Below are 54,791 nucleotides of genomic sequence, written 5' to 3' on the forward strand. Positions count from 1 at the left end.
GCCCGATCGCAAAGGAAACCCGCATCCATGCAGATCGACCGCGCCATCCCTGGCGCAAACGCTTTGCTCTTCGGGCTGACCTTTATGGGGCATTTAAGATGTTCATCGCTGTAGTCAGTGCAAGTATGATCATAGTGCTCAGATTCAGGGGAAGTTAGGTGGAGTTGCTGATGTTTCGGTGCTCAGCCCCATAAAGGCCAGCCCGATCGCAAAGGAACCCCGCATCCATGCAGATCGACCGCGCCATCCCTGGCGCGAACGCTTTGCTCTTCGGGCTGGCCTTTATGGGGCAATTAAGATGTTCATCGCTGTAATCAGTGCAAGTAGGAGAATGCTGCCAGGTTTTTTAATCCGCCAAATCGTAGCGCTGTGATGCAAGAGAACGGCGCCAGTTTTTGACCCTGGAAACCATGCAGCGGGCATGCATAAAGGAGACAAAGGTGGGCAGTGGAGTAAAGCGTACGCCGCAGGGATGCGGCGTCCGAGGCTACAGGGATGTATTTACGCCGACTTTACGCAACGCCCACCTTTGTCGACTGGACCGCACGTTTTTAGCCACAGCTCACCTTTACCGACTGAATCGCACGCTTTTAGCCACAAAAAAGCCGCGACTCAACGCGGCTTTAACCGGTAATCAAACGATCAACGCGCTAATCGGTAATACGCCTCATTCCAGCGCAACGCATCCTTGAACGCCGGCAAACGCGTATCCTCATCGATCACCAGCACTTCAATGCCGTTCAGCTCACCGTACAAATACATATCATCCAAATCCAGTGCCTGACTAAACACCGTATGGTGCGCGCCACCGGCCAGAATCCAGGCTTCGGAAGCGGTAGCCAGTGAGGGTTGTGCACGCCACAACGCACGCGCGACCGGCAACTTCGGCAGCGGTTTCGGCTGCTCAATCGCATCCACCACATTTACCAGCAAACGGAAACGATCACCCATATCAATCACACTGGCATTCACCGCGCGCCCGGCGGGTGTGGAGAAAATCATGCGCGCCGGATCGGCTTTGCCACCAATGCCGAGGAACTGCACATCAATCAACGGCTTCGCCTCTTTGGCAATCGAAGGGCACACTTCCAGCATATGGGAACCCAACACCAAATCGTTGCCCGGTGAAAAGTGATACGTGTAATCCTCCATAAATGAAGTACCGCCTGCACGATTCCCGGCCTGCACCTTCAAAATATGCAGCAGCGCGGCAGTCTTCCAGTCACCCTCACCGGCGAAACCATAACCCTGGCCCATCAAACGTTGAACGGCCAGGCCCGGCAACTGCGTCATGCCGTGCAGAGTCTGGAAATTAGTGGTAAAGGCTTTGCAGCCCTCATCATCGAGGAAACGCTTCAAACCCAGTTCAATGCGCGCCGCATCCACTACATTCTGACGCTTCTCACCATTCACGGCGGCAGCCTCGCTAAACAGATACTGGCTCTCGTATTCATCGATCAGCGCATGCACATCGCCATCACTGACGCTGTTCACCACCTCAACGAGATCACCCACGCCCCAACCGTTAACCGAATAACCAAATTGAATCTGCGCCGCCACCTTATCGCCTTCGGTCACCGCCACTTCACGCATATTGTCGCCAAAGCGCGCCACTTTCAGCTGCTGGCTGGCCTGCTTTGCTAATGCTGCATTGATCCAGCGTCCGATGCGCTGCTGGCTGGTCTTATCCTGCCAGTGGCCAGTCACCACGCTGTGCTGCAGGCCCATACGTGCGCCAATAAAGCCGAACTCACGGCCGCCATGAGCAGTCTGGTTCAGGTTCATAAAGTCCATATCCATACTGTCCCACGGAATTTCTGCGTTGAATTGAGTATGGAATTGCAGCAATGGCTTATTCAGGATACTCAGCCCACCAATCCACATCTTGGCCGGTGAAAAGGTATGCAGCCAGGTAATGATCCCCACACAATTGCTGTCGTGATTGGCTTCGCGGCACAGCGCCAGCGCTTCATCCGGTGATTTCACCAGTGGCTTCAACACCAGCGGCACCGGCAGCGTGCCCGCCTGGTTCAAACCGTCCATCACCTGGCGCGCGTGATGTTCGACCTGGCGCAAGGTTTCCGCTCCGTAGAGATGCTGAGTCCCAATCACAAACCAAACGTTCTGTTCCATTTCTCGCTCCTTTACTTAGCGGATGCGGCGCGGGCGGCATACTGAGGTTCAGCGGCCTGGCACCAGTTCTGATAGCGTTGATAAAGCTGTTGATAGCCCGCTACGCGCAGGCTGTTAGGCTGCAAGGTCACGGCGATCGGACTCGCCATCACCTGCTGTGCGGCAGGGACGTCGGCATACACCTTCGCGGCGACGGCGGCAAAAATGGCGGCGCCCAGCGCGCAGCATTCGTCAGAAGCCACGATATCCAGCGGGCGGTTCATCACGTCGCAGCATGCCTGCATAATGGCGGGAGACTTACGTGCGATGCCGCCAAGCGTCAGAATGCTCTCCACCGGAATCTGTTGTTTCTCGAAGCACTCCATTATGGCGCGGGCACCAAACGCCGTGGCGGCCACCAGACCACCAAACAATGCAGGCGCGTCAGTGCCGAGATTCAAATCGGTGATCACGCCTTTCAGGCGCTGATTGGCATCCGGCGTACGACGCCCGTTGAACCAATCCAGCACCACGGGCAGATGATCGAGCTGTGGATCAGTAGCCCAGGCTTCGGTAAGGGAGCGGATCAAATCCTGCTGCATTTCGGCGAGTTGCGGCTGCAACTCAGGATGGCGTGCCACGGCCTGCTGCAGCGGCCAGCCCAGCAAACGACTGAACCAGGCGTAAATATCGCCAAACGCGGACTGACCGGCTTCGCAGCCGATAGCACCCGGCACGACACTGCCATCCACCTGGCCGCAAATGCCTTTAATTGCGCGATCGCCTACTTTCTCACTATCAGCAATCAAAATGTCGCAGGTTGAGGTGCCAATCACTTTCACCAGCGTATAGGGCTGCGCACCTGCACCCACCGCGCCCATGTGGCAGTCAAAAGCACCACCGGAGAGAATCACCTGTTCAGACAGTCCCAAACGCTGCGCCCATTCGGCAGACAACGTACCCACCGGCACATCAGCAGTGAAGGTGTCGGTAAATAGCGGGGAATCCAACTGCTCGACCAACATCGGATCAAGGGCACGGAAAAAGTCCGCAGGCGGTAGGCCATGCCATTCAGGATGCCACAGCGATTTATGCCCGGCAGCACAGCGTCCACGCCGCAACTGCGCCGGGGCGGTGCGACCGCTTAACAGTGCCGGTACCCAATCGCAGAGTTCCACCCAAGACACTGCAGCATCACGCACCGCAGCATCCTGGCGTGACACATGCAGAATCTTGGCCCAGAACCACTCCGACGAATACACACCGCCGATATAGCGGGTGTAATCGGTGAAATGACCGTTGCGGCACAGCTGATTAATCTCTTCCGCTTCTTCAATCGCGGTGTGATCCTTCCACAGCACAAACATGGCGTTGGGATTGGTCGCAAACTCCGGACGCAAGGCTAACACGTTGCCATCGCGGTCAATCGGGGCAGGGGTTGAGCCGGTTGAATCGACGCCAATACCCACCACCAAAGCCCGCTGTTCCACTGTTAACGCTTGCACCACCGCCACGATCGCCTGCTCCAGCGCATCAATGTAGTCCTGTGGATGATGACGAAAACGGTTGGCATGCGCATCACAGAATTGCCCCTGCGCCCAACGCGGATAGTTCACCACCGCGGTTTCCAGCTCTTGACCACTGCGGCAATCCACGGCGAGGGCACGCACCGAGTCACTGCCAAAATCCAGCCCAATTGTTATGGCGCCAGCACCCATTGGGATTCTCCTGTGTGAGTTATCTGGCTCTATCCTGGAATGCGGGGGCATAAGCCGTTAGTCATCGCTGGCTGAGAATATGCACTTTTCTGCCATCGGCGAGGTTATGTGATCGGCAGCAAAAGTTAATGACTGGTTAATTTCGCTGAATATATGGAGGAATTAGTCATCGTTTGGGGATGTGATACCGCTCTACATTTTTCTTCGCCAATACCGCTACAACTAGCCCAGCGTTTGCACAGCCTTTGTACAACCTTTGAGCTAACGCGCTGATTTTGCGCTGTACCCAAACGTGAAATCCAATTGGTAGCGTTTACACCGATTCGTTATTAACAGCGATAAAACACCATTGTGCCGGAGAGCATCATGCATAAATTCACTAAAGCGCTGGCGGCGGTAGGTCTCGCCGCGGTTATGTCACAATCCGCTATCGCCGAAACCATGAAACTCGGTTTCCTCGTCAAACAACCGGAGGAACCCTGGTTCCAGACGGAATGGAAGTTCGCTGATAAAGCCGGCAAAGATCTCGGCTTCGACGTCATCAAAATCGCGGTGCCTGACGGCGAGAAAACCCTCAATGCCATCGACAGCCTGGCGGCGAGCGGTGCAAAAGGCTTCGTGATCTGTACACCGGACCCGAAACTGGGTTCAGCCATCGTGGCGAAGGCGCGCAGCTATGGCCTGAAAGTGATTGCGGTTGACGATCAGTTCGTCACCGCCAAAGGCAAGCCGATGGACACGGTGCCGTTGGTGATGATGGCGGCGACCAAAATCGGTGAGCGTCAGGGCCAGGAACTCTATAAAGAGATGCAGAAGCGCGGCTGGGATGCGAAAGAGACCGGCGTGATGGCGATTACCGCCAATGAGTTGGACACCGCGCGTCGCCGCACCGGCGGTTCGATGGAAGCGCTAAAAGCAGCCGGATTCCCGGAGAAGCAGATCTATCAGGTACCCACCAAATCCAACGACATTCCCGGTGCGTTTGATGCCGGTAACTCGCTGCTGGTACAGCATCCCGAGGTGAAACACTGGCTGATTGTCGGCATGAATGACAACACCGTGCTGGGTGGCGTACGCGCGACTGAAGGCCAGGGCTTTAAAGCGCCAGACGTGATCGGCATTGGCATTAACGGCGTGGATGCGGTGAGCGAACTCTCCAAAGGGGCGCCAACCGGCTTCTATGGCTCACTGCTGCCAAGCCCGGATGTGCACGGTTATAAGAGCAGTCAAATGCTCTACAACTGGGTGACCAAAGGGGAAGAGCCCGCTAAGTTCACCGAAGTCACCGATGTGGTGCTGATTACCCGCGACAACTTCAAAACTGAGTTGGCGAAGAAAGGGCTGATGTAAGTCGCCTGAATGATAAACGCAGCCTCCATCCCTGGTGTTGCAGCAGGTTGGCCACCGCGTTTGCTCCCGTGTCGCTCGTCGCTGGGACAAATGTGCGAAGCCAACGCGGCAATGGCGCGAAGGATGGGGGCGAAGAGGAGTTTCCATGGAAACTGATCAAGCCTTTCTGTCCTTTCATGGCATCAGTAAAACCTTTCCGGGCGTAAAAGCGCTGCAGGATATTTCATTCCAGTGCCGCGCCGGGGAAGTGCATGCGCTGATGGGCGAAAACGGCGCGGGAAAGTCCACGCTGTTAAAGATTCTCAGCGGCAGTTATCAGCCGACTGAAGGTGAGATTCGCATCAAAGGCGAAGTGAAAAGCTTCAACAACACTGTGGATGCGCTGGATGCGGGCGTGGCGATCATCTATCAGGAGCTGCATCTGGTGCCGGAGATGAGCGTGGCGGAGAACATCTATCTCGGACAGTTGCCACACAAACGCGGATTGGTGAATCGCAAATTGCTGCGGTATGAAGCCGATCTGCAGCTTAAAAATCTCGGCATGGATATCGATCCAGACATGCCGCTGAAATATCTGTCGCTCGGTCAGTGGCAGATGGTGGAGATTGCCAAAGCGCTGGCGCGTAATGCGCGCATCATCGCCTTTGACGAGCCGACCAGCTCACTGTCTGCACGTGAAATCGAGCATCTGTTCCGCGTCATTCGTCAGCTGCGCGATCAGGGCCGCACCGTGCTGTACGTGTCGCATCGTATGGAGGAAATCTTTGCCCTCAGCGATGCCATCACCGTGTTCAAAGATGGTCGCTACGTGCGCACCTTCACCGACATGCCGAACACCCATCATGACGATCTGGTACAGGCGATGGTCGGGCGTAACCTCGGCGATATTTACGGCTATACGCCGCGCGCATTGGGTAAAGTCCGTTTGCAACTTGATCAAGTAGAGGCCAAAGGCGTGCGCATGCCAATTTCGCTGACGGTACGAGCTGGTGAAATTGTTGGCCTGTTTGGATTGGTTGGTGCGGGGCGCAGTGAATTGATGAAGGGGCTGTTTGGTGCGACCAAACTGCGTGGCGGCAGCGTGTCGCTGGATGGCAAAAAGCTCAACATTCGCCAGCCAATCGATGCGATTCGCGCGGGGATCATGCTGTGTCCGGAAGATCGTAAATCCGAAGGGATTATTCCGGTGCACTCGGTGCGCGACAACATCAATATCAGCGCGCGCCGCCATAATCTCACGGCGGGGTGTCTGATCAAACCCGGCTGGGAGGCGAAAAACGCCGATCTTCATATCCGATCGCTCAACATCAAAACGCCTGGCCCGCAACAGCTGATCATGAATCTGTCGGGAGGCAATCAGCAGAAAGCGATTTTGGGTCGTTGGTTGTCCGAAGAGATGAAAGTGATTCTGCTGGATGAACCGACGCGCGGCATTGATGTCGGTGCCAAGCATGAAATCTATAACCTGATTTACCAACTGGCGAATAAAGGGATCGCGGTGCTGTTTGCTTCCAGCGATCTGCCCGAAGTGATGGGCCTGGCTGACCGTATCGTGGTGATGCGTGAAGGTGAGATTGCCGGAGAACTGCCACACGACGCGGCCACGGAGCAGCTGACGCTGAGCCTGGCGATGCCGAAAACCCCTCAAGCGGCCGCCGTGGCCTGATGTAAAGGAGAACAACAATGGCTTCATCTACCACTTCCAACACACCACCGGTGCAGCGTAACGGCCTGCAGCTGGGGCGTATCTGGGATAATTTCGGCATGCTGGTGGTTTTCGCGCTGCTGTTTATCGTTTGCGCCATCTTCGTACCCAATTTTGGCACGTTCATTAATATGAAAGGGCTGGGACTGGCCATGTCGATGTCCGGCATGGTGGCCTGCGGCATGCTGTTCTGCCTCGCTTCTGGCGATTTTGACCTCTCCGTGGCCTCGGTGATTGCCTGCGCCGGTGTGGTGACCGCGGTGGTGATCAACATGACGGAGAGTCTGTGGTTGGGCGTCGCGGCCGGTTTGGTGCTCGGTATGGCCACCGGATTTATTAATGGCTTTGTGATTGCCCGGCTAAAGATCAATGCGCTGATCACCACGCTGGCAACCATGCAGATTGTGCGTGGTCTGGCGTATATCTTCTCTGACGGTAAAGCGGTCGGCATTGAGGATGAACGCTTCTTCACCCTCGGCTATGCCAACTGGCTCGGCTTACCAGCGCCCATCTGGCTGACCATCGCTACCATGATTGTGTTTGGTTTCGTGCTAAATAAAACCACCTTTGGTCGCAATACGCTGGCGATTGGCGGTAATGAAGAAGCCGCACGTCTGGCCGGGGTGCCGGTGGTGCGCACTCGCATCATCATTTTCATTCTCTCGGGACTGGTCTCGGCGGCGGCGGGGATTATTTTGGCTTCGCGCATGACCAGTGGTCAGCCGATGACCTCACTCGGGTATGAACTGATTGTGATTTCAGCCTGTGTGCTGGGCGGCGTTTCGCTGAAAGGCGGCATCGGTAAGATTTCTTATGTGGTGGCGGGCGTACTGATTCTGGGTACGGTTGAGAATGCGATGAATTTATTGAATATCTCGCCGTTCTCACAGTATGTGGTGCGCGGTTTGATACTGTTAGCGGCGGTGATTTTTGACCGCTACAAACAGAAAAACAAAGCGGCCTGATCCCAGCCGTGAAAAATGATGCAGGGCGGCCATCCGGTCGCCCATCTGGCGCGAACCACTGCGCATTTACAGGTTACCATGAGGGCACTATGTACCATCGTGAACCCCCCAGTGAGCAGCAAAATCCACTGCTACCCGGCTATCCGTTTAATGCCTGGCTGGTGGCGGGCTTAACGCCAATCAATGCCAACGATCAGCTGGACTTCTTTATCGACCGGCCGCTCGGCATGAAAGGTTACATCCTCAATCTGACCATCAAAGGCCAGGGGCGGATTTTTGATGGAGAGTCGGCGTTTGACTGCGAGCCCGGCGATTTGCTGCTGTTTCAGCCGAAAACTCCGCACTATTACGGCCGTTCCCCTGACAGCCCATGCTGGTTCCATCGTTGGGTCTATTTCCGTCCGCGTGCCTACTGGACGGATTGGTTGCAGTGGCAGGATGAGAGTCAGGGCGTGGGGCGGTTACGTTTGCCAGAAGCGCAACGTGCCGAGTTTGACCGCCTGTTCGCCAGCATTGAACAGACCCACAATTCGGGTCGTCGCTTTGCCGAGGAACTGGCAATGAATCTGCTGGAGCGCTTGTTGTTGCGCGCGGTGGAGGAAGATCCGCGCAGCCATCAGCAAATTCGCGATCCGCGCGTGATTGAGGCCTGTCAATACGTCACTAACCATTTGGCCAGTGAGGTCAAAATCGAGGAAGTGGCGCGCCACGTGTGCCTTTCCCCGTCACGGCTGGCGCATCTGTTTCGCGAGCAGATGGGGATTAATCTGCTGCGCTGGCGCGAAGATCAGCGGGTCATCCGCGCCAAACTGTTGCTGCAAACCACGCAGGAGCCGATTGCCTCGGTCGGGCGCGAAGTGGGTTATGACGATCAGCTCTATTTCTCTCGCGTCTTCCGTAAACGGGTGGGCGTCAGCCCCAGTGATTTCCGCCGCCGCAGTCAGGATGCGCACGATGCCTTAGTGGCTCAGGAGAGCTGGCAACCGGCACGGAGTGCGATCTCCTGAGTTTTCAGCTGATTCCGCCTTGTTGTTACTGGCTGATTCGTCTTAAATCAGTCTGGTAACGAACAAGAGGAATGAGAATGAGCGATAAATTACGTGTCGGCCTGATTGGCTACGGTTTTGCCAGCAAAACCTTTCATGCTCCTTTGATCGTCGGCACGCCAGGCGTTGAATTGGCAGCCGTCTCCAGCAGCGACGCCAGCAAGGTGCATGCCGACTGGCCCTCGGTGCAAGTGGTTTCCGATCCACAAGCCCTGCTGGATGACCCGACACTGCAACTGATTGTCATACCGACGCCAAATGATACTCACTTCCCGTTAGCCAAAGCGGCACTGAATGCCGGTAAACATGTGGTGGTGGATAAGCCCTTTACCGTGACACTGTCACAAGCGCGTGAGCTGGATGCACTGGCCAAAGCCAAAGGGCTGCTGCTCTCCGTATTCCACAACCGCCGCTGGGACAGTGATTTTCTGACGTTGAAAACCTTGCTAGCTGATGGCGCCTTAGGTGATGTGCGCTATCTCGAATCGCATTTTGACCGTTTCCGCCCCGAAGTTCGTCAGCGCTGGCGCGAAATGAAAGGCCCGGGCAGCGGTATCTGGTTTGATCTTGGCCCCCATGTGCTGGACCAGGCGCTGCAATTGTTTGGCCCGCCGGTGGCGATCGCTGTGGATATGGCTGAACTGCGCCCTGGCGCGCAAACCACCGATTATTTCCATGCGGTGCTGACTTATCCCACTCGTCGGGTAGTGTTACACGCCAGCATGCTGGTGGCGGCAGAATCTGCACGTTTTGTGGTGCACGGCACGCGGGGCAGCTACGTCAAATATGGTCTGGATCCGCAGGAAGATCGCCTGAAAGCAGGTGAACGTCCTCCGCAGGAAGACTGGGGCTATGATATGCGCAATGGCACTCTGACGCTGGCAGAAGGTGACGTGATGGTGGAGAAAGAACTGCTGACTCTGCCGGGTAACTATCCGGCGTACTACGCGGCGATTCGCGATGCGATTGCGGGCACCGGAGATAACCCAGTCCAGGCTGAAGAGGCGATTCAGGTGATGGAGTTGATTGAACTCGGCTTACAGTCCGCTGAGAAGCGCCAGACGATGTCGCTGAAGTGACGGAGTAAATGCATACGCCAGGGTGATGTCACTCAAAAAGGGCCTCACCCTAACGTGCGATGTGATTTAAAGGTGCGCAACGAAGCGCACCTTTTTGCTTTTGAGGTAATTACCCCGCCACGCGCTGACGCAGGGCAGCTTTCTCTGCCTCACTGAGGAAGGCAATCGTCACACCATTTTCCTGTGCCTGACGCATATCTTCAGAGGTTAATCCTGCCTGCGGCGCAGCGTGCTGGTATTCATGCGCCAGCTCAATACCCTGAACCGCCGGATCATCGGTATTAATGGTGGCGAGAATACCGTGTTGCAGGAAGGCTTTCAGCGGATGAGTGGCCAGTGAAGCTACTGTGCTGGTCTGAATGTTGGAGGTCAGGCAGGATTCAATACCAATGCGCTGCTCTGCCAGGAAATCCATCAGTGCGCGATCTTCAATCGCTTTTACGCCATGGCCAATACGCTCAGCGCCGAGTTCGCGAATCGCCTGCCAGATGCTTTCCGGGCCAGCGGCTTCACCGGCGTGCACGGTAATACGGAAGCCGGCATCGCGCGCGCGATTGAAGTGGCTGAGGAATTCACTGCCCGGGAAGCCAAGCTCATCACCGGCCAGATCGACAGCGGTAATGCCATCACGGTGTGCCAGCAAACCTTCCAGTTCGCGCAGGCAGGCTTCGTCACCGAAGGTGCGACTCATAATGCCGATCAGGTTCACATCCACGCCGTACTGTTTTACGCCCGCGCGTACACCATCAATCACGGCTTCTACCACACCAGCGATCGGCAGGTTGTGCGTCATCGCCATATAGCCCGGTGAGAAACGCAGTTCTGCGTAGTGAATGCCAGCACGTGCGGCATCTTCCACGTTTTCCAGCGCGATGCGGCGGCAGGCATCCAAATCGCCCAACACCTTGACGCCCCAGTCCAGTTTCTGCAGGAAGCTCACCAGATCGGGTTCATTGGCTGTGACTTGCACATGCGGACGCAGTTCGTCGAGCGAGTTAGCGGGCAGCGTGAGGTTAAACTGGCGACCTAAATCAAGGATGGTTTGTGCGCGGATGTTACCATCAAGGTGGCGGTGAATGTCGGTCAGGGGGAGTTTCAGGTCAATCATGTCGCACTCGCTAAAGTTTCATAAAGTGCAGAGCATTATAAAAACATCTTGCGCAACAGCGCCAGTGATTTGCGCAAACTGTGAAATGGATGCTGAATTAATCAGCATCCGAACGCCTTTAACACGATTTTAAAGCCGCAATCAGACGATCCAGTCCATCATCGAGTTTACTGCGCGGACAACCGGCATTGAGCCGCAGATATCCCCGACTGGCTTCACCATAGGTTGAACCCGGCATGATCGCGACTTTGTACTGATGAATCAGCCGATGTTGCAATGTCTGTTCATCAATGCCCAACGGTTTGAGATCAATCCATGCCAGATAGGTAGCGGCAGGGGGCTGCCAGTTAAGCGCAGGAAACGCCGCATTCAATCGTTGCGCAATGTGCTGCATATTCCCCTGTAGATAATCGCGCAGTCCATCCAACCAGGCTTCACCTTCACGATACGCGGCAATGGTGGCAGCCACAGCCATCACCGCCGGTGACGATAAGCCATCCTGCTGTTTCAGTGCGTGGAACCAGGCCTGACGATCGGTTTCATGCGGAATGATGCCCCAGGCACCGGTCAGTGCCGGGATGTTGAAACTCTTCGATGCCGACGTGAATAACGCCCAGGGAGATTGCGCCACCTGGCTCCACGGGATGTGGTCTGCATCGCTCAACACCATATCCATATGGATCTCATCGCTGATCACTTTCACATCGTAACGCGCACAGAGCGCGGCCATTTGCTGTAACTCCTCACGCTGCCACACTTTGCCGGTAGGATTGTGCGGGCTGCACAGCAGCATCACTTTGCAATCGGGTCGCGCCAGTAATTGTTCCAGCCGTGTCATATCACACTGCCAGTCATTACCCTGACGCTGTAGCGGCAGTTCTAGCACGCGGCGCTGATTACCGTTGATAGTGTTATAGAACGCATCGTAGGCGGGCGTATGAATCAGCACTTCATCGCCGGGTTTTGTCCAGTGGCGCATCATTTGCGCCACCATGTAGATTACTGACGGTCCATAAACCAGTGATTGCGCCTCAATGTCGGTGGCAAAACGGCTGCGCATCCAGTGCTGGATCGCCGAGGTGAAATCATTGTGCTGCCAGCGGCTGTAGCCCAATACGCCATGGTTCAAGCGCTGTTGCAACGCCTCAATGATGCAGGGCGCCGTCGCGAAATCCATATCGGAGATGGTGAAGGGCAATAAGCCCTCCACATCGAAGCGATCCGCTACAAAATCCCACTGCGTGCACCAGCTACCGTGACGATCCACGACAGGGTCGAAATCAAACCTCTGCATCATGACGCCGTCGCACTCATCAGATGTGCCATTTCATCTTTCACAGACTGCACTTGTGGACCGATGACCACTTGCAGGCTGGTTTGATTAAGGTGCACCACACCAATTGCACCGTTGGCTTTTAACGCGGCATCGTCCACCTTACTCATGTCAGCAATGGTGAGGCGCAGACGCGTCAGGCAGTTATCCAGCGAAGTGATGTTGTCCACGCCGCCCAACGCCGCCAGAATCGCCGGGGTGTTGTAACCTGATTTCCCCACGCCCGCGCGGCTGACCTGCTGCTCCACGCTGCTGGTTTCTGCTTCGCGACCCGGAGTCTTGATGTTGAAGCGGGTAATAGCAAACCGGAAGATCGCGTAGTAACCCACGAACCACACCGCGGCAATGACCGGCACCCAATACCATTTGGTAGAGAGGCCGTGCAGCACGCCGAACACGAAGAAGTCGATAACGTTGCCGTCGGTGTTACCGATAGTCACGCCGAGTATCGCCATCACGGTGAAGCCCAGACCCGTCAACAGGGCGTGGATCAAATACAGCACCGGAGCCACGAACAGGAACAGGAATTCGATCGGTTCAGTGGTGCCGCCGACGACGCAAGCCACCACACCAGAAATCAGCAGCCCTTTAATTTTGTGACGATTTTCGGGACGGGCACAGTGATAAATCGCCAGTGCCGCACCCGGTAAACCACCGAGGAAGGCCGGCATTTTGCCTTGCGACAGGAAACGCGTGGCGCTTTCCGCAAAGCCGTGAGTATCCGGGCAAGCCAGCTGCGCCTGGAAGATGGTCAGGGCACCGCTGACGCTTTTGCCGCAGACGTCGAGCGTACCGCCCGCATCGGTGAAGCGAATAATAGCCACCAGAATATGCTGCAGACCAAACGGCAGCAGCAGGCGTTCGCCGGTGCCGAAGATCATCGGGCCAAATTCACCGGCACTGTTGATCATCCAGCCGAGACCGGTGATGGCGCGCGCAAAGAAGGGCCAAATCAGCGGAACCACTAAGCCGAGCAAACCCATCACCACGGTGGTGACAATCGGCACAAAGCGCGTGCCACCGAAGAAGGCGAGTGCATCCGGCAGGCGAATGTTGTGGAAGCGTTCATGCAGCCAGAACACCACCACACCAACGATCACCGCGCCCAGGATACCGGTATCAATGGACTGGATGCCAAGGATATTTTGAACGTTGTTGGCTTTCAGCACCGCCGCGTCGGTGGTGGGAAGAATGCCATTGATATTGAGCCAGAAGTTGACGCTCAGGTTCAGAACTGCATAGCCGACGAATCCGGCAAAGGCAGCGACGCCTTTGTTCTCCCGCGCCATGCCCAGTGGAATCGCAATGGCGAACATCACTGGCAGATAGCTGAAGGCAAATGAACCCAGCTTCGCCATCCAGATGAATAACGACTGAGGGAGAAAGTGAGTTAAAAAACAGGATGTTACGTTCAGGCGGTTTTACTGTGGGGCATCTGAGGGGCATTTCGTGAAAATTCAGCGTTCAAAACCGCCATTTGATCCAGGTTGTTCTCTGTCATCCATTTTCCATAAACGGTATAAAGCATCTGTGCTGAAGAGTGGCCCATCTGGTTAGCGACAAAGTTCGGGTTGACTCCGGCACTCAATGCCCAGCATGCAAACGTGTGGCGCGTTTCGTAGGCTTTGCGGTGTCGAACTCCAGCCCGGCGCAAAATGGTTCGCCATGCTGCTCCGAGTGATCCATTAGTGTAGTAATCCTCTGATCTGCCATTCATCGCGGTAAGGTGCGGCGAAAAAATAAAGGTGCAAAGGTCAATACGCTTTTCACCGTTCTGCCTCAGATGAACCTTGATTTCGTGCTGCTTACCCATCCGTGTCAGTGACATCTGGCGTTTAAGAGCATCAATCGCTGGAACTGACAGTTGAACCGTACGGATCCCTGACTCTGTCTTTGGTGGCGTGAAGTGATTAGCTAACGCCTCGCCGCGAACAATTTTTGCCGTCCAGTTGACCGTGTCGATGTCTTCCCAGGCTAAAGCGTAAATCTCCCCGTGTCGCATACCCGTGTTCACTGCGAATATGATCATGTTCTGCATCTGTTCGGAAGGGCACATATCTAATACGCGCTCATACTCTTCGCGGGTAAGCGGATCAGGATTTGGCTTTTCCTTCTTGAGCGGGGATACCCCATCAAGTGGGTTTTGTTCCATATAACCATTCCGCACTGCGAACATAAACATCCCCTTCATGCAGGCGATATAACCATTCACAGTTGTTGCTTTTCTTCCTTCCAGTGGCCGGTGGTCTCTTCCCCTGGGGCGCTGATACCCGTTCAAAAGCATCTTTCTCGCCTGAAGCATGTCTTCCTGGGTAATGCTGTTTGCATACCGTTGCTCACCAAGCACCTCAAATACCGATTTGATATATGAGTGATAGTGGATACGCGCCGTCTTTGTCAGCTCAAGCTCCTTCAGCGACATCCACTTTTGAGCTAACTGTGACAACGTCACTGGCTGCCTTTTCCCTCCGAATTTTTCGACGTTAGCAGAATCAGGAAATTGTCTGCTGTAATCGAAATTCCCCGTTTTGATCGCATAGCACACCGATGTGCGCAGCTCTCCAGCTACCTTCCTGTTCTTGGGAGTGTCCGGCACACCAAGACTCTCCCTTACACGCTTGCCCTGATAAATAAACCAGATGCGCAGAGACCCTCCATGGTTCTCTACTCCGGTTGGATAGCTTGCCATTCGCTTTCCTCGGTTGTTGATGGAGTCGCCATTTAAGCAGAAATTTTTCTGCGGATCGCTGGGCGCTGCTTCTCGATCCAGTGATTTATCTCTGGCAGGCAATACATAATGGTGCTGTTTTCTTTCGGCGCGAGGTCTGGCGATACATGCTTATACTCGCGACCTTCCATCCAGGTTGAGCGGCGCGCATGCTGGATCATGTGCTTGGTCATGCCGGTTACTGTGGTGAGAACAGATTCAGACACCCATTTATTGGGTGCCAGTTGAATAACGTTTTCCATTGGCTCTCCGTATGTTGGTATATGACAACAAAAGTGGTTAATCGGGTGATATGTGGCTATATGGCAACATTACTTGGGTTCAGGCCATAGCCAGGCGATGATGATTGCGATTGAGAGCGATCCCCACTGAAGCAGGTCGCCCAGCGTGATGGTTTCGTCGCAGGTGGTGGTCACAATATGCCTTTGCGGTACTCCGCCTCGATGGGGTGCTCTTTAGCCACCGCCTCAATCACGCCACCAAGAATCTGACGATTAACCTTGCCAATTGGCGAGTCGGGATTGATATCGAGTCCGGCCAGCGGCTTTAATCGTGATGCCTCGCGCTCAATTAAATCCGCCCGCTTCGCATCGACAAGTTGAATCACTTCGTCGAAGTGTTCTTCGCATGAAGTGAAGCCCCGATATTCATATGCGCTGTAGCCGTCGAGCATTTTCTTGCAGCGGCAACACTGATATTCAGACATAACAACTCCTCACGCAGAGCGCGATAAAGGTTAATTGGGAGGGGGATTAGTGGCTGGCGTGCCGCTCGCGTTCTTTCTTTGTAGCGTATCGCCACGTGTAACCGCGATGTGACTTGGCGCGGCCACTGATTGCTTCTTTGATGCTGGAACGGTGAAAGCCCGGCGCGTAATATGCTGAACGGAAATACACCTGCTCGCCGGTCTCTTTGTGAGTACCGACAACAGCCATTTGACGTGATGGCATTTCTTTCACTTCGACATCTCCTTTTCAAGCTGGCGCACGTAATAAACCAACCATGATTTAGGCCGGAATGTGTTGGGTGGCAGGCAGTCAATGGTTTTGGCGTGGTGGTCAAGAATGGTGGTGATGATGCGATCGTGTTCTGACTTAGGCCTGCCATCAATGGCGGTGCGGATTTCCGTTCTGCACTTACGCGCTACGGCCCTTAACGCGTTTTCGGTGGCGGGCGTCATGCCACCTTTCTTTGCCGCTGTGCCCACAATTCCCTAGCATGGTCCTCGCAACACTCTTTTGAGCAATAGCTTGTCCCTTCAAGTGATGGCTCGCCGCAGTCGCCATTCCGGCAAATTTCCGATCGCGGCGCGGGTATCGGCCGATTCTTGACGGCTAAATCGTTGTTGAAGCTTTCGAGGTCTGCAGCCTCATCTGCTATGTCAGCCATGCTATTTCTCCAGATTTTTGGCGTAAAAAAACCTGCCTGAGCAGGTTTCTGTTAATCTTCTTCGTCACAAAGGTCTTCATCATCGCAATATTTAAAATCAAAAAATCTTCTACTCGCCGCCCACAATGAGCTTGCCTCTATTTGCTCCATCGTTGGCTCTTTCCGGTCTAATGAAGCCGGCACCATTTCACACATATAGGCTTTAACTTCCTCTGTAAGCTGATCGCGGAAGTACCTTATGTATTTTGAAGTGAGCTTTTCATCATCAGCCGATACCTCTAAGATTCTGCTTTTGGCGGAACCAAGAGAATGAGCTACATTTGACGCTTGAAAAAAACTAAGTTCAGAAGGGTATACCCGCCTCGCATTATCGTTAGCTCGCTCTGCATCGGACCTGAGCAATTCATATAGATGCTTCTCTCGCTCAAAAGCATGTAGATCCTCCTGGTGGACTCTGGATTCCTCCTGTGAAAGCCTTGACTCTCTTGCACTTTTATTGCTTTGAGATGCGGCGTAAGCGGCTATGATGGCTGCAGCAAGAGTGCCAGCTGCCGAGATAAGGTCTATATAATCGCCGTGATGCCAACTCAAACTTTATCCTCCTTCTGATAAACCGGATCGCTGCCGCGCGGGAATTGCAACGCGACATTCCTGTAATGCTGCAGGCGCTCTTTGAAGTATTCGCGCAATGCTTCCGGCTGCTGCATCTCCACTTCCATGGCGATAACCGGTAGATTCATGCGCTCTTTAAACGCAACACCAGACGCGGCTAAATCCACGTTTATCTTGTCGCGCTCTTCTCTGCTGCGTGCTGCTAAGTTGTGAGACATCAGGATTGCCACCCATAACCGTCTCGACCGCCTTCATGCATCCATTCATGACCGCATTCCTCGCACAAATAATATGTGTCATCTGTACCGCGGCCATGAAAGCGCGCGCTTACAGCCTTTTTGTTTGGGTCGATGATCATGCATGGTAGCGGGGCTGCACGGCGGCCTTTTGGTTGTTGCTCGCAAACTTTACAAGTCATGGCAATCCTCCTTTTGGTTGAGGATTATTTATACCACCATTAACCAGTAACATTGGGATTGAAATGAAAAGTCGCGGCTATCGGTAGGTGAGCACTCAAGTGGTGCTGTCGGTGGGCTTGCGAATTATGAGGTATTCGCCGCTGTCGATGTCCTGCAACCAGTCCGCATCGGTCACGTAATCGCACGTTGCCTCAATGGTGCCAACTGGCTCACTAAACGCCTTGCGCAGCGCCAGCAGCTCCTTTGCTATGTCCTGAGCTTCATCAAGCCACGGGTCGCCGCTTTCAGCTATCTCTGCCAAACGCTCATCGCTAATCATCGCTGCCACCTTTAGTTGCAGCGGCGCGCTTCAGGTGCTCATCGATAGCATCGTCAAGCGACATGTCATATGGCAGCCCTGTGGTTAGGCGGTCGAACTTAGGCTCGTTGAAACACAATCCACGAACGCAGTGATAATCATCCGCATCCCACATATCGACATCGAAAAATTGTGACAGAAACTCATAGCGCTTCTGGTCTGCTTCCGCCTCATCCAGCTTTTGCTGCAACGCGGCAATCTGCATCCTTAGTCCATCACCACAACTATGTGAACCACTTTGACCTCTGCGCCACGAAAATCCGCAGTCGCAATTAAACGTGTCACCAGTTTCAATTACGTTCATACTTACCCCTTATTCACCAACCGGCCACAGGCCAGCCTTGATTAATCTGGCGCGGCGCTGTGCCGCCTCTGTGTTTATGCGCTGGCTGTCATTGGTAGCCATGCCGAAAGCGCGCCATGAAACGACGATTGCCTTCGGGTTCTTGTGAGTGATGCGCTTAGTGCTGACTAGCGTGTAAGTGAAGTCGGTGCACCCATCTACCGGCACCGGGTCGCTTGCGGTAATCACCGCCGTCTCACCGCGCAGGCAGCCTCGCATGATGCTGTTGAACTGTCCCAGCGACATATGAAAAAGGACGCTTAATTCGCGCCCTGTTTTTGGTCCCTTACTCAACTGCCAGACGGCTCGCTCCTTGAAGCCGCTGTTGGGCGCAGCGTTGCGCCGGTACTGTGCAAGTTTGCGCATCGCTACGCCCCCGCTTCATCCAGTTCGGCTTTGCGGATCAGGTAAACGTCAGTGGCTTTCTCGAGATGCCCGGCGCTGTCAGCCAGTACCTTCGCCGCGTACTTGTAGAAGCGGTCGAGATTCGAAACAGAGTCAGCATTGGCTGAAGCTTCGGTGAAATCGGCCAGCAGCTGATCCGGCGTGCGCGGTGCATCATTGGTGCTCGTCGTCGGGTTAATTTCGCGCTCAGGCTGCTGTGTTTCGGGCTTGTTGTTGATCAGGTTATTCAGGTCGGCACGGCTGCGCGCCGGGGTGACATCGCGCTCCGCACGCTGCTGTTGTTCAAACTCGTCTGGCGTGTAAACACCGAGAATCACGTCAGGGCAGTACAGGCGAGCCCAGTATTTGACGGCCAGATAAGCCAGTTGCTGCTTTGGTGCCGTTTTCCATAGCGGAGAATTTCGGGTAGTGACGTACTCCATGAAAAGCGGCTCGCCCCAGGTGATTTCCGCTTCACCGCGCAGCACGGCGCCGACGCGCACAAACAGGCCACGCTCGTTGGATGCGTTCGCTGCGCCCGGCTTAAACTTTTCCCAGTCGCCGCCATACTCGTATTTGAAGCGACCCTGAACGGCTGTTGAACTGGTGATCACCGCATTGACCAACTGAGCCTCATAGCCCAGCGTGCCGTTCACCAGATGCGTTTTCTGCGCGACTGCGTAAGGGTTCATTCCCCACTGTGCCGCCTGCAGTGCAATAGCCAAGCAGTCAGCAGGCTTCCCGGCCAGATGTGCCGGTACCGTTGCGCGGCCTTCTGCCATGACATTGGCAAACGCCTGTAACTTCTGCAGGCCGCTCGGGCTGAAGATGGCTGCCTTAGTGTCAGCCTCATTGACTGGTGACTGCGTCAGTTCGTTGCTCATGCGTAATCCTTTCTCTTAGCCCACTCAGGGCGCGTGATTTCTTCAATGCCGCCCCAGTTACCGGACTGCATGCATTCGTGGTAGGCGGTCAGGTCGCGGCGGAACAGGTCATAACCCACAGCAACGTCGTCCTCGCCGAGCTGGAACACGCGTACCGGGTACCGTCCGCAGTCAATCGACTCGCTGACGGCGATGAAAACGAACAGGGGATATTCGCCGAAATGCTTGCTGTAGCCTTCGCGGTAGTAGGCGTCCTGAACGTGATAACGAAACTCTTCGACGTGGCGCGCAAAGCGGCTCATGTCTGCCACTTTCTTCACGTCCACGATTACCGGCTGGCCGGTCAGGAATTTGTCAGGGCGTATACGGCACAATTCACCGGTCTGCTCATCTTTCCAGTAAATCGACGCTTCCTGATGGCCTTCCGCTTCTAGCAGCCAGCGAGCGGCGGGGTGGGCGAGGGCGCTGGCGCGCATTAACTTCAGTTTTCGCCCCTGTTCGGCATCCATGACTGTCATGCCAAGCCCTGAGCAGTATTTCAGAAACGCCTGCTCGTTTGCTTTTCCCTCATTGGTGCGGCGGTTGAACTCCGGCGCCACAATAAAGCGTTTATCGAACTCTTCCGGCTCAAGCAGAAGGCAGTGCAGCGCTGTGCCCATGTCGAGGGCCGCTTTCTTCTCTTCGTCTTCTGGCGCTTCTTTGCGCCACTGGAAGATGGCAGGGTTGATAGCGATGTCGTCCAGCTGTGATTTACTGATGCCGGCACCGTGGTGATACGCCTCGTTGCTGATGTCGAAGTAAATACCTGGCTCCATCACGCCACCTCGTCGTAACTGTGTTTGTGCTTCCAGATTTCAATTGCCCGCTCGCGCTTAGCGGCGGTGATCATCATGTCGCGCATGAATGCGTCAGCGGCCATCTCCAGTTCATCATCCATGTCAAACATGCCCATGGCTTCGTGATCGAAATGGCGAAGCAGGTAAGCGCAGGCTGGCGCCACAATTGGGCTCATGTGCCGCTGATCCAGAATATTGTCAACGCGCGCCGCGATGATCTGCAGCTCGTCATCAGGCAGGCTGTCGGCAATGGCCTGAACCTCTTTGCCGTCTTTATCGTGCAACCGGAATTTCATTTGCGCTCTCCCATGCCGATAGCCTTCAGCATCTGGTTGATGAATGTGAAATCCTTTGTCTGCTCCAGCATTTGGCGCTGGCGCTCAAGCTCTTCCTGTTGCTTCTGATACTGCTTAGTCTGCTGCTGGCTCATGGCTGCCCCGGCTGAATTAAAGTGTCCATAAGTGAGCGCCAGCCAGAACGAATACGGCTAACGATGCGGTCTAATTGAGACGTGTTGAAACTGAAGTCACCCATGTGGGTGGCCCCAGCGATAGCAAATGCCTGCATGGGTGATTCCTTGGTATTGGTTGATTAATAGGTGATGCTGGTATGTGGGATGTTGCCGTCTTTGATTTGCGTCAGAACGTCAATGGCCTGTCCGCGGGTTAATCCGGCGTTGGCGATCAGCGCGTTTACGACAGCGGTTCCGATCGTCTTTCTGTGCGCCTCATTGGCTGCACGCGCTGCGGCTTCTTCGGCGACACGCTTCTCTTGAGCCAGGCGATTACGCTCGGAATCTACGGCGCGCTGGCGCTCTTCTTCAACAGCACGCTGCTTGTCCTGCTCAGCACGTTGTGCTGCCTGTTGCTTTTCTTGCTCAGCCTGCTGGATAGCTGCCAAACGATTCTGCTCAGCAAGGTCTGCGGCAGCTTGTAATTCACGCTCGCGTTGCGCCGCTGCGTCTCGCTCCTGCTGCTGCTTTAATTCAGCCTGACGATTAGCCTCTTCGACTGCATCACGCTTCAACTTCTCTTCGTGATCTCGGCGCGCTTGCTCTTCCGCTTCTTTGCGGAGGCGTTCGAGTTCAGCGGCCTGATCTTCACGCTGCCTAGCAACGATGGTTGCGGCTTCCAGCTTCTGCACCGTGGCATCCTTCGCCACACCTGCTTCGGTAGCGATTTCCTGCCAGGTGTCGTCCAGCGTCACCGCTTTGGCTTCACTGAGACGCGCCTGAATATCCTTAGACGGCAGGTAGTTACCACCATCATCAATCACATCAGCCAGCGCCCTGAGGTCAGCCAGTCGCTGCTGCAATGCCTGCTTGCGTTCGTCCTCAGCCTGCTCCCATTCGGTGAGCGGGCGGCGGGTTTCGTCGCGGATGGCATCGCACTCGGACACGAAGCGGCGAAGTTCTGCTTCCACTTCCTTCGGCAACTCTTTCAGTCGCTTCAGGTAGTCTCGGCCGGGCTTTTCAATCGCTGTCTTGCTGCGAGAAACCTGCGCCGCCAGCGATGCCACACGTGCACGACCCTTGGCAGTCCTTAGGTCTGGCACTTCGTTTACTGAGTTGCGAATCTCATCGAGATAAGCATTAAGGCCGTTTGGCACATACAGCGATGGTGCCTGCTCTGGCTTAATTTCCAGTACAGCTAAATCCGTTGTTTCACTCATTTCCTTCTCCTGCGGGCAAAAAAAATACCCGCACAGAGGCGGGTGTATTTAGGAAATCCCTATCACAGCGAGATTAATTACCGGGTTGTAACAAATCAGAGGGTTAGGGATTATCAAATCATGACTACATATCGCGTAAGAGTGGGTTTTCATAACCCGACAGGCCTGACTTTCAGGCAGCTTGATGAAGCACTGGAACCCCTCCGTTTCTTCCGTACAGATACGAACGGTGGCAACTTCCGTTATTATATGGAGTACGAGTATCAGTCAGATTTAAGGAGCATTTGCGATGTTTGTGAGCTGGCCTATTCTCAAGCCTGTAAGGTGAGAAAATGTCCACTGATTCTTGTTGAAGCCAAACATAAAAATTAACCCGCTCGGGCCGGGCTAGTCTTCGATGTAATTCCAGTTTTCGTCGTATCCATACGCCTTGGGATCGACATCTGGCCTGCTAAGCCTGAATGCAAATTCAGTCCATTTTCGCTTTTCATCTGGTGATTGATCTCCCCACCTTGGAGCAATGTCGCAGGAGTGAATTAGGTCGCCCTTGATGTGATACTGACCACAATTAGAACCGGTATCTTCATCTGCATAACGAATATGGAATTCAAGGTGAGGGAAGCGTTTCGCCATTTCCTCAAAAATCGGGTTGGGGCTAGCCCACGCAGTATCAAATTGGATCTGCAATTCAGCGCCTGATTCAGCGTGGCGATTGAGGCGCTTTTTGAATAGTCGCTTGGCGTAAGCCGTGACATGCGTTTTGCGATGAAGGTAACCGCGTTTAACTCTTTCCTTTACCTCTGGAACCGGCATTGAAACGTCATATGCATTCCACTTGGTTCCCCACTTCACGCGCGACCAATCGTACCAGGAATAAAACCCGTAACGGCTTTTGTTCTCTACGCGAAGTTGAGCCTGATGAATCACATTTTTGATGTAGCTTGCTTTCGAACCGCGCTGGCGAAGCTTTTTAGTAACTTCAGCCACAGTCATGATTTCACCAAAATAGAAGTCGGCCATCGGTTTTCCAGCAATCGCTGATGCCATCATCTCAACGTCGCTGCTTTCATCGATATGCATGCTTTTTGGCATACGAGTGATGTTATTGAAGTCGATGCGGCCGTATTTATTGGTAACTGAGCGAATGAATGCTGCTCGCTCTTTATTTGTGCCGCCAATGACGGTCACCTCGTTGGTAATGTGATTTGGCATACTCACCTCTTAAATGTCTGCTGCGCCCACGCCGTTAACACGGCACCTTACTCAACCAACCAGCCACCATAAGCAAAGCAATAACCAGCCAGACTATGGCGTTCTCTGTGTTGCTCATGGGTGGCTCCAGTAAAAAGGCCGCCTAAGCGACCTGCGATGCCCACTGACGGGCTTGCTGTCTGTTGCGCCACGCTAACTTGACCGACAGGTCGTGAACACCATCACCGCGCACCGACGCTTTGCACTTGCCGCGGTAGGTTGCGTAATCATCCAGACATTCAGCTGCGAATCTCTTGCAGGTTTCCATGCTCACCTCAAATAAGTGGAATCGACTTACCGCGCATCTTCTGCACCGCTTGAATCTGACGCCCAGCTTCGTTGCTGACCTTCTGGTATTTGTTGCTGATGCGATGTTCAACATATGCCGCCGCACCCGCCAGAATCTGTTTGTGATACTCAGTCTCGGTGTCAACTGCCTTCACTACACGGTCAACCGGTTTACGGTTCAGCGTGAGGAGAGGGCGGCAATCAGGTTTTGCCTTCACGCCAACCAACAGGGGGTTGGCTTGCTTCCATGCTGATTGCTTCTCAGCACGGGCTGCACGGCGTTTCTCTTGTGCATTCATGTTCATTCTCCTGTCAGTTAGCTTTGGCGGTGAGGTGCTGCGATGCTGATCTCCGCAGTTGCGCTTTTTCACGCTGCAATTCACACCACCCCAAAGCTTGCTGCTTTGAATGTTTGCGCTTTTTCAGCGCCATCTGTTAAGGAGCGGGGACTCAGTTCCGTGTCCCGTTGTTGCTTCAGCGTCCTGCTGTGTGACTAAAGATACAGATAAAACTGTATTGCCGTCAACAGGTAAAACTGTATTATTTACAGATTCAGAGGTATCAAACTGTATTTGAAAGGAAATAAATTTGTATTGGGCGTAAAAAAACCGCCTTTCGGCGGCTTAATAGCAGGGGTGGGTTAGCGCTTGCGGCGATAGATGCGGTGTTCAACCATGGTGCCGATAATCTTGATCTCGTGATCGGCGCTACCCATGGTCGGATAGTCGTTGTTCAGCGGAACCAGCTCAAAGTGCTGCTTGCCATTAGAGAAGAACGTGGGGCGATATTTCTTAAAGGTGGCCTCATGCTCACCGTTCTTAGCCACAACGAACTCACCTGGCGCTGGCTCTATCTCAGGGTCAACAACGATAACATCTCCAGCCTTAAAATCAGGTTCCATAGAGTCACCTACGATCTTCAGAGCGAAGGTGTACTGTGACCAGTCCATGTCTGTAAGGACGTATTCAAAGCTGCCGTCCATCGCTTCTATGGCTGGTTTAGTGGCTAGCGCCCCAGCCTGCACATAGTTAATCAAGGGAATCCTCCGTGTATTCACCTCGCTAACCGGTACGAAGGTGCCACCATTCATGAGCCATGCTGGCTCACATTGCAGGGCATCAGCCATACCAACAATATTGCGAGGCTTGAGGGTCTTTCCATCCTCAATACTAGCCCAAGATTGTTGAGTGATCCCCGCTTTTTCCGCTACCTCAGTTTGGGTGAGGCCCAGCTCTATTCTTCTCTGTTTAACCCGGTCTGCAAGGCTCATATGTTCCTCTCCATTTACACACAAGCTTTACAGTTAAAGCTGTATTTGACAAACAGAACTAACTGTTAGAGAATACAGATAAAACTGTGGAGGTGAGTTTATGGATACAATTTCTCAACGCCTCAAACAGAAGCGCATGGAGTTAAATCTTACTCAGGCGCAGTTAGCTGAGAAAGCTGGTATGAAGCAGCAATCTTTACAGCGAATTGAAGATGGTACGACCCAGCGTCCCCGCTTCCTGTTTGAACTGGCCTTAGCGCTCAAGTGTGATCCGCTCTGGTTAATGTACGGCACCAAAGGCGGCAGTAAGGCCGCCTGATATTCCCCGCTCTTAAACATCCCCGCCCTGAAAAAGGGCAGTAATCAAACAAACGATTCAATGACGTGACTGCATTCCGCAATGTCACGCAACAACTTACATCACATGGAAATTATCGAATATGGAACACGCAAGAAACAGCAAGTTAATCAATGAAGTGGAAACAGAACTCCGATCCCGACTGACGCACAAAGGTCAGCGCGTTCTGGCTGACGAAGCCGGATGGCATGAATCGAAAGTAAGCCGCTTAAACCTGCGTGATATGGCAACGGTTTTTGTGCTGCTGGAGAAGGTATGGGAAACGAGCCTGATTGCGGAGGTTGCCCGGCAAGCGGTAGCTGCTGCGCTGGGAAAAGAAAAAGCCCCGAACTGCGCGAACAGTTTCGAGGCCTGATGTATGGATTAACTGGATCAACATACAGGAGTAATTATGAGTAGTTTATCACTGCATTACAAGGGCAAAGAAAAGAACGGTACCGAGACCACGGTTAAGAAAACGTTTCTGGTGCCGCTGGCTGAGCTGTACATCGAGCCGGGTTACAACGTTCGTGAAATCGACCAGGCGCACATTGAAGAGTTCCGCGATGCTTATATTTCCGGTGAGTTTGTCCCGCCTCTGGCGGTGCAGGTTACCGATAAGGGCATCAAGATTATCGACGGTCACCACCGCTATCACGGCGCATTGCTGGCCACTGAATCCGGTACCGAGATTCCGCGCCTTGAGTGCAAAGATTTTTCCGGCACCGAAGCGGATCGCATTGCCTTCATGGTTACCAGTAGCCAGGGTAAGCCGCTGACTTCACTGGAGCGCGCAGCAGCATACCAGCGACTTGAGAATCAGGGTTGGTCAGTGAGCGAAATCGCAAGCAAGGTGAAGCGCTCTGTGGCCGATGTTGATCACCACCTGCAGCTGCTGACGTGTGGTGATGAGCTGATCGGCATGGTTAAGTCTGGCGAAGTTGCACCGACTACGGCTGTTGCGCTGGCACGTGAGCATGGGCCTAACGCCGGTAGCGTTGCATCCAAGCAGATGGCGAAGGCCAAAGCCGCAGGTAAAACCAAACTATCACGCAGTGCCGCTATGCCCCAGTTCAGTGCTGCAAAAGTCAGAAAACTCATCGAGCTGATCGCTAAAAATTGCGAAGCGGAACTGGCAGAGGAAACCTTTGGCATCGCCCTCGATTTCGAGACTGGCCTTCAGGCGCTGGAAGTGATGGCAATCATCAGTGCAGCCAAAACCCACTATGGCATTTGGGAGGGATCATGAGTCTCGCCAAGGTCATATCATTCCCTAAAAAAACCGAGCAAACGGGAGGTCACATGGCCGACCTGTCCAACGGGTATACCAAGGTCGCCAATGAGATTCAGAAGCTTAAGCCTCGCCTCAGATTATCAGGTAGGGAATGGCAATGTTTTGAAGCGGTGATATGGCTCACCTACGGATGGAATAAAAAACAGGACAGGGTGACGAACACAGTGATCGCCGACCTTACCGGTCTGGAAGATACGCATGTTTCAAACGCCATCAAAGCTCTTTCCGAGAGACAAATCATCTTCAGTCATAAACAAGGCGGGATGAAATTAGTCGGTGTAAATACTGAGCTTTCAGCATGGATTTTAGACAAACCGGAATCGGTAAGAAAATTACCGAAAACGGTAAAAAGGTTACCGAAAACGGTAAAACTCTTACCGGAAACGGTAGCCACCCAATACAAGAACAAGAACAATAATAATAACACTACGTCTGAGAATTCTAACGAATCCTCGGACGCACCCTCTAAGAGCCTTCCATCTCTACGCCCTGATGCAGCCATTCAATCACCGAAAGGCGATAAGTGGGGAACATCTGACGACCTGAAAGCGGCAGAGTGGATTTTCACGAAGGTGATCGTCGTATCCCCAACAGCTCAGGAGCCAAACTGGCCAGCCTGGTCTAACGACATCCGCCTGATGCGCAATGCCCTGAAGTGTACCCATCATGAAATCTGCGAAGTATTCAAGTGGGCCAACACCGATGCCTTCTGGCAGACCAACGTCATGAGCCCTGCAAAGCTTCGTGAGAAGTGGGACACGCTGAAGGCTCAGATGAATCAACCAAACCGCAACCGTCAGGCACCAGTGCCGCTGCAGCCTGCCCAACACTGGAACAGCCGCGAAGCCTGGGAGAATGAATTCCTATGAGACAACTTGTATCTGCAATTCAGAATCGTGACAGCAGCGCGCTCGCCCGCATGGCTGGTGATGGAGCGCAACCTGTCGATCGCGGCGTGCACGAAGATGTTGAGCGCCTGGTAGACGCCCTGTTTAGCAACTTGAAGCAGGTATTCCCGGCATCGGTCAGCACCGCATGGAAGAACCCAAACGACGAAGCAGCCGCCAAGCGTCAGTGGATCGCCGCGTTTGCCGAAAATGGCATTTACAACCGCCAGCAACTTTCAGCCGGTATGCGTGAAGCGCGCGCCAGCGGTTCGCCGTTCCTTCCGTCACCTGGTGAATTCATCGCATGGTGCAAGAAGTGCGCCTCAATCGCTGCTGGACTGCCTGACGAAGACAAGCTGTATTCGCTGGTGATGACCTACTGTGCCAAGCGTGGCGGTTATGTCACCGCTGAGGAATATCCATGGGGTAGCAACGCGGAATACTGGATGGTCACCGGCCTGTACAGCATGATGCGTGCCAACAACCTGAGTGAATCCGAGTTGCGCGTTAAGTGCCGCTCCGAGCTGCGCAAAATGTCACAGCGCATCGAAGGTGGCGAAGAAATCCCGGAGCCTCGTAAGCAGTTGCTGAAGCTCTCCATCCCATCAACCACCGAGAAGGCACTGGAAGGCGTTGCACTTCTTCGAGCCACCATGAAGCGAGGAAAATCATGAGCAGGGTCACCAGAAACCGACCGTATGGCGATGATTGACCTAAAAGTGGAAGAGGTATGTTCGCAACGCAAAAAATCAATAAGTTCTGCTTTACGTTTCAAAGTGTGAATTTGACTTGCACTTTACCGGTAACATCTTATTTTCAGGAGGCACGCTCAATACACACAACCTGAAGAGGGATATTTATGGCTAAGCATCATTTTCTGAAATCACTTGAAATTACTGCAATTGTCATTTTTGCGCTGGTGTTGGCTTACTTAGCTATTACCGGAATCTTATCATCAATGGGCATTGACCACTCCTGGGCTTACCCTCACCGTTAAGTAAATTAAGCACCAGGGAAATCAAATAAAACTTAAAAGTAAACTAATTGAACTATATGGCCGACATCTCGAAAAATGGGGTTCGGTTGCACAAATCGAACTTCCTCGCCGTTGGGCAACAGTTACTCCCTTTGCTCGAATCTGGCGACTGCTACCGGCTAATCCTCAGGCCGTGGAAAGAAAAACGTAGCCTTTCACAGAACAGCCTCGTCCATATGTGGTTTGGCGAAATCAGCGAATACCTCACCAAGTCTGGTCGTATCGACGCCACACCTGATTGGGTAAAGCGCAACCTCAAGCGCACGTACCTTGGCTGCGAAGAAATCACCTACACCGACTTCGTTACCGGCGAAAAGGTCACCACCTACGAACCACGCCACACATCCAGCCTCGATACCGGAGAAATGCATTTCTTCCTGAATCAGGTAGAGCAGTGGTGCGCGCAGTTTGGGCTGGCGCTGACTATCCCGCACGACAGCGAATACCAAAAGCTGAAGGAAAAACAAAATGCCTAAAAAGACATGGTCCGATAAAGACCTGGAATATATCGAGCGCGTGGCTGGGAGAGTACCTGTTCCCGTCATAGCGGCCGCAATTAATAAGTCGGTGTCAGCGGTAACGGGTAAAGCTCACTCGCTTGGGCTCAGACTTAAAGTGCCAGCTTCAATCCTTAAAAAGCACTGGCCTGATTATGTCCGTAAGGGGAATCCTCATGCAGCCGCGTGAAAAGATGACCAAGTTCACACGAAAGCTACATTTAAATGGCCTCAACGTAGACTTGACCGAGCGCTGCCACCGCTGCCACACCATCCTCACCAGTGAAGACAAGCATCACTACTCCATCAGCTGTGAAAGCTGCGACTGCGATATGCAATGGGAGGAATATGAGCAACACAACCCCATCAAATCAGCCCACTGGCGCTGGCGAGCAATCTGCTTTGGTCTGCGTGTTCTGTGGCATTACCCTGGCCGATGCAGAGACGTACTCATGCACAGAGTGCGCAGTCGAGCTGGAAGTGTTCGACCGAATGAAGGAAGAGAACCATGACTGACACCGACTGGATAGCAATATTCATCATCAGCATTGTGATTGCTGGAATCATGAGGAGACGATAATGGAAATGGAAAAGTTAACCCACGATCAGTTGTGTAATATCGCCTGCCGATTTCTGCAAACCAATGGCTTCAAAGTCGCATTTCATGACAAGTTCCGCGCATGGACTTCATACGGCGAACAGCCAGACGCCATAGGGTTCCGCAACGGCGCATCCTGCCTGCTGGAAGCGAAGTGCTCACGAAGTGATTTACTGGCTGACCGAAAAAAACCGTTTCGCATCGATCCATCGAAAGGCATGGGTGACTGGCGATTCATGATTAGCGAGCCTGGAATCGTTGAGGTTGCCGACCTGCCAGAGGGGTGGGGATTGCTGCATGTCGTAAAGGGAAAGGTGAAAAAGGTTCACGGATGGCCCTCAAACTGGCATTGGGTGAATGGAGAGTCAAAGCCATTTCAGGGCAACAAACAGGCTGAGTGCGACATGATGTTTAGCGCGCTGCGCCGTATGGATTTGCGTGGGCACCTGAAAGAGATTTATGACGGGCTGCCTGTCGCGCCAGAACTGAAGGAGGTCGTTAATGGCTAATGGCAAACAGCCAAAGCCGCGTACTTGCCCCATCTGCTCCACCGAATACATCCCCCGAAGTTCTCTCCAGAAAGTCTGCCACAACTACAAATGCGCCATTGCCTTCAACAAGAAGCGCGATGAGGAAATTGCTTCGCGTGATAAGCGCAAGCAAGACAAGGCAGACAGGGCGGAATGGAACCAGCGGAAAGCAGATGCAAAACCATTAAGCCACTGGACAAAACTGGCTCAGCAGGCGTTTAACGAGTTCATCAGAACCCGTGACGCGGATGATTGCTGTATCAGCTGCGGACGTATGCATGAAGGCCAATGGCACGCAGGGCATTACAGAACGGTAAAGGCTTCACCAGAAACCCGCTTCGATGAAGACGGATGTCACAAGCAGTGCATGCCTTGCAATCACCACCTCAGTGGAAATATCCCCGGCTATAAACCGAACCTCATCGCCAAAATCGGGCAGGAAGCATTCGACCGCCTGATGGGTGCGCATGAGTTGAAGAAGTGGACGCGGGAAGATTTGCAGGAACTGGCGGCGCACTACCGGCAGAAAACCAGAGATCTGAATAAGCAAAGGAGCGAAGCAGCATGATACAGCTACATCACGGAGATTGTTTTGATGTGCTGCCCACGATAGCAGCAGGAAGCATTGACCTCGTTTGCGCTGATGTTCCTTACGGTACCACCGAGTGCAAATGGGATTCGGTTCTCGAGCTTGATGACATGTGGCGCGAGCTCTATCGGGTAGCCAAACCAAATGCAGCGATCGTCATATTTTCAGCTCAGCCATTCACTAGCGTTTTGGTCGCCAGCAACCTGAAGCACTGGCGTAGCGAGTGGATATGGGAGAAGGGTAACGCAACAGGATTTCTGAATGCCAAAAAGCAGCCTCTGCGTGCCCATGAAAACATCGAAGTATTTTATCGCCGACAGCCTACATACAACCCGCAGTTCACGCATGGTCACGATCGCAAGACCAGCAAGCGTAAATCGGTCAATTCAGAGTGCTATGGCAAGGCTTACACCCTTACTGAATATGACTCGACATCACGGTACCCGCGCGACGTGCAGTTCTTCTCGAGCGACAAGCAGAAAGGAAATTACCACCCAACTCAAAAGCCAGTGGCATTGCTACGTTACCTAATCGAAACCTACAGCAACCACGGTGATACGGTGCTCGATTTCACAATGGGTAGCGGTACCGCTGCTGTCGCATGTCAGGAATCAGGGCGCAGCTTCATAGGCATTGAGAAAGACCCAGCTATTTACCAGGTGGCATGTGATCGCGTCGGGTACCGAAAAGAAATCACGGAGGCAGCATGACCGAATACCTCAAAGAGAAGTGGCTCAGGCTTCGCATTCTTAAGATGCGCGGCATGTATGAGATCAACTATCGACTTATCCGACTGGAATTGAAATTAAGGGGTACGCGTTATGGGACTTGAAGCAACTGTAAAATATCACTTCCCGAAAGGGCAGAACTTCAGCGGAACCGCGCCACAGACATCACCAGACACGCTTACAGGCACTGATTACATCGCAGCTATGGGAATGGCTATGGCTCGCGCTCCGATTGGTTACAGCGCGTTTATGGGGAAGGTTGGAGTAAGTGAGAACGACGCCGCACGCGCCGTATCCCTGTTAACTGAATATGCACTTCAAACCTGCGACAAGGTTCCAGCCTTACGCAAACTCGATACAGATATTAAGCCAGCCGTCATGCAAACACTCGCAACTTATGCGTATCTGGATTATTGCCGCAGCGCCGCCAGCGTTAAGCCGTGCGAATGCTGCCAGGCGAAAGGTTTCATTGAGGCGGATGTATTCTCGATGAAATCACCACTTTCAGGTGGTTACAACAGAAACGTAAAGGATACTGTGCGCGTGCTGTGCAGGCAGTGCGGCGGCAAGGGCGTAGTATCCACAGCGTGCCGCGACTGCAATGGACGCGGTAGGGCGGTGATGAAAGCAGAGACCGAGAAGCAGGGCGTACCGGTAATGGGTGACTGTAAGCGATGCTGCGGTCGCGGGTATGAGCGCATCCCGTCAACTGAAGCGCATAACGCTGTTTTCGAAGTAACGGACAGCATCAGCCTCGATACATGGAAGAAAAGCGTTAAGCCGTTTTATGACGGTCTGATCGGCAAGCTGGAGATTGAGGAATCATGTGCCAATGCGGCGCTGAATAAGGTGACTGCATAACGCAATCGGAAATAGCTCATAAATTTATAGTGGGCTATTTACTTTTCCCGAAGCTGGGGATATGATTCCCAACAGTTGAAGTTGCGCACTGATGTTTGCAGGGTGTGCAAAAATCGACAAGTTCCGCTAAAAGTGAGAGCCAATAAGCGCCACGGTTACCAGCCAAAGGCGCTTTTTTATTGCCTATTTGCCGCCATGATTTCATGATGAATGTTTGTAAATGCACACATTTCTTACAAATAGGATCACTCAATGAGATTATGGAAGTCGCTTTCCCTTTTAGCCGTTGTTTCTTTTCCTTCATTTGCCTCGCTCTCTCCAGTTGAACATGTAACTGCTCCCGGCGGGAAAAATGTCTACTACATAATGGCTGAAGAGAGCAAAAAGGGGACTGAAGATTACGAAGGTGGAACTCAGATTACCTTGAAGAATTTCGCCACTGGTAAAAACGAAGTTTTGCTAAACGCAAAGCCTAGTTCGGAGCCAAAAGAAACGCTTTATGGTTTTAGTAATCTGAAACTCTCTCAAGATGCAAAAACTTTGTATTTTGAAACTGCTGCTTGGGCTACATCATCAGCAATTCATTCGCTAGACATTGCCACACATAAAACCAATTACATCACAAATGGTGGACTGGTTTGTGTCGTTGCAGGCGGAGAATATCAAGGCAACTTGATCGTCCAACAGCATCGTTATTTCCTGCAAGGTGGCTCATACGATTACCTGTATCTCTTCGATACCAAAGGTAAGGAGCTTGGGCTATTGGCGGGAGATAATATGACAAGAGAGCAGGTGTTAGGGTTGTGCCAGTCTCTTGGCTAATTTTTGCAATTTACAATAAAAGGCACTGCGACGGCGGTGCCTTTTTCATTATCCCTGGACTAGCTCAGTGGTAGAGCGGCTGCCTTAAAAGCAGCGCGTCAGAGGTTCGATTCCTTTGCTAGGCACCAAATCTCAAAATCATGCTCTTTTGCGATTTCGTGAGATTATTCAAAGGTCAGCCACAGAGCTGGCCTTTCTCGTTTTCGCCCATGCCAATCAAACAAACATCCCTCGTTATCCTGTGTGGCATCGGGCGACTTTTATGCAAAAAAAAACCGCACTCAGGCGGATTATTCAATCTTGGCTACCTAACAGCAACCGGGCTTTTTTCTCTCGACAAGATTAAAGCTAACCGGGCTTGCTCAGTTCAGAAAGTAGACAATTCCTAATTGAGCCAGCTCCCTCAACAAAGAGGGGGTCACATGAGTATCGATATGAGCAAACTGGCATCAGGCGCAGCTTATGGCGCATCTGCCGGGACAATAGCAAACGGCTTGCTTACGAAGCTGAGTCCCGATGAGTGGAGTGCCGTGGGTGTGCTGGCCGGTATTGTGGTCGCACTTATTACTCTCGGCATCAACTGGTATTACAAACGCAAGGCCACCAACGCGCAAATCGCCGCGCTACAGCGCTGGCCTACTACTCCCGATGTCACCACTGAGGATTAACTCATGGCAATGTCCAGTAATCTGCGCAATAAGCTGATCGCTGTTGCCGGTGGTGGTGCTATCGCGATTGCTACCGTATTCCTCGGCGGCAAAGATGGTGTAGAGGGGCGAGTGTATGAGCCTTACAAAGACGTGGCCGGTGTATGGACCGTTTGCGATGGCCACACCGGTAACGACATCATCAAAGGAAAAAAGTACACAGATCGCGAATGCGATCGCCTGCTGAGCGCTGACCTACAACCGGTCAAGCAGTCGGTGGATGGGCTGGTTAAAATCCCGCTTGGTGAATTCCAGAAAGCCGCGCTCTACAGCTTCACCTACAACGTTGGATCATCAGCGTTCTCAAAATCATCGCTGCTGAAGAAGCTTAACTCAGGCGATGTAACCGGAGCCTGTGAAGAGATGCGCCGCTGGGTATATGCAGGCGGACAGAAATGGCGCGGCCTGATGAACCGCCGTGACATGGAGCGATCACTGTGCCTGGCGGAGAACGCCAATGACCTTAAGTAGAATCAAATGGGATGCAGTCGCTATCGCGGCGCTACTCATGCTGGTCATTGCACTCTGCGTCACGGTAAGGCTCCAGTCATCCTCAAAGGCATTACTCACCCTGCAGAATGAGCAGCTGAAGCAGGAAAAGACATCAGCCGAGGCCATCACAACCAACGTTTTGAGAGCCACAGCACTCTTCAACGACATCGCCCAGGCAACCCATGATGATAATCAGGCCAGTAACTCAGACAGCGAGGGAAGGGTGGTTATCATCCGCCAGGCGATTAAAGGCGATGTATGTGCTGCTCAGCCTGTTCCTGCTGCCGCTGTTGACCAGCTGCGCGCAAACCGAAACAAAATACGTTCAGGTGCCACCGGTACAGATTCCGGTAAGCCTGCTGGCTGACTGCGAAGTACCAATTATCCCTGACCCGTTTACATGGGGCGACAGTCTGGAACTGAACGAGCGCCTGCTCAACTCACTTGCCAACTGCAACCGTGATAAGGCCGCCATCCGTAAAATCGAACTGGAACGGCAGAAATGACCAAATTCCTGACATGGCTGAAAAGCCTGTTTATCCATTCCTCAGAAGAGAAAACAGAAATGACTGACCAAGTCGTAGATATCCCAGCAATCACCCCAACTACAGAAGTTAAAGCAGGCGTAACCGATTTCGAAACCGCGCTGAAGTTAGTTGAAGACGGCGTGGTTGTGCTGGGTGAAGCAGCCAAAGATGAGTTGGTCGCACTGGCTAAGAAATACTTGTAAGCCCGCGTCAGAACCAAATGTAACTTTCCATAAAATCTAGCCTCGCAACTGCGGGGCTTTTTTGTATTTGCGCATTCGCGTGCGCTTCTCCGAGAGCTTTCCGTAGTGTGAGTCTGAGATAGGGCGGTGGATTTCATCGTTCCACTCTCGGGCTGCCTATATCTACGCGAACAGACTCGCACCACAGAAGGTATGTCGATGAGTAATATCATTCCAATTGAGTATGACGGCTGTTCCATGCGCTTCTTTGAAGATGGTTGGATAGATGCGACAACAGCTGCTGAAAAGTTTGGCAAGGCGCCTAACGATTTCCTTCGCCTGCCAGAAACAGATGCTTACATCTCTGGGCTTAAACGTAGATAGGTGAAATCCCGTATGTAAAAACAAGCCGCGCACGAAAAGATCGCGGTGGTGGCACATGGCTTCATCCTAAACTTGCAATTCGTTTTGCTCGTTGGCTTTCTGTGGATTTTGAAATCTGGTGTGACGAACAGATAGACGCCATTGTCAGGGGGGAGCTCAGCCATGTAGATGATGAACGCATTAAAGCGATTTTTCTTCTCAGTGACCCATCAGCATGGGAGAAGCGTTTTAAAGATCCATTGTATGACGCACTCTTCCGTATGACTGGCTTGCCACGACACAGGAAAAATCGCCGTCCAATGATTTTCAGCCTGATAAGCGCGAAGTGGATTTATGGGCCAGTATTACCACCAGATGTTTACTCAGAAGTTAAAGGTAGGCTGACTAAAGGCGAGAAGATCCATCAGCATTTAAAGCCAGATGCGCTGACTTTGATTGAACATCAGATTATCCGCGTTACAAGTATTGCCAATGGATGTTCTGATTATCGTGATTTTGAAGCCCGCTGCATGGCTGCATTTCCAGTGAAGGGGCAAATGAAACTGCTTTACGCTGCGGCATAAACACATATTTATGGTTTAAGAGAGCCACTTTCACAACGGCTTTCACCACAATCTCTGTTTACAATCAGTCATGATGAAAAAATTACTTAAATTTTCCTATTACGTGTCGATACTTCTTTAAAACCAACTAAAGGAGGTAGCAATGAATCGTGAGGAAATGAGAAAGGCAATTGATGAAAATGATGAAGTCCATTTGGAACTTTCCGGCAATCAGGTAGCAGCCTTGCTTGAAGAAATTCAATCAAGTTTAAGTAACGGCACGGAATCTGCTGTTAAAGCTGTGATGAAAATTAGTAATGATGAACCGGGAATAATCTCTTATGAGATAGTCACCGAGAAAGGTCAAAATTAAAAATAAAACAAACCGCCTACGGGCGGTTTTTTTATTGGAAACAATGCACTAAATCTTTTTAAAACTTCATATAAATAAAAGATTTATACAGTATTGCGATTGATGAGATGTCAGACTACAATTCTATTTCACTGTTTATTTATACAGTGTTTTTTGATTCATTTTTACGTCAAAGAGGAATTGTATGAGTTCTGGAAATGGTTTTGATAATGCCCATAACAACCAGTTTGGTGGCGGTGGCCGCGGACCAACTGGTGGTGTAAATATGGGTTCAGGTTCTTCGGGAAACTCTGGTGATCGTGGTAATGGTTATTATTCTTATAACCCCGGGGACCCGCACTTTCTAGCTGATGGCAGTATTCTTGTATCTGGTGGTAAAAATTGGGTTAGTGATCCTTCTTTGCATTGGTCTGATGGCAAATCAGGAAGTGATAGCCGCGACAATTTGCGCACAAATGTGACTGCTTCTGTTCCGTCAGGATATCGATCCGCTGTAGATGGATACATTTATACAGTTACGGTAGATGGCAACGATAATATTACGAACATCAGCCTTTACTCTCGGCCTGTATTCAACAGTCGTAAAGACTGGAAAGATGGTGAGACCTCTCGTCAGGCTCAAGCCCGGGCGCTTGTTCAGGTGCAGCTAGACGCCAAAAAAGCGGCGGTGGCGGCGGCAGCTAAAAAGGCTGCAGAAGTTGCAGCGGCTGCTGAGGCAAAGCGTAAAGCTGAAGAAGAAGCTAAGCGTAAACAAGCTGAATGGGATGCAGCGCATCCTGTAGAAGCTGCTCAGCGAGATCTGAATACAGCCAATAGCAACTCAGCAAATGCTCAGAGTGCCATTAATGCTGATAACCAAAAGATTAGCTCAAATAACCAAGAGATTAACTCGCGACAATCGCAAGTAGATCAACTAACAAAAGAAGTAGATAGTTGGGGTGCTCAAGTTAGAGGGCTGCAAGGTGTTGATCCTGCCAGAGCAAACATGATTTTGCACACACAGCTTGATCCAAGGAAGCAAAAGCGTGATCAGCTGCAAAATGAGATTAACTCATTCAAAGCGCAAAATGACGCCCTACGGAATGATATTTCCAACCAGACATCTGCCTTAAATAAGGCTAATCAGGATCGTACGGATGCCCAAGCACGATTGAATAAAGCTCAGTCTGAAGCCGATGCAAAACGTAAAGCAGAAGCAGCACGTCAGGCTGCTGAAGCTGCGAAAATAAAAGCTGAGCAAGATGCAATTGCAAAAGCCAAGGCTGAGGCTGATGCGAAAGCAAAAGCAGAGGCTGAAGCAAAAACCAAAGCCGCTGCACTTGAAGCTGCGCGCTCTAAATTAGAAGAGCAGAACGTATTTGGCTTTGCTGGTTTTCCTGCAGTAGCAGCTTCTGCATCACCCATTACCTTTGCTGAAACAGGCTTAGGTGGATTTGCTTTAGGTGAGGTGGCCACAACATTTGCTTGGTCTTCTATCCGCACGGCAATTGCAGATTTGGTTGGCACAGTCCTATCAGGTAGTGGTGTTGGTGCGTTAATTGCCTCAATTGCATATATTCCAAGTGCAGGTGAAGGCAGTGATCAGGTTCCTGGGCGTGAGGACATCAACATGTTCCTATCCGCCATGCCCGCTGATGCAATTAAATTGCCATCAGATTCTGCCCTTAAAACTGCAGCGGCTGTAAATGGTACTGTTGATATGGCGGTCCGTGGCCGTTTGTATTATTCGGACAATTCACTCAAAACTTATCTGGTTCGAACCGTAAACCCTAGCGCTGTAAGGGTGATGAATGCTGTAGTGGACAAAATAACTGGGCTGTATTCAGTAACCATCCCAGCAGAAAGTGGTTTGCCGTCCCGAACGATTCTGGTCTCCCCGGAGAATGCACCGGGCTATAAAGGCCTACCGCCCCTTGTGACCCCAGCGCATGGTGAAGCGGTACCGAGTGATACGGGTAATCAAACACCTGTGAACACCACCCCGGTCATTGAAAGCTTCCCAATGGCTGATGATATGGACTTTAGGGACGCCATTCTTGTGTTCCCTGCTGACTCTGGTCTCAAGCCCGTTTACGTGATGTTGCAAAGCGCACGTGACCTTCCTGGGAAAGTGGAAGGAAAGGGAGCTGACGTGGCCGGACAATGGCTGGCTTCATCCAGTAAAGATCTTGGTGTTCCAGTCCCAACACGTATTGTTAACAACCTGCTGGGTAAGGAATATCGTAGTTTCGATGCATTCCGTGACGCATTTTGGAAAGAGATTGCAACTGACTCGAAACTTGCTGGACAGTTCAGTAAACAGAACGTGGAGCGAATGAAGAATGGCCTCGCACCCCGTGTGCCAATGAAAGAGAGTGTTGGTGGTCGTCGTTCTTTTGAACTCCATCATGTTAAGCTAATCTCTCAAGGCGGTGAGGTTTATGATGTTGATAACATTCGAGTAGTAACACCTAAGCGCCACATTGAAATTCACTCAAACAAGTAAAGGAGCGGAAATGGAACTTAAGAATAAATTTCAGGATTATACGCAAGCAGAATTCACCAAGCTTGTGAGTGAAATCTTCGGCGCCAAAGGTGGTGAGGCTTATCAGGATCAGCTCTTAGAAAACTTCATCGCAGTAAGTGAGCACCCTGAGGGTTCAGATTTGATTTATTACAATGATGATGCAAATTTGACGCCTGAAAAGGTGGTAGAGACAGTGAAAGCATGGCGGAAAGCCAACAGCAAGCCCGGTCTCAAAGCTTAAATGAACAGCCTCCTTCGGGAGGCTTTTTTTGGAGTAAAAAATGGCGACCAAACAAAAAACTGGCCGCCCTTCTGATTATCTACCAGAGGTGGCTGCCGACATCTGTTCGAAGCTCGCCGAAGGTGAAAGCCTGCGCAGCGTGTGTACCCGTCCGGGAATGCCAAATAAGGCAACCGTGTTTCGTTGGATCGGCGAAAACAAAGAGTTTCGCGACCAGTACGAGAAAGCCACGGAGAGTCGTGCTGATGCGATGTTCGAGGAAATGCTCGAAATAGTTGATGACGTTGCAGCAGAAGGGGCAGCGGTGGCAAAAGCCAGACTACAACTTGATGCGCGTAAGTGGATTCTCGCTCGCATGGCCCCTAAGAAGTACGGCGACAAAATCACTCAGGACATCGACGTCAAATCTACTGATGGCAGCATGACACCGAGGCCGACAACCATTCAGTTAGTGGCGCCTACCATCAATGACAACAGCACAGATTGAACTCCCTCCGAAACTGATACCGGTATTCACTGGTGAAGCGCGCTATCGGGGCGCATACGGTGGTCGCGGCTCTGCAAAGACACGAAGCTTCGCGCTGATGACGGCAATCAAGGCTTACATGTTTGCTGAAGCAGGTATATCAGGTGTGATGCTCGGTGCTCGTGAGTACATGAACAGCCTTGAAGACTCCTCGATGGAGGAAATAAAGCAGGCGATTCGCTCTGTGCCGTGGCTGGATGACTATTTCGAAATTGGTGAAAAGTACATCCGCACCAAGAACCGCCTTGTCTGGTATGCATTCGCAGGTCTACGACACAACCTCGATAGCATTAAGTCAAAAGCCCGATTGCTGGTTGCATGGGTTGATGAAGCCGAGACGGTAAGTGAAACAGCCTGGATTAAGTTGCTACCGACCGTTCGTGAGAATGGCTCTGAAGTCTGGATTACGTGGAACCCGGAAAAGGATGGCAGCCCGACAGACGATCGCTTTCGCAAGCACATGCCTGAAGGCGCGAAAATCGTTGAGCTGAACTACACCGATAACCCCTGGTTCCCTGATGTGCTGGATCAGGAACGCAGGAACGATCAGGCGCGCCTCGATGACCAGACTTATGCATGGATATGGGATGGCTGCTATCGCGAGAACAGCGACGCTCAAATCCTGTCAGGCAAATATCGGGTTGCTGAATTCGAAGCAGCGCAAGGCTGGAATGGCCCTTACTACGGAATTGACTGGGGATTCAGCCAAGATCCGACAACAGGTGTTAAATGCTGGGTGCACGACAACCGTCTCTGGATTGAATATGAGGCTGGCAAAGTCGCGCTGGAAAACGACGACATCGCCGAGTTTATGATTAAGCGCATACCCGGTATTGAGTTGCATACGAGCCGCGCAGACTCTGCCCGACCTGAAACAATCAGCCACGTTAAAAGCAACGGGCAGGGTAAGCGCCAGAACCTACCAAAAATAGTAGGTGTGGAGAAATGGAAGGGTAGCGTTGAAGATGGGATAGCCCACCTGAGGAGCTACAAAGAAATCATTATCCATCCACGCTGCACTGGTTGGCTGAAAGAGGCCCGACTCTACAGCTACAAAACAGACCGCCTTACCGGTGATGTGCTCACAGACATCATCGACGCAAACAACCACTTTATCGACGGTACACGTTACGCACTGTCTCCAATGATTAAACGGAGAGGGACGACTGTACGCCCATTCTCTGCATAACCGGATAACAACATGAGCAATGACGTTCGCAAGCGGTCCGCAAAAATCGAGGCCATCGCCGGTTGCTGGCCGATGATCGCCGCTCTGCTGGGCGGCACCTCAGCCATGCGCGATGCGGGCAAAATGTATCTGCCAAAGTGGCCCAATGAGGACGAGGGCTTTTATAAGAACCGCCTCTCTACGGCCACGCTGTTTCCGGCTTTCTCACGCACCGTCGAAGTGTTGAGCGGCAAGCCGTTTTCACGCCCGGTTTCGTGGGATGAGAAAAAGGTGCCTGAACGTATTCAGCAGATGTTCCCGGATATCGATCAGCAGGGTACCAACCTGCATTCATTCCTGGCTGATATCTGTGAAGAGGTAATGGCTAACGGCATCTGCGGCATTCTGGTTGAACACCCGCCAACCGAAGGCAACCTTTCGGTAGCCGAGGAAAAAAGGCGCGGCCTGCGCCCTTACTTTGCAAAGATTGGGGCAAACAGCCTGCTCGACTTCGACTCAAAGCGTATCGACGGGCGCGAGACCTTTACCATGCTCCGCTTTGTCGAGCCGGTGAGTGAGCGCGATCCGGAAAATGAGTTTGTCGTAAAGGAGATTGAGCAGGTTCGTGTGCTCAATCCGGGCCGGTGGCGCATTTATCGCCAGAAGCTCAATGCGTCAAATGCCATGGAGTGGCAACTGCATCAAGAGGGCGTAACCAGCCTGAAGAAAATTACGTTCGTTCCGGTTTACGGCGACAAGCGCGGTTTTATGCAATCCCGCCCGCCGCTGGCACAGCTTGCTTTCCTCAATATCGAACACTGGCAGTCACGCAGCGATCAGCAGACTATCTTGCATGTTGCCCGCGTGCCGATCCTCTTCGGTCGTAAGCTTGGTGATGCGCCGATTACGGTAGGCGCTGCAAACGCCATCGTTTCCGATGAGGATGATGCCGACCTCAAATATGTTGAGCACACCGGCAAGGCAATTGAAGCTGGTCGGACTGATCTTCGCGACCTCGAAGACCTGATGCGTCAAATTGGCGCTGAGTTACTCGTCATCAAGCCGGGACGCCAGACGGTCGCACAGACTGTTGCTGACAATGAGGCAGGCACCTGCGCATTGCAGCGCATCGTGGGCGACCTCACTGATGCGGCTAATCTGGCCCTGCAATATGCGGCAGAGTGGATTAAGGAGAAAGACGGCGGCTCGGTCACCATCTTCCGTGACTTCGGCGCTGCCACGCTTGCCGAGGCATCAGCAGCACTGCTCATGGATATGAATGTCGCTAACGCGCTCTCCAGTGAGACGCTGTTTAACGAGATGCAGCGTCGTGGGCTGATAGATATCGAACTGAACTGGGCAGATGAGCAGGCTCGCATCTCGAAACAGGCACCTCGCCCGGGTGAAACCAAGACAACACTGACCGGCTGATTACCAGCCGCAAAGACACAGGCTCATGCTCGCGCATGGGCTTTTTTTATTGCCGAAATCTGCGGATGCGGAACGGCGAAACGGGCCGGATGGCTCACCGATAAGGTTGGATAACCCGCTATGAAACTGAAACTCGACGAAAACGGCCATGTGGTCGTATCCGATGGCAAACCTGTCTACGTGAACGATGACGGCAAAGAAATTGCTTTTGACGCTCCAGGCACCCTCCAGTCAATTTCACGCCTGAACGGTGAGGCCAAATCTCATCGTGAGCGTGCTGAAGCGGCAGAGACCTCCCTGAAAACGTTTGAAGGTATTGCCGATCCGAAGGCGGCTATCAAGGCGCTGGAAGTCATCAAAAACCTCGACGACAAAAAACTGGTGGATGCCGGCGAAGTCGACAAGGTGCGAGCAGAAGCGATCAAGGCAGTTGAAGAGAAGTACGCGCCCATCGTTAAAGAGCGCGACGATCTCAGCGGTCGCCTGATTGCCGAAAAAGTGGGTGGCAGCTTCGCACGTTCGAAGTTCATCGCCGACAAGCTGAACATTCCGGCCGACATGGTGGAATCACGCTTCGGTTCAAGCTTCAAACTTGAAGGTGACAGTGTCATCGCCTACGACAAAGCAGGCAACAAGATTTTCAGCGCCAGCAACCCCGGTGAACCGGCTGGTTTCGATGAAGCGCTGGGCATCCTCGTCGAACATTACCCGTATAAAGACCAAATCCTCAAAGGCACCGGCGCATCAGGCGGCGGCTCCAGTGGCGGCAATGGTGGTGCGGGTGGCAAAACTATCAGCCGTGCGCAGTTTGAGTCGCTCAGTCCTCAGGACCAGAGCAGCCAAATCGGTGCCGGTGTCACTATTACTGATTAACAGGAAAAACTTGAATGGCTAACAACCTCACCGGCCTTATCCCCGATCTGTTTGCGGCGCGCGATATCGTTTCCCGCGAACTGACCGGTTTCATCCCTGCTGTCACGCTGGACCCATCTGCAGAACGTGCAGCGGTGGGTGAAGCAATCCGCATCCCGATCGCTCCTGCCGCTGCTGCGCAGGATGTCGTTCCCGGTCAGCTGCCACCAAATACCGGTGACCAGAACATCGGTAACACGCCATTCACCATTCAGAAGTCCCGCATGGTGCCGTTCCAGTGGACGGGTGAAGAGCAGAAGGGCGTTAACAACGGGCCGGGCTACGCCAATATCCGTCGCAACCAGATTGCGCAGGCAATGCGTACGCTGGTCAACGAGATGGAATCAGACCTGGGTAAACTGGCGCTTAATTCATCCCGCGCCGCCGGTACTGCTGGCACCACGCCATTTGCGACCAACCTGAGCGACACCGCGCAGGTCCGCAAAATCCTGTCTGATAACGGCGCACCGCTGAGCGAACTGCAGTGTGTTATCGACACCACGGCGGGCGCTAACCTGCGTACGCTGGCCCAGCTGACCAAGGCGAACGAAGCAGGCACCGACGAGCTGCGCGCTCAGGGTACGCTGCTGGAGCTTCACGGCTTCAAAGTGCGTGAATCCGCGGGTGTGGTCACTCACGCTCCGGGCACCGGCGCAAGCTATGTAACCAACGGCGCGCTGACCGTGGGCACTACTATCATCCCCGTACAGACTGGCACAGGCACCATTCTGGCTGGCGATATCATCACTATCGGCAACTACAAGTACGTGGTGACCAGCGTCCTGTCAGGTGGTTCTCTGGCTATCGGCGCGCCGGGCCTGCGAGAGAATGTAGCGACTGGTGCAACTGTTACGCTGGCGGCCAGCTTTACCGCCAACTTCGCGTTCAGCCGCTCAGCGATTCTGCTGGCAACCCGCGCTCCGGCGTTGCCGCAGGAAGGTGATATGGCCGATGACCGCATCACCATCACCGATCCGCGCACCGGCATGGCGTTCGAAGTGTCGATGTACCGCCAGTACAAGCGCGTGCATTACGAAATTGCCGCTGCGTGGGGCTGCGCCAACATCAAGCCTGAGCATACCGCACTTCTGCTGGGCTAATCCTAGACCCGCCGGGAGACCGGCGGCTGCAATCCGGAGATAAACATGGCTAAAAAAGCTGACGGAACCGAAGACAACACGCCTGAAGTTATTTCTGATGGCAGTGATGTCACAACCGGCAATAACGCCGGGGCTGGCACTGATGTGCAAAACGCCTCATCCGTTGCGTTTGTAACGATGGTGCGTGATCCGGAAGTTCATCCGGCACCGCACACCGCTCAGGTGCATCCTGAAGAAGTGAAAAACTACTACTCAGGTGGCTGGGCGGTAAAACAGGAAGAGGCTGAATAATGCTGACCGCCAGTCAACTTGTGGATGTGCGCCGATTCATGGGCTATCCGATGCAGGGTGATATTCCTGCCACGGATACCAGCGATATGGCTTACGGCTGGGTGTCCTCAGGTGCCTGGCAGACGCTTTATCACCGCCTTGAAACTTTAAGCGCTGAGGAAGAGGCCGTGGTGGTGAACTATGTCACCACGCTAAAGACGCTCGAATCGGCTATTACCGGCGCAGGTGACAACCTCGATACGGATCAGGCTGCAGTCTGGAAGCGAAACACCAATGAAGTGCGCGACCGCACGCGGCTATTCAATCAGTGGCGTCGTGAGTTGTGCGGCTTCATTGGCATCGCGCCCGGGCCTGCGCTTGGTAACGGGACCACACAGATAGTCAGGTGCTGAAATGGATGCTGCAAAGCTGAGAGAGAAGGTTTACATCGGCTACGGTAAGGCAGCGAAGCGTATCGGGTATAGCACCCAGCAGTATCGGGCAGCCAGCGCATTCAATCCTCTCGAAACGGCATCTCTACAGACGCTGCCAGCTTCTTTCACCACGAATTTCACCTACAGCGCACCGAACAAATACGGTCAGGCTACCTGGCTGGGCGTGTTCGACGGGCGCGAGTTTGAACCGGGTGATTTTCTGGTGTCGCCGGAAGATGGCACTTTCTTCGTGGCCGCTATGCAGACCACGCTGCCGATTTACTGCGTGCAGACCAATCGCACTATCAAAGTGCTGAGAACGTCACAGGCACCTGGTGGCGGTGGAGTACAGGGATATGGCGGCACGACTGCAGCAAATGAAGTCGCGATAATGTCTGGCTGGCCTGCCAGCATCCTGCAGGGTACGAAAGGGGAGAAAAGCCCCGTCAATCTGCCCGCGGATGCCAAAACGCCGTGGTACGCAATCCTGTTTCCGGCATTCGGGGACATCGTTTTGCGTACCAGCGACATCATCACCGACGACATTGGCCGCCGTTACGTCATTTCCAGCGCTGAACTCACTGATATGGGCTGGCGCATAACCGCAATGCAGGCACTGGTGTGATATGGCTGACTCATCTGACGTAAGCAACACGATTGCCGGGATGATCGCTTCAACGGTGTATCCGAACGGCACATCATCACCGAGTATTTCCGGCTCAGTCGTGAAGATTTACCCGGGCTGGCCGGTGCCTAATGTACTCCAGGAGGATATCAACGCCAGTGGCGCGCACATATCCATTTGGGCGCTGCCGTCTGAAAGGAAGATTGGTAGCGAGCTGGGCAGGCCGTTCAGGGTTATCGAGAAGGGCGATCCGCCAATGATAGCCACCGTCGACGGGCTCAATATCATGCTGTCTGGCTCTGTTTCAGTGCCAACAAACGTGTATTTCCTGATTGACGGTACCGGATATCACTACCCCGTGCAGAGCGGCGACACGCTGGCGACAGTTGCCACGGCTATGGCTAACCAGATACCTGGTGCAACCAGCAGTGGAGCCGTCATCACGCTGGCGAGTGGTGGCTCTGTTGTCGCCCGGACTGGCGGCATTGGTACGGCGATGCGCGAGCTTCGCAGGCAGGCAAAGGATTTCCAGATAACCATCTGGGCACCCACACCGGCCATGCGGGTGCTAATTGCATCTGCTGTTGACGCTATGCTGTCTGAAAACAGTAATATCTCGCTGGGTGACGGTGCTCCTTCAATGCTGTTTTACACCCGGCAGTTTGATACCGACGCCAGCGAAAACTACCTGATTTACCGGCGAGACCTGATTTACACAGTCAACTATGCCACCACCCAAACTATTGCCGCGCCGCAGATCGTCGCTCCCGTTATGCACGTCACTGACGCCTCAGGCAACCCGATCAAAACCATTCTGGAGTAAACCATGGCTGATACCGACAGCGCGCAGACCGCAAGCACCGCAGCGGCGGCAACTACCACGGCGGCTACTACCGCTGCCGCAAAAGCTGAAACGCTGGGATATATCCTCGTTGTTCGCATTGCCTTCGCTGATTACCAAATTGGCGAAGAAATTACAGATGTCACCACCATCAAAGAAATCCTTGGTGGCGATCAGGCTGTCTACGTGATTAAACGCGCCGCGTAATTCACCTCAGTCCCAACCAGACCCGCCCACGATGGCGGGTTTTTTATTGGAGAAGAACATGCCGGTTTATCAAGCAGGCAGTCTTAACACCTCTGCGCTCTCAGCACCTGATTTGTACGTACAGGTGATTGCACCGAAAACACGCTACATCAATGGTGTGGCAACTGATGGCCTCGGCCTTGTAGGCATTGGCAGCTGGGGACCGGTAAACAGCGCGTTTCTGATTGGTTCCGACACCGACCAGGCGCTTTATCTGGGTTCGCCTCAGGTGCGCAAATACGATCTGGCTACAGCCGTGGCTATTTCGCTGCAGCTTGGCGCGTCTAATCTGCACTGCGTGCGCGTTACTGACGGTACAGATGTCGCCGCAAGTGTTGCGCTGAAGGATGTGGCCAGCACCCCCGCTACAGGCCTGACCCTCACAGCAGTTTACACCGGCACGCGCGGCAACACGCTGCAGGCGGCTATCACCGCCGGTACCGCTGTTAACTCGTATAAACTGACGATTAACCTGCCGGGCCAGAGCGCTGAGATTTTCGATAATATCACCGGCACGGGCCTTTCCCTCTGGCAGAACATCGTCAGCGCGGTCAACAACGGACAGACCAGCGTTCGCGGAGCCAGTCAACTGGCTGTTGCTAACGTGGGCACCAGCACCGCACTGCCTGATGTGACCAAAACCTACACCATGGCGGGCGGTACCGATGGCGTGACAACCATCACTGACTCCACTCTGCTCGGCACTGACGGCACCAGCACTACCCGCAAGGGGATGTATGCGCTGCGCGGCACTAACTCGCAGGTGATGAACCTTGTCGACCTGACGGACAGCAGCGCATGGCCGACCATGACAACGTTCGCAACTGCCGAAGGTTCATTTGCGATCAGCCAGGGCGCATCGGGTACCACGTACTCAGCGCTGAGCACCCTGCTGAATAACGCGGGTGTGGATGACTGGCATTTCAAAGCAATCGTGGGTGACTGGGGATACTGGAAAGACACGGTCAACGGTGTGAACCGTATGATTGCCCCGGCCACGTTCGAGGCAGCCAATATTGCCGCCCGTTCACCGCATATCTCCACCCTGAATAAGCGCATCAGCAACATCATTGCCACCCAGCGCCAGTTAGCCAATCAGCCTTACTCGACGTCTGAGATTGGTGCAATCAACTCAGCGCGACTGGATGTGATCACCAACCCCTGTCCGGGTGGGAATTACTTCGGCATGCGTTCGGGCCGCAACTGCAGCTCAGTTCAGAGCCAGAACGATGATACCTACACCCGCATGACCAACTTCCTGTCGCTGACCATTGCGGCAAGCTTTGGTGATGTAGTGGGTCAGAACCAGACGGCCGAACTGCGACGTGAGACAAAGAGCACCATTGAGGCGTTCCTTTCAAATCTTGAAGATCAGAAGATGATTGGTGACCCCAACGGCGGCCCGGCATTCTCTGTGAAACTGGATTCGTCGAATAACTCTGATTCACAGGTTGCGCTTGGCTACATGGTGGCGGATGTGCAGGTCAAGTATCTGAACGTGGTGCGCTACTTCCTTGTGAATCTGGAAGGCGGCGGCAGCGTCACAATCGCGGTATCCAACAACCCATCCAGCTAACCATTCAGGCCTCGCTTAATGCGGGGCTTTCTTTTGGAGAAACACCATGCCTCAACTGGGCTATACAGTAGGCCGCGATGTCGCTGTTGATATCACCACGCCAACCGGGAAGCTGCGCATCCCGAAAATCATGACCTTCGACGCTAAGCCGCAGGTTTCCAACCAGAAAATCACCCCGCTAAATGGCGTGACTGATGAGTTGCAAATCCCTACCGGCTGGAACGGTACCATCACTGCTGAGCGCATGGATGGCACGCTGGATGACTTCTGGGCGCAGTGGGAAGACAACTACTTCAACGGTATCGATCAGCAGCGCGGAACCATCACCGAGAGCATCACAGAATCGAACGGCACCATCAGCGTTTACCGCTATGAAGGCGTGTCATTCCATCTGACCGATGCCGGAAACAAACAGGGTGAGAAGACCGTCAGCCAGACGCTGTCATTCACCGCCAACCGCCGTAAAAAAGTTAACTAAGGATAAGAAATGGCAAAGGTAACAGTGCACGAAAATGATCAGCCGGCAGCGGTGGCAGTAGAAGTTAAATCCAACCAGGTGAAGGATGCTAAAGGTCGCCTGATCACCATGCGCGAACTCGACCCGGTGCAGGAATCACGCCTGACCGTAGCAGTAGGCCCGGAAATGGCGATGAACGTGATGTACATGAACCTGTATGCATTCCCGGTCGCTGCCGTTGCGGAAATCGATGGTGACGATTATCCGGTTCCGCATAACCCGAAGCAGGTCGAAACCATGCTGGCCATTCTTGGTAAGCACGGCCTGAAAGCTGCTTCATCCTGGCTGCGCGAGAAATCCAAAGAGGATGATGACGCAACGGAAGCCGCCGCAAAAAACTAGCGCAGAACCCCGAATTCGTTAACCAGTGCTGGCTGATGAAATCCGGGGTTCCTTTCAGCGTTATTTTCCCCGAACTGATGGACCTGATGCCCCATGAACGCATAGCCATGGGGGTTGTCATGCGCGAGTTCGAGGGTGGCAGGTACAACTGGAACACCAAGACATGGGAGGAGGCTAGCTGATGGATCTGGATATGTTCGCGCGGGAAATGTCGTTCGCCTCCGCCAAAATTGCTGCAGAAATCGAGATTGGTTTCCACATCATCGTGAAAGAGATTGAGGAAACAGCGAAAGAAGAGATCGGCGTGTATCAGCCTGCGGTTGGTCCGTTTGAAGCTTGGTCGCCGCTGGCAGAATCCACCAAAGCCGACCGCGTGCGCTCTGGCTACTCGGAAGATGATCCGCTATTACGCTCTGGAGAGCTTAAAAGCTCGATTGAGAGCGAGGTTATAGGCCTTGCCGCAATCGTTGGAACCAAAAGCGAGATTGGCTATTGGCAGGAAGCAGGAACTGAGCACATACCGCCGCGTCCGTTCATTGGGCCTGCGTATGTCCGTAAGATTGACCCGTTGATGGAGTCGATTGGGCGGGCGATATCGAGAGGGTTCAAGGCGTATTGATCAATTTGCATCTAATTGCGCTATTCACGTGCTAGGCTTTCACTTTCATTTAAAATCCAAGGTGTATGATGAAAGGCCTTTTAATATTATTTCTCTTAGCCTGCTCCCTACCTGCATCAGCCGCTCAAATGTTTAAATGCAGCCTGACCCATAATCTCGAAAATGGTGATGCCGATCCAACAGTTGAGATTCTTAGCCGTAATGCCGCAGTGTTAGATACCGGCACTACCTTCACATTTTCGACAGATGGCAAAAACAAGATTACAAGCCCTGAGCTTCAGCCAGTGAAATCTGAAGATGGCGAAACCGTGCTTGCAGCAAAACAAAATAATCTTCTCTTTGTGAAACTGAAAAATTCCTACGTCCTTCGTAACCAAAAAGAAGGATACGTATTCGGTGAATGTGTCCCGGACAAGTAGGCAAAGAATAATCATTGAACCCAGCTCCGGCTGGGTTTTTTTATGCCCTTAAACGAGGTGTCTATGGATGTTCAGGCTTACCGCGTAGCCGTGCGCCTCGCGCTCGATGACCAGATCACCCGCAACATGATGCAGGTTAGCCGTGATGCTATCGAGCTGAATAAGAAGTTCGTCGAGATGGCGAAGAGCATTAAGGCCGTCACCAGCGCAGCTAAGGAAGCCAGTTCAGCCATCCGATCTCTAAATAGCGCTCTGAGCAACCAGTTTTCAGGTGCATCTCGCGGGGCCAGCGAATACGCCAGCGCCATGCGGTCTGCTGCTGACCATGCGGCTCGCGCCAGCAATGCAACCAAAAACCTACCAGTGTTAGCAGGTGGTTATGGTGCGGCATTAGCATTGCCCGCTATGGCTGCTGGAGCAGCGGCAGCAAGAGGTGGTGGTGGCGGTGGTTTTGGCAATGCGGGCGGTGTGCTGGCGTTACCCTCTCCATCTGGTCGGGGTGCGGGCTGGAATGGCTGGAACAACGGCGTACCTCCCGGTGGATGGGGTGGTGGTGGCGGGGCTGGCGGTGGTGCTGGTAATGGGCGAAACTTCGGCAGAAGTTCGCACTCTGATGGCATGACCAACCTTGCGACCGGGTACTTCGGATTCAAACTGCTGGATGGTTTCGTTGATGAAGCTGCCAAGTACCAGACTATGACGGAGAAATTCAATCAGTACGGCATGGGCGAGGCAGCTAAGCGGGATGCGGAGAATTTCGCACAGACCACCAAAATCCTCGGTACATCCACTACTGACATGCTGAAGTATTTTACTGAAGCGCAGGGTGTATTTCGTGAATCTGGCGCAGCAACGCTCAATGAGCAGCTAAGAGCTGCAAAAATGGCGGCTCCGGTTCTGGCGCGCATCAACTTCGCCTCTCAGGGACTTGATGAGCACGCTAAGGAGATGACGACAGCCAAGCAAATGGACATGCTGCGTTTTGTGGAGACCGCAGGCGGCCTAAAAAGCCCACAGCGCTTTAATGAATTAATGGATGCCGGTTTCAAAGCGATCCAATCTTCAGGCGGTAACGTCGATTTCACCCAATATCGTCAGTTCATGGCTAAAGCGGGTACTTCAGCGTTCAACCTTAGCAACAAAGCGCTTTTTGCTGAGCTTGAGCCGATCATTGGCGAACTGAAAGGTAGCTCTGCTGGTGATGCTTTGATGACTTCATACAACCGCCTGAACGGTATCGTAAAGCTTCCGAATCAGGTCACTCATGACCTGATGAAGATGGGCGTTTGGGATCGCAGCAAAATCGAACTGAATAGCATGGGCGGAGTGAAGCGCTTCCTTGGGAATCCGCTGATTAACTCGCAGTTGTTCAGTCAGTCGCCGGTTGATTACTACGAGAAGATGATTCTCCCCATCTATCGTAAGAACAACTACACCGAAGATCAGATCCAGCGTGAGAACGCCCTGATATTTGGTCGTACTGGCGGCAAGATGTTTAACCTCATCGATAAGCAGCTGGCAACAATCCATCACTCCATTGAGTCGTATGGTATGGCTCGAGGCCTAAATGATGCCTATGGCGCAGTTGGTGGCACTTATAACGGCAAGGTTGTCGACTTCCAGAAGAAATGGGAAAACCTGCAACTGGTTATGGGTAAGGATGGTGGGTTACTGGACACCTTCACCAAAGGCCTGGATGGTCTGACAACGACCATGCAGCGCATGACGGAAATTGCGCATCGCAATCCTGAACTGGCCAAGTTTGTTGGACAGGCTGCGCTCGCTGTAACCGGCCTGGTTGCGGTGAGTGGTGGATTCTGGATCATTAAACACGCCGCTGGCGCTTTGATATCGCCGCTTAAACTCGCTGGCTGGGGTATCGACCTGTTAATAGGTCGCACCGCTACTACCGGATTGACTGGTCTGGCAACTGCGCTTGGTGGCTTGCCTGCGTTGATTACTGCTGTAATTGCTGCGGCTCTGTATCCAACAAGCACTGCCTCACAGACTCAGGAAAACGCTGAAATTATGCGGCTGGGGCGGCAGAACGCCGGGGATAACGGTGGCGCTTACAAACCGTGGTCACCAACTCAGGCTGATTTCGACAATCAGCGCTCCCGTGAACAGACATACCGCAAAACCGGTAAGTACCCGGCTATCCCACCTGTCTCTGGTAATGCTGCAAATCAGCCGGTCAATCTGATGATGACGCATGAAGGTCGTCAGGTTCTTGTGGCTACTGTGGTAAGCGGCATGAGCAAGCAGGCCACCAAAGCCCCAGCCTCTACCAGCGCCTTCGACTCATCCATGCTGATGGTTTATCCAGGTCAGGTGAGTAAAGCCTCAACTCAATAACGGAGTATCCATGTCGTTTACAAGCGCCCTGAATAACTTCGCGCAGGGGTTAGATCCGACCACAACACGCCTTGTGCTTGGGGATTTCGAGTTTCTTGATTTCGAAGTCCCTGAGCGCCTGGCACTGCCCGGTCGGCAAAAGACGGTTCTGCATCAGATGGTCGGGGGCAAGCGCGTCATTGACGTACTTGGTGTGGAATATGACCCGCTGACGTGGTCAGGTGTTATTACCGGCTCCGAATCTGGCGATCGTGTTAAAGCACTTGAGCGAATGCGCGACGCAGGAGAGAAGTTAACCCTGACGCTGGATGATTACCGCTTCACGGTGGTGATCACCTCTTTCGCACCGGTTTATGAGTTCATCTACCGCAGGCCATACAGTATTGAGGTGGCCATTGTCGCCAACAATGCTTCGCCGCTGAAGGTGGATGCGCTGACCGGTGCGCTGCAGGGGCTTCTCGACAGTGATATCGGGCAGGCTCTTGGCCTCTCTGACATCATTGACGTGTCGACAGTCACCAGCGCGGTCACCACGGTGCAGAGCGCCGTTAAAGAGGTTACTGACTTTGCGCACGCAACGGTTGAGCAGGTGCAGGCAGTGGTCAGGCCGATTATCGCCGCACAGACCATTGTGCAGCAGCAAATCAGCCAGCTTGAGTCGGCTGCCAGCCAGATAACTACCCTGGGCGGGCTGGTTCCTGGCAATCCGATATCGACTACCGTGAGTAATCTGCTCAGCCAGGCAGATCAGAGCACGCGCATACCGGCGCTTTACAGCCTTCAGAACGTGTTAGGGCGCCTGATTAAAAACGTGAATTCTGGCCAGACAGCGGACGGCGTGCGGACGGTAACCCTGTCCGGCGGAAACCTTTATCAGGTGGCATCGGATCAGTACGGCGACGCTTCTCTCTGGAGCAGCATTGCATCGGCTAATGACCTGACTGACCCACAACTGAGCGGCATTAATACGCTGACGATTCCAGCCAACCCAACGAGTTAGCCATGGACGTAAATAACCCGATAGTCGAATCCAGCGCCCGCCATATCAGCGGGCGTTGTCGTTTAAATGGCACTGAAGTCCCGTTTGTCGCTTTCAGCGTGGAGAGCAACTCGTTTCGTGGCGCATCTACCTTTGACCTGACGCTGGCTGTTTCTGCGTTACCGGCCAGCATGCAGATGCTCAATTGGTGGGCCACGCAGACAACGGTCAAGGTTGAGCTGTATGTGTCGATCATCACGCAATCTGGCACAGATGAGAAGAAGCTCATCACCGGCAACATCGACAACTGGCATTACGATCCGGCCCGCTTTGAGATTTCGGCTGATGGCCGTGACTTCACTGCGCTGCTGATTGATGCCAAGTCGGCCGGAGAAAGCTTCAAAAACTACACCAGCTCACAGATTGCCACAATGCTGGCGCAGCGCCACAGCCTGACGCCAGTTGTCACCGCCACCGCGCAACGGTTTGGTGAGTTTTACCAAATCGACAACGCGCACCTGACCGGCGAGCAAACGGAATGGGATTTGATCACCACACTGGCAGGCATTGAGAACTTTTCGGTATATGTCGATGATGACAAGCTGCATTTTGAGCCAATCAAAGACGCCGCCAAAGCTGATTACTACGTCATCCGCTGGCAGCCGCCCGGTGTGCTGGCTTATCCGCAATGTAACACCTCTGACGACCTGTCATTTTCACGCGCGCTGACTATTTCCAAGGGCGTTACGGTTGAGGTGCTCAGCTGGAATGCGAAGCGCAAGAATAAGCAGTTCGTTGCTTCCTATCCGAAGGCCGCGAAAGGCACCACGCCCGGTAACGCCACGGCGAAAACACAGGTTTACCGCGTGATCCGCAATGGCCTCTCACCAGAATCAGCTTATGCACTGGCACAGACCATTTATCGCAACGTTGTGCAGCATGAGATGAAGTTTAGCGGGTCGACGGCCGGAGACAACCTCCTGACGCCGCAGACGCTGGTTAGGATTGAAGGAACGCAGAGCCCGTTCGATCAGCTTTACTGGTGTGACAGCGTACGGCGCTCACTGAGCTGGGAAAACGGATACACGATGAGCGTTACCGGCAAGAACCACAGCCCGGCGCTGGAGGTGACACAATGAGAACGTTACTGAATGCCATGGCGGCCAATGCTCAGCAAACCAGCGCGGGGGACAGCGGCACGCGGCAGGGAATTATCACTGCTTACGACCCGGACAGTTATGCGGTCAAGGTTCAGTTGCAGCCAACAGGCGAGGAAACAGGATGGATTCAACTTAGCTCCCCGTGGGTCGGCAATGGATGGGGTCTGGCGGCCGGTCCAATGATTGGGGCCGAGGTTGAAGTTGAATTTGATTCCGGTCTGATGGGGGCCGGGATGGCGGCGGGGCAGTTCTACAACGATGAAGACCGCTGCCCGGGGCCGCCTTCTGG

At 53.1% G+C, this 54,791-nt stretch carries 71 protein-coding genes and 1 tRNA gene (1 of these 72 running past the window's edge); 48 read left to right on the forward strand and 24 right to left on the reverse strand.

Going from position 1 to position 54,791, the window contains the following annotated elements; genetic code table 11:
• Positions 1–642: 642 nt before the first annotated feature.
• Positions 643–2,133, reverse strand: a complete 1,491-nt coding sequence (araA, locus tag VH86_RS03770) for an L-arabinose isomerase (RefSeq protein WP_045831937.1) — start codon at positions 2,131–2,133, stop codon at positions 643–645.
• 11 nt (positions 2,134–2,144) lie between these two features.
• Entirely contained in the window at positions 2,145–3,830 is a 1,686-nt protein-coding gene (locus tag VH86_RS03775; protein WP_045831938.1) for a ribulokinase, read from the reverse strand.
• Positions 3,831–4,196: 366 nt separating this feature from the next.
• On the opposite strand from VH86_RS03775, the gene VH86_RS03780 reads away from it, so the two are divergent.
• The 5 genes from VH86_RS03780 (at position 4,197) to VH86_RS03800 (ending at position 9,975) form a co-directional block, all read left to right on the forward strand.
• Complete coding sequence (locus VH86_RS03780; RefSeq protein ID WP_038647214.1) at positions 4,197–5,180, forward strand: arabinose ABC transporter substrate-binding protein; 984 nt, start codon at positions 4,197–4,199, stop codon at positions 5,178–5,180.
• Between the two features lie 145 nt (positions 5,181–5,325).
• Positions 5,326–6,846, forward strand: coding sequence for an L-arabinose ABC transporter ATP-binding protein AraG (gene araG / locus VH86_RS03785; protein WP_045831939.1), 1,521 nt, complete (start codon positions 5,326–5,328; stop codon positions 6,844–6,846).
• A 17-nt stretch (positions 6,847–6,863) separates the two neighbouring features.
• Positions 6,864–7,850, forward strand: a complete 987-nt coding sequence (gene araH, locus VH86_RS03790) for an L-arabinose ABC transporter permease AraH (protein ID WP_034827386.1) — start codon at positions 6,864–6,866, stop codon at positions 7,848–7,850.
• Between the two features lie 89 nt (positions 7,851–7,939).
• A complete protein-coding gene (gene araC / locus VH86_RS03795; protein ID WP_034827384.1) occupies positions 7,940–8,857 on the forward strand; it encodes an arabinose operon transcriptional regulator AraC in 918 nt (305 codons plus the stop codon).
• Positions 8,858–8,934: 77 nt separating this feature from the next.
• Positions 8,935–9,975, forward strand: a complete 1,041-nt coding sequence (locus tag VH86_RS03800) for an oxidoreductase (protein ID WP_045831940.1) — start codon at positions 8,935–8,937, stop codon at positions 9,973–9,975.
• A gap of 109 nt (positions 9,976–10,084) precedes the next feature.
• Here VH86_RS03800 and add read toward each other — a convergent pair whose 3' ends face one another.
• From add to VH86_RS03890, 19 genes are all read right to left on the reverse strand, one after another.
• Complete coding sequence (gene add / locus VH86_RS03805) at positions 10,085–11,083, reverse strand: adenosine deaminase (RefSeq protein ID WP_045831941.1); 999 nt, start codon at positions 11,081–11,083, stop codon at positions 10,085–10,087.
• Positions 11,084–11,201: 118 nt separating this feature from the next.
• Positions 11,202–12,380, reverse strand: a complete 1,179-nt coding sequence (locus VH86_RS03810) for a MalY/PatB family protein (protein WP_045831942.1) — start codon at positions 12,378–12,380, stop codon at positions 11,202–11,204.
• A complete protein-coding gene (malX, locus tag VH86_RS03815) occupies positions 12,377–13,831 on the reverse strand; it encodes a maltose/glucose-specific PTS transporter subunit IIBC (protein ID WP_255352459.1) in 1,455 nt (484 codons plus the stop codon). The genes VH86_RS03810 and malX overlap by 4 nt, the downstream gene beginning before the upstream one ends.
• The gene (locus VH86_RS03820; protein ID WP_045831943.1) at positions 13,828–15,105 is read right to left on the reverse strand and encodes a site-specific integrase; all 1,278 of its coding nucleotides are present in this window, start codon (positions 15,103–15,105) and stop codon (positions 13,828–13,830) included. The genes malX and VH86_RS03820 overlap by 4 nt, the downstream gene beginning before the upstream one ends.
• Positions 15,106–15,137: 32 nt before the next feature.
• Entirely contained in the window at positions 15,138–15,386 is a 249-nt protein-coding gene (locus VH86_RS03825; protein WP_045831944.1) for an excisionase family protein, read from the reverse strand.
• 170 nt (positions 15,387–15,556) lie between these two features.
• Entirely contained in the window at positions 15,557–15,850 is a 294-nt protein-coding gene (locus VH86_RS03830) for a hypothetical protein (protein ID WP_045831945.1), read from the reverse strand.
• Between the two features lie 46 nt (positions 15,851–15,896).
• Entirely contained in the window at positions 15,897–16,103 is a 207-nt protein-coding gene (locus tag VH86_RS03835; RefSeq protein WP_045831946.1) for a hypothetical protein, read from the reverse strand.
• The gene (locus VH86_RS03840) at positions 16,100–16,324 is read right to left on the reverse strand and encodes a hypothetical protein (RefSeq protein ID WP_045831947.1); all 225 of its coding nucleotides are present in this window, start codon (positions 16,322–16,324) and stop codon (positions 16,100–16,102) included. The genes VH86_RS03835 and VH86_RS03840 overlap by 4 nt, the downstream gene beginning before the upstream one ends.
• A 260-nt stretch (positions 16,325–16,584) precedes the next feature.
• Positions 16,585–17,124: a hypothetical protein gene (locus VH86_RS03850; RefSeq protein ID WP_045831949.1), complete on the reverse strand. Its 540-nt coding sequence runs from the start codon at positions 17,122–17,124 to the stop codon at positions 16,585–16,587.
• Positions 17,121–17,363 (reverse strand): DNA polymerase III subunit theta, encoded by a 243-nt coding sequence (locus VH86_RS03855; RefSeq protein ID WP_045831950.1) that lies wholly within the window; start codon positions 17,361–17,363, stop codon positions 17,121–17,123. Before VH86_RS03855 ends, VH86_RS03850 begins: the two co-directional genes overlap by 4 nt.
• Positions 17,364–17,658: 295 nt before the next feature.
• Positions 17,659–17,883, reverse strand: coding sequence for a hypothetical protein (locus tag VH86_RS03860; RefSeq protein WP_045831951.1), 225 nt, complete (start codon positions 17,881–17,883; stop codon positions 17,659–17,661).
• Entirely contained in the window at positions 17,876–18,226 is a 351-nt protein-coding gene (locus VH86_RS03865) for a hypothetical protein (protein WP_156150553.1), read from the reverse strand. The genes VH86_RS03860 and VH86_RS03865 overlap by 8 nt, the downstream gene beginning before the upstream one ends.
• A gap of 9 nt (positions 18,227–18,235) precedes the next feature.
• Complete coding sequence (locus VH86_RS03870; RefSeq protein ID WP_045831953.1) at positions 18,236–18,631, reverse strand: hypothetical protein; 396 nt, start codon at positions 18,629–18,631, stop codon at positions 18,236–18,238.
• Between the two features lie 2 nt (positions 18,632–18,633).
• A complete protein-coding gene (locus VH86_RS03875) occupies positions 18,634–19,533 on the reverse strand; it encodes a RecT family recombinase (RefSeq protein WP_045831954.1) in 900 nt (299 codons plus the stop codon).
• Positions 19,530–20,348, reverse strand: coding sequence for a PD-(D/E)XK nuclease-like domain-containing protein (locus VH86_RS03880; protein ID WP_045831955.1), 819 nt, complete (start codon positions 20,346–20,348; stop codon positions 19,530–19,532). The genes VH86_RS03875 and VH86_RS03880 overlap by 4 nt, the downstream gene beginning before the upstream one ends.
• Positions 20,348–20,665 carry a hypothetical protein gene (locus VH86_RS03885; RefSeq protein WP_045831956.1) on the reverse strand — a complete coding sequence of 106 codons (318 nt, stop codon included), beginning with the start codon at positions 20,663–20,665 and terminating at the stop codon, positions 20,348–20,350. The genes VH86_RS03880 and VH86_RS03885 overlap by 1 nt, the downstream gene beginning before the upstream one ends.
• Complete coding sequence (locus VH86_RS25635; protein WP_156150554.1) at positions 20,662–20,799, reverse strand: hypothetical protein; 138 nt, start codon at positions 20,797–20,799, stop codon at positions 20,662–20,664. Before VH86_RS25635 ends, VH86_RS03885 begins: the two co-directional genes overlap by 4 nt.
• The gene (locus VH86_RS25640) at positions 20,796–20,936 is read right to left on the reverse strand and encodes a protease FtsH-inhibitory lysogeny factor CIII (protein ID WP_156150555.1); all 141 of its coding nucleotides are present in this window, start codon (positions 20,934–20,936) and stop codon (positions 20,796–20,798) included. The genes VH86_RS25635 and VH86_RS25640 overlap by 4 nt, the downstream gene beginning before the upstream one ends.
• A gap of 24 nt (positions 20,937–20,960) precedes the next feature.
• Positions 20,961–22,040 carry a hypothetical protein gene (locus VH86_RS03890; RefSeq protein WP_045831957.1) on the reverse strand — a complete coding sequence of 360 codons (1,080 nt, stop codon included), beginning with the start codon at positions 22,038–22,040 and terminating at the stop codon, positions 20,961–20,963.
• 120 nt (positions 22,041–22,160) lie between these two features.
• On the opposite strand from VH86_RS03890, the gene VH86_RS24895 reads away from it, so the two are divergent.
• On the forward strand, positions 22,161–22,412 hold the full coding sequence (locus tag VH86_RS24895) for a hypothetical protein (protein ID WP_072050571.1): 252 nt from the start codon (positions 22,161–22,163) through the stop codon (positions 22,410–22,412).
• A gap of 15 nt (positions 22,413–22,427) precedes the next feature.
• On the opposite strand, the gene VH86_RS03895 is transcribed toward VH86_RS24895, so the two are convergent.
• The 3 genes from VH86_RS03895 to VH86_RS03905 all read right to left on the reverse strand — a co-directional run bounded on the left by VH86_RS03895 (position 22,428) and on the right by VH86_RS03905 (position 24,849).
• Positions 22,428–23,252 carry a hypothetical protein gene (locus VH86_RS03895; RefSeq protein WP_045831958.1) on the reverse strand — a complete coding sequence of 275 codons (825 nt, stop codon included), beginning with the start codon at positions 23,250–23,252 and terminating at the stop codon, positions 22,428–22,430.
• 314 nt (positions 23,253–23,566) lie between these two features.
• Complete coding sequence (locus VH86_RS03900; RefSeq protein ID WP_045831959.1) at positions 23,567–23,878, reverse strand: antitermination protein N; 312 nt, start codon at positions 23,876–23,878, stop codon at positions 23,567–23,569.
• Positions 23,879–24,219: 341 nt separating this feature from the next.
• Entirely contained in the window at positions 24,220–24,849 is a 630-nt protein-coding gene (locus VH86_RS03905; RefSeq protein WP_045831960.1) for a LexA family transcriptional regulator, read from the reverse strand.
• 100 nt (positions 24,850–24,949) lie between these two features.
• On the opposite strand from VH86_RS03905, the gene VH86_RS03910 reads away from it, so the two are divergent.
• The 42 genes from VH86_RS03910 to VH86_RS04105 all read left to right on the forward strand — a co-directional run.
• The gene (locus VH86_RS03910) at positions 24,950–25,168 is read left to right on the forward strand and encodes a helix-turn-helix domain-containing protein (RefSeq protein WP_045831961.1); all 219 of its coding nucleotides are present in this window, start codon (positions 24,950–24,952) and stop codon (positions 25,166–25,168) included.
• 121 nt (positions 25,169–25,289) lie between these two features.
• Entirely contained in the window at positions 25,290–25,562 is a 273-nt protein-coding gene (locus VH86_RS03915) for a CII family transcriptional regulator (RefSeq protein ID WP_045831962.1), read from the forward strand.
• A gap of 36 nt (positions 25,563–25,598) precedes the next feature.
• Positions 25,599–26,435 (forward strand): DNA-binding protein, encoded by an 837-nt coding sequence (locus VH86_RS03920; protein ID WP_045831963.1) that lies wholly within the window; start codon positions 25,599–25,601, stop codon positions 26,433–26,435.
• Complete coding sequence (locus VH86_RS03925; RefSeq protein WP_197080191.1) at positions 26,429–27,349, forward strand: replication protein; 921 nt, start codon at positions 26,429–26,431, stop codon at positions 27,347–27,349. The genes VH86_RS03920 and VH86_RS03925 overlap by 7 nt, the downstream gene beginning before the upstream one ends.
• Positions 27,346–28,041 (forward strand): replication protein P, encoded by a 696-nt coding sequence (locus VH86_RS03930; protein WP_045831965.1) that lies wholly within the window; start codon positions 27,346–27,348, stop codon positions 28,039–28,041. The genes VH86_RS03925 and VH86_RS03930 overlap by 4 nt, the downstream gene beginning before the upstream one ends.
• Before the next feature lie 185 nt (positions 28,042–28,226).
• The gene (locus VH86_RS25875; RefSeq protein WP_167133911.1) at positions 28,227–28,364 is read left to right on the forward strand and encodes a hypothetical protein; all 138 of its coding nucleotides are present in this window, start codon (positions 28,227–28,229) and stop codon (positions 28,362–28,364) included.
• Positions 28,365–28,420: 56 nt separating this feature from the next.
• Positions 28,421–28,879, forward strand: a complete 459-nt coding sequence (locus VH86_RS03935) for a YbcN family protein (RefSeq protein ID WP_045831966.1) — start codon at positions 28,421–28,423, stop codon at positions 28,877–28,879.
• A 369-nt stretch (positions 28,880–29,248) separates the two neighbouring features.
• Positions 29,249–29,416: a hypothetical protein gene (locus tag VH86_RS25645; protein ID WP_156150556.1), complete on the forward strand. Its 168-nt coding sequence runs from the start codon at positions 29,249–29,251 to the stop codon at positions 29,414–29,416.
• 63 nt (positions 29,417–29,479) lie between these two features.
• On the forward strand, positions 29,480–30,007 hold the full coding sequence (locus VH86_RS03945; RefSeq protein WP_231647095.1) for a hypothetical protein: 528 nt from the start codon (positions 29,480–29,482) through the stop codon (positions 30,005–30,007).
• The gene (locus tag VH86_RS03950) at positions 30,000–30,596 is read left to right on the forward strand and encodes a recombination protein NinG (RefSeq protein ID WP_045831968.1); all 597 of its coding nucleotides are present in this window, start codon (positions 30,000–30,002) and stop codon (positions 30,594–30,596) included. Before VH86_RS03945 ends, VH86_RS03950 begins: the two co-directional genes overlap by 8 nt.
• A complete protein-coding gene (locus tag VH86_RS03955; RefSeq protein ID WP_045831969.1) occupies positions 30,593–31,327 on the forward strand; it encodes a site-specific DNA-methyltransferase in 735 nt (244 codons plus the stop codon). The genes VH86_RS03950 and VH86_RS03955 overlap by 4 nt, the downstream gene beginning before the upstream one ends.
• Positions 31,328–31,438: 111 nt before the next feature.
• Complete coding sequence (locus VH86_RS03960; RefSeq protein ID WP_045831970.1) at positions 31,439–32,206, forward strand: antitermination protein; 768 nt, start codon at positions 31,439–31,441, stop codon at positions 32,204–32,206.
• 252 nt (positions 32,207–32,458) lie between these two features.
• A complete protein-coding gene (locus tag VH86_RS03965; RefSeq protein WP_045831971.1) occupies positions 32,459–33,028 on the forward strand; it encodes a hypothetical protein in 570 nt (189 codons plus the stop codon).
• Positions 33,029–33,087: 59 nt separating this feature from the next.
• Positions 33,088–33,156 (forward strand) — tRNA-Leu (locus VH86_RS03970).
• 294 nt (positions 33,157–33,450) lie between these two features.
• Complete coding sequence (locus VH86_RS03975) at positions 33,451–33,696, forward strand: phage holin (RefSeq protein WP_045831972.1); 246 nt, start codon at positions 33,451–33,453, stop codon at positions 33,694–33,696.
• 3 nt (positions 33,697–33,699) lie between these two features.
• Positions 33,700–34,206 carry a lysozyme gene (locus tag VH86_RS03980; RefSeq protein WP_045831973.1) on the forward strand — a complete coding sequence of 169 codons (507 nt, stop codon included), beginning with the start codon at positions 33,700–33,702 and terminating at the stop codon, positions 34,204–34,206.
• Positions 34,193–34,594 carry an exotoxin gene (locus VH86_RS25650; RefSeq protein ID WP_156150557.1) on the forward strand — a complete coding sequence of 134 codons (402 nt, stop codon included), beginning with the start codon at positions 34,193–34,195 and terminating at the stop codon, positions 34,592–34,594. Before VH86_RS03980 ends, VH86_RS25650 begins: the two co-directional genes overlap by 14 nt.
• A gap of 135 nt (positions 34,595–34,729) precedes the next feature.
• A complete protein-coding gene (locus tag VH86_RS03990) occupies positions 34,730–34,957 on the forward strand; it encodes a hypothetical protein (RefSeq protein ID WP_045831975.1) in 228 nt (75 codons plus the stop codon).
• 198 nt (positions 34,958–35,155) lie between these two features.
• Entirely contained in the window at positions 35,156–35,320 is a 165-nt protein-coding gene (locus tag VH86_RS26035; RefSeq protein WP_231647097.1) for a KilA-N domain-containing protein, read from the forward strand.
• Between the two features lie 101 nt (positions 35,321–35,421).
• Positions 35,422–35,883 (forward strand): P63C domain-containing protein, encoded by a 462-nt coding sequence (locus VH86_RS26045; RefSeq protein WP_231647099.1) that lies wholly within the window; start codon positions 35,422–35,424, stop codon positions 35,881–35,883.
• Positions 35,884–36,025: 142 nt separating this feature from the next.
• A complete protein-coding gene (locus VH86_RS04000; protein ID WP_045831976.1) occupies positions 36,026–36,235 on the forward strand; it encodes a hypothetical protein in 210 nt (69 codons plus the stop codon).
• A gap of 184 nt (positions 36,236–36,419) precedes the next feature.
• Positions 36,420–38,720 carry an S-type pyocin domain-containing protein gene (locus VH86_RS04005; RefSeq protein ID WP_082082822.1) on the forward strand — a complete coding sequence of 767 codons (2,301 nt, stop codon included), beginning with the start codon at positions 36,420–36,422 and terminating at the stop codon, positions 38,718–38,720.
• A 10-nt stretch (positions 38,721–38,730) separates the two neighbouring features.
• Positions 38,731–38,982 carry a bacteriocin immunity protein gene (locus VH86_RS04010; protein ID WP_045831977.1) on the forward strand — a complete coding sequence of 84 codons (252 nt, stop codon included), beginning with the start codon at positions 38,731–38,733 and terminating at the stop codon, positions 38,980–38,982.
• A 40-nt stretch (positions 38,983–39,022) separates the two neighbouring features.
• Positions 39,023–39,469 carry a hypothetical protein gene (locus VH86_RS04015; protein ID WP_045831978.1) on the forward strand — a complete coding sequence of 149 codons (447 nt, stop codon included), beginning with the start codon at positions 39,023–39,025 and terminating at the stop codon, positions 39,467–39,469.
• A complete protein-coding gene (locus VH86_RS04020; protein ID WP_045831979.1) occupies positions 39,450–40,697 on the forward strand; it encodes a PBSX family phage terminase large subunit in 1,248 nt (415 codons plus the stop codon). The genes VH86_RS04015 and VH86_RS04020 overlap by 20 nt, the downstream gene beginning before the upstream one ends.
• 12 nt (positions 40,698–40,709) lie before the next feature.
• Positions 40,710–42,107: a DUF4055 domain-containing protein gene (locus VH86_RS04025; protein ID WP_045831980.1), complete on the forward strand. Its 1,398-nt coding sequence runs from the start codon at positions 40,710–40,712 to the stop codon at positions 42,105–42,107.
• Between the two features lie 120 nt (positions 42,108–42,227).
• Positions 42,228–42,980, forward strand: coding sequence for a DUF6651 domain-containing protein (locus VH86_RS04030; RefSeq protein ID WP_045831981.1), 753 nt, complete (start codon positions 42,228–42,230; stop codon positions 42,978–42,980).
• 14 nt (positions 42,981–42,994) lie between these two features.
• Positions 42,995–44,119: a P22 phage major capsid protein family protein gene (locus tag VH86_RS04035; protein WP_045831982.1), complete on the forward strand. Its 1,125-nt coding sequence runs from the start codon at positions 42,995–42,997 to the stop codon at positions 44,117–44,119.
• 45 nt (positions 44,120–44,164) lie between these two features.
• Positions 44,165–44,410, forward strand: coding sequence for a hypothetical protein (locus VH86_RS04040; RefSeq protein WP_045831983.1), 246 nt, complete (start codon positions 44,165–44,167; stop codon positions 44,408–44,410).
• Complete coding sequence (locus VH86_RS04045) at positions 44,410–44,802, forward strand: hypothetical protein (protein WP_045831984.1); 393 nt, start codon at positions 44,410–44,412, stop codon at positions 44,800–44,802. Before VH86_RS04040 ends, VH86_RS04045 begins: the two co-directional genes overlap by 1 nt.
• Position 44,803: 1 nt before the next feature.
• Positions 44,804–45,448, forward strand: coding sequence for a hypothetical protein (locus VH86_RS04050; RefSeq protein ID WP_045831985.1), 645 nt, complete (start codon positions 44,804–44,806; stop codon positions 45,446–45,448).
• A 1-nt stretch (position 45,449) separates the two neighbouring features.
• Positions 45,450–46,271: a hypothetical protein gene (locus VH86_RS04055; protein ID WP_045831986.1), complete on the forward strand. Its 822-nt coding sequence runs from the start codon at positions 45,450–45,452 to the stop codon at positions 46,269–46,271.
• Between the two features lie 3 nt (positions 46,272–46,274).
• Positions 46,275–46,496 carry a hypothetical protein gene (locus VH86_RS04060; protein WP_045831987.1) on the forward strand — a complete coding sequence of 74 codons (222 nt, stop codon included), beginning with the start codon at positions 46,275–46,277 and terminating at the stop codon, positions 46,494–46,496.
• Between the two features lie 58 nt (positions 46,497–46,554).
• Positions 46,555–48,111 carry a tail protein gene (locus tag VH86_RS04065; protein WP_045831988.1) on the forward strand — a complete coding sequence of 519 codons (1,557 nt, stop codon included), beginning with the start codon at positions 46,555–46,557 and terminating at the stop codon, positions 48,109–48,111.
• 46 nt (positions 48,112–48,157) lie between these two features.
• Positions 48,158–48,589 carry a hypothetical protein gene (locus VH86_RS04070; RefSeq protein WP_045831989.1) on the forward strand — a complete coding sequence of 144 codons (432 nt, stop codon included), beginning with the start codon at positions 48,158–48,160 and terminating at the stop codon, positions 48,587–48,589.
• 9 nt (positions 48,590–48,598) lie between these two features.
• A complete protein-coding gene (locus tag VH86_RS04075; protein ID WP_045831990.1) occupies positions 48,599–48,970 on the forward strand; it encodes a hypothetical protein in 372 nt (123 codons plus the stop codon).
• A 181-nt stretch (positions 48,971–49,151) separates the two neighbouring features.
• Positions 49,152–49,589 carry a hypothetical protein gene (locus VH86_RS04080; protein WP_052696534.1) on the forward strand — a complete coding sequence of 146 codons (438 nt, stop codon included), beginning with the start codon at positions 49,152–49,154 and terminating at the stop codon, positions 49,587–49,589.
• 65 nt (positions 49,590–49,654) lie between these two features.
• Positions 49,655–50,008 carry a hypothetical protein gene (locus tag VH86_RS04085; protein ID WP_072050572.1) on the forward strand — a complete coding sequence of 118 codons (354 nt, stop codon included), beginning with the start codon at positions 49,655–49,657 and terminating at the stop codon, positions 50,006–50,008.
• Between the two features lie 126 nt (positions 50,009–50,134).
• Positions 50,135–52,363, forward strand: coding sequence for a hypothetical protein (locus VH86_RS04090; RefSeq protein WP_231647101.1), 2,229 nt, complete (start codon positions 50,135–50,137; stop codon positions 52,361–52,363).
• A gap of 10 nt (positions 52,364–52,373) precedes the next feature.
• Complete coding sequence (locus VH86_RS04095) at positions 52,374–53,363, forward strand: hypothetical protein (RefSeq protein WP_045831992.1); 990 nt, start codon at positions 52,374–52,376, stop codon at positions 53,361–53,363.
• Positions 53,364–53,365: 2 nt separating this feature from the next.
• Complete coding sequence (locus VH86_RS04100; RefSeq protein WP_045831993.1) at positions 53,366–54,481, forward strand: phage late control D family protein; 1,116 nt, start codon at positions 53,366–53,368, stop codon at positions 54,479–54,481.
• On the forward strand, positions 54,478–54,791 hold the 5' portion of the coding sequence (locus tag VH86_RS04105) for a phage baseplate assembly protein V (RefSeq protein WP_045831994.1). The gene runs 286 nt beyond the window's last position; the window shows 314 of its 600 coding nt (coding positions 1–314); it begins with the start codon at positions 54,478–54,480; its stop codon lies beyond the right edge, outside the window. The genes VH86_RS04100 and VH86_RS04105 overlap by 4 nt, the downstream gene beginning before the upstream one ends.

Source organism: Pantoea sp. BL1, assembly GCF_000963985.1.
In the GTDB taxonomy this organism is placed as follows: domain Bacteria; phylum Pseudomonadota; class Gammaproteobacteria; order Enterobacterales; family Enterobacteriaceae; genus Pantoea; species Pantoea rwandensis_B.

Bases quoted from the DNA above. Each gene is read 5' to 3' on its own strand.
- VH86_RS03975 (WP_045831972.1), top strand. From the start codon at position 33,451: ATGAGTATCGATATGAGCAAACTGGCATCAGGCGCAGCTTATGGCGCA.
- VH86_RS03880 (WP_045831955.1), bottom strand. From the start codon at position 20,348: ATGGAGCCAGGTATTTACTTCGACATCAGCAACGAGGCGTATCACCAC.
- VH86_RS04045 (WP_045831984.1), top strand. From the start codon at position 44,410: ATGCTGACCGCCAGTCAACTTGTGGATGTGCGCCGATTCATGGGCTAT.
- VH86_RS04050 (WP_045831985.1), top strand. From the start codon at position 44,804: ATGGATGCTGCAAAGCTGAGAGAGAAGGTTTACATCGGCTACGGTAAG.
- araA (WP_045831937.1), bottom strand. From the start codon at position 2,133: ATGGAACAGAACGTTTGGTTTGTGATTGGGACTCAGCATCTCTACGGA.
- VH86_RS26035 (WP_231647097.1), top strand. From the start codon at position 35,156: ATGAGTAATATCATTCCAATTGAGTATGACGGCTGTTCCATGCGCTTC.
- VH86_RS03990 (WP_045831975.1), top strand. From the start codon at position 34,730: ATGACCAAATTCCTGACATGGCTGAAAAGCCTGTTTATCCATTCCTCA.
- VH86_RS03890 (WP_045831957.1), bottom strand. From the start codon at position 22,040: ATGAGTGAAACAACGGATTTAGCTGTACTGGAAATTAAGCCAGAGCAG.
- VH86_RS03980 (WP_045831973.1), top strand. From the start codon at position 33,700: ATGGCAATGTCCAGTAATCTGCGCAATAAGCTGATCGCTGTTGCCGGT.
- VH86_RS04010 (WP_045831977.1), top strand. From the start codon at position 38,731: ATGGAACTTAAGAATAAATTTCAGGATTATACGCAAGCAGAATTCACC.
- VH86_RS25635 (WP_156150554.1), bottom strand. From the start codon at position 20,799: ATGAGCCAGCAGCAGACTAAGCAGTATCAGAAGCAACAGGAAGAGCTT.
- VH86_RS03865 (WP_156150553.1), bottom strand. From the start codon at position 18,226: ATGAACGTAATTGAAACTGGTGACACGTTTAATTGCGACTGCGGATTT.
- VH86_RS03915 (WP_045831962.1), top strand. From the start codon at position 25,290: ATGGAACACGCAAGAAACAGCAAGTTAATCAATGAAGTGGAAACAGAA.
- VH86_RS03935 (WP_045831966.1), top strand. From the start codon at position 28,421: ATGGCCGACATCTCGAAAAATGGGGTTCGGTTGCACAAATCGAACTTC.
- VH86_RS03800 (WP_045831940.1), top strand. From the start codon at position 8,935: ATGAGCGATAAATTACGTGTCGGCCTGATTGGCTACGGTTTTGCCAGC.
- VH86_RS04015 (WP_045831978.1), top strand. From the start codon at position 39,023: ATGGCGACCAAACAAAAAACTGGCCGCCCTTCTGATTATCTACCAGAG.
- VH86_RS03825 (WP_045831944.1), bottom strand. From the start codon at position 15,386: ATGGAAAACGTTATTCAACTGGCACCCAATAAATGGGTGTCTGAATCT.
- VH86_RS04030 (WP_045831981.1), top strand. From the start codon at position 42,228: ATGAAACTGAAACTCGACGAAAACGGCCATGTGGTCGTATCCGATGGC.
- VH86_RS04080 (WP_052696534.1), top strand. From the start codon at position 49,152: ATGGATCTGGATATGTTCGCGCGGGAAATGTCGTTCGCCTCCGCCAAA.
- VH86_RS24895 (WP_072050571.1), top strand. From the start codon at position 22,161: ATGACTACATATCGCGTAAGAGTGGGTTTTCATAACCCGACAGGCCTG.
- VH86_RS04100 (WP_045831993.1), top strand. From the start codon at position 53,366: ATGGACGTAAATAACCCGATAGTCGAATCCAGCGCCCGCCATATCAGC.
- VH86_RS25645 (WP_156150556.1), top strand. From the start codon at position 29,249: ATGAGCAACACAACCCCATCAAATCAGCCCACTGGCGCTGGCGAGCAA.
- VH86_RS25640 (WP_156150555.1), bottom strand. From the start codon at position 20,936: ATGCAGGCATTTGCTATCGCTGGGGCCACCCACATGGGTGACTTCAGT.
- araH (WP_034827386.1), top strand. From the start codon at position 6,864: ATGGCTTCATCTACCACTTCCAACACACCACCGGTGCAGCGTAACGGC.
- VH86_RS03945 (WP_231647095.1), top strand. From the start codon at position 29,480: ATGGAAATGGAAAAGTTAACCCACGATCAGTTGTGTAATATCGCCTGC.
- VH86_RS03840 (WP_045831947.1), bottom strand. From the start codon at position 16,324: ATGACGCCCGCCACCGAAAACGCGTTAAGGGCCGTAGCGCGTAAGTGC.
- VH86_RS25650 (WP_156150557.1), top strand. From the start codon at position 34,193: ATGACCTTAAGTAGAATCAAATGGGATGCAGTCGCTATCGCGGCGCTA.
- VH86_RS04095 (WP_045831992.1), top strand. From the start codon at position 52,374: ATGTCGTTTACAAGCGCCCTGAATAACTTCGCGCAGGGGTTAGATCCG.
- VH86_RS04040 (WP_045831983.1), top strand. From the start codon at position 44,165: ATGGCTAAAAAAGCTGACGGAACCGAAGACAACACGCCTGAAGTTATT.
- VH86_RS03820 (WP_045831943.1), bottom strand. From the start codon at position 15,105: ATGGCAAGCTATCCAACCGGAGTAGAGAACCATGGAGGGTCTCTGCGC.
- VH86_RS03930 (WP_045831965.1), top strand. From the start codon at position 27,346: ATGAGACAACTTGTATCTGCAATTCAGAATCGTGACAGCAGCGCGCTC.
- VH86_RS03775 (WP_045831938.1), bottom strand. From the start codon at position 3,830: ATGGGTGCTGGCGCCATAACAATTGGGCTGGATTTTGGCAGTGACTCG.
- VH86_RS03920 (WP_045831963.1), top strand. From the start codon at position 25,599: ATGAGTAGTTTATCACTGCATTACAAGGGCAAAGAAAAGAACGGTACC.
- VH86_RS03875 (WP_045831954.1), bottom strand. From the start codon at position 19,533: ATGAGCAACGAACTGACGCAGTCACCAGTCAATGAGGCTGACACTAAG.
- VH86_RS04035 (WP_045831982.1), top strand. From the start codon at position 42,995: ATGGCTAACAACCTCACCGGCCTTATCCCCGATCTGTTTGCGGCGCGC.
- VH86_RS03965 (WP_045831971.1), top strand. From the start codon at position 32,459: ATGAGATTATGGAAGTCGCTTTCCCTTTTAGCCGTTGTTTCTTTTCCT.
- VH86_RS04060 (WP_045831987.1), top strand. From the start codon at position 46,275: ATGGCTGATACCGACAGCGCGCAGACCGCAAGCACCGCAGCGGCGGCA.
- VH86_RS04085 (WP_072050572.1), top strand. From the start codon at position 49,655: ATGATGAAAGGCCTTTTAATATTATTTCTCTTAGCCTGCTCCCTACCT.
- add (WP_045831941.1), bottom strand. From the start codon at position 11,083: ATGATTGACCTGAAACTCCCCCTGACCGACATTCACCGCCACCTTGAT.
- VH86_RS03885 (WP_045831956.1), bottom strand. From the start codon at position 20,665: ATGAAATTCCGGTTGCACGATAAAGACGGCAAAGAGGTTCAGGCCATT.
- VH86_RS25875 (WP_167133911.1), top strand. From the start codon at position 28,227: ATGGCTAAGCATCATTTTCTGAAATCACTTGAAATTACTGCAATTGTC.
- VH86_RS03895 (WP_045831958.1), bottom strand. From the start codon at position 23,252: ATGCCAAATCACATTACCAACGAGGTGACCGTCATTGGCGGCACAAAT.
- VH86_RS03855 (WP_045831950.1), bottom strand. From the start codon at position 17,363: ATGTCTCACAACTTAGCAGCACGCAGCAGAGAAGAGCGCGACAAGATA.
- VH86_RS04005 (WP_082082822.1), top strand. From the start codon at position 36,420: ATGAGTTCTGGAAATGGTTTTGATAATGCCCATAACAACCAGTTTGGT.
- araG (WP_045831939.1), top strand. From the start codon at position 5,326: ATGGAAACTGATCAAGCCTTTCTGTCCTTTCATGGCATCAGTAAAACC.
- VH86_RS03780 (WP_038647214.1), top strand. From the start codon at position 4,197: ATGCATAAATTCACTAAAGCGCTGGCGGCGGTAGGTCTCGCCGCGGTT.
- VH86_RS04070 (WP_045831989.1), top strand. From the start codon at position 48,158: ATGCCTCAACTGGGCTATACAGTAGGCCGCGATGTCGCTGTTGATATC.
- VH86_RS04055 (WP_045831986.1), top strand. From the start codon at position 45,450: ATGGCTGACTCATCTGACGTAAGCAACACGATTGCCGGGATGATCGCT.
- VH86_RS04090 (WP_231647101.1), top strand. From the start codon at position 50,135: ATGATGCAGGTTAGCCGTGATGCTATCGAGCTGAATAAGAAGTTCGTC.
- VH86_RS03860 (WP_045831951.1), bottom strand. From the start codon at position 17,883: ATGATTAGCGATGAGCGTTTGGCAGAGATAGCTGAAAGCGGCGACCCG.
- VH86_RS03910 (WP_045831961.1), top strand. From the start codon at position 24,950: ATGGATACAATTTCTCAACGCCTCAAACAGAAGCGCATGGAGTTAAAT.
- VH86_RS04025 (WP_045831980.1), top strand. From the start codon at position 40,710: ATGAGCAATGACGTTCGCAAGCGGTCCGCAAAAATCGAGGCCATCGCC.
- VH86_RS03900 (WP_045831959.1), bottom strand. From the start codon at position 23,878: ATGAATGCACAAGAGAAACGCCGTGCAGCCCGTGCTGAGAAGCAATCA.
- VH86_RS03810 (WP_045831942.1), bottom strand. From the start codon at position 12,380: ATGATGCAGAGGTTTGATTTCGACCCTGTCGTGGATCGTCACGGTAGC.
- VH86_RS03950 (WP_045831968.1), top strand. From the start codon at position 30,000: ATGGCTAATGGCAAACAGCCAAAGCCGCGTACTTGCCCCATCTGCTCC.
- VH86_RS04065 (WP_045831988.1), top strand. From the start codon at position 46,555: ATGCCGGTTTATCAAGCAGGCAGTCTTAACACCTCTGCGCTCTCAGCA.
- VH86_RS03955 (WP_045831969.1), top strand. From the start codon at position 30,593: ATGATACAGCTACATCACGGAGATTGTTTTGATGTGCTGCCCACGATA.
- VH86_RS04075 (WP_045831990.1), top strand. From the start codon at position 48,599: ATGGCAAAGGTAACAGTGCACGAAAATGATCAGCCGGCAGCGGTGGCA.
- VH86_RS03870 (WP_045831953.1), bottom strand. From the start codon at position 18,631: ATGCGCAAACTTGCACAGTACCGGCGCAACGCTGCGCCCAACAGCGGC.
- VH86_RS03960 (WP_045831970.1), top strand. From the start codon at position 31,439: ATGGGACTTGAAGCAACTGTAAAATATCACTTCCCGAAAGGGCAGAAC.
- VH86_RS03830 (WP_045831945.1), bottom strand. From the start codon at position 15,850: ATGTCTGAATATCAGTGTTGCCGCTGCAAGAAAATGCTCGACGGCTAC.
- VH86_RS04000 (WP_045831976.1), top strand. From the start codon at position 36,026: ATGAATCGTGAGGAAATGAGAAAGGCAATTGATGAAAATGATGAAGTC.
- araC (WP_034827384.1), top strand. From the start codon at position 7,940: ATGTACCATCGTGAACCCCCCAGTGAGCAGCAAAATCCACTGCTACCC.
- VH86_RS03905 (WP_045831960.1), bottom strand. From the start codon at position 24,849: ATGAGCCTTGCAGACCGGGTTAAACAGAGAAGAATAGAGCTGGGCCTC.
- VH86_RS04020 (WP_045831979.1), top strand. From the start codon at position 39,450: ATGACAACAGCACAGATTGAACTCCCTCCGAAACTGATACCGGTATTC.